The organism is Cyclobacterium sp. 1_MG-2023 (assembly GCF_030546805.1).
Classification (GTDB): Bacteria; Bacteroidota; Bacteroidia; order Cytophagales; family Cyclobacteriaceae; genus Cyclobacterium.
Genome location: NZ_JAUOPC010000017.1, coordinates 1 through 57,671, shown reverse-complemented (window position 1 = coordinate 57,671; position 57,671 = coordinate 1). Strand labels below are relative to the sequence as shown.

The window sequence follows — 57,671 nt, the reverse complement described above, 5'->3', positions numbered from 1 at the left end:
GCTTTCACCAAGGGGATCAGCAATACATTGCAAATTACGATACCTATGCCGGTGAGCGCTGTGCCTACAAATAAGGCATAAGGGCCTGCTGAGACCCTGATAATTGAACCTATTCCAAGCACAACGAGTCCAAGAAAAATGGCTTTGGCTTTGCCAAAATAGTCTCCTATTGCAGCAGAGAAAAGGGAAAAAATAGCAAAACTAAGTAAAGGTAAAGTAGTAAGAAAACCTGCCAAACCATTAGAAATTGACATTTCTTCTCTGATATAGGGGATTAATGGACCTACAGCCGTAATGGAGGGCCGTAGATTGAAAGAAACCAATAGAATCCCTAATACCAACCATTGGTTGCTAGTTTTGTTCTTTAAACGGCTTAAGGTATGGCTAAAAGTCATGCAAGGTCAACCGAAGTTAGGTCGCATAAGGTTCCGTGAAACGGGAAATATGCACTTGTTTTTGTTTAAATTGGCTTACTAGTCGGGAAACGATATCTTATAGCCGGTTCTTGAGCGAAGCCAAAGGAGTTGGAATTCTGTGCTCTATACCCTATGGCTTCGACTCCGCTCAGCCGCCGGGAGAGAATGGCCGGTTCCTGAGTGGAAGGAGTAGGTATAAAATATAGAATCTTTGTCTGTTCATTAGTTAAGTTAACTTTTAAAAAATGAAAGGGTACATGTATATTCTGGAATGTTCTGATGGTAGCTATTATACTGGCAGTACAATAGATTTGGAATTGCGGCTAAAGCAACATCAAGGTGGAGAAGGAGCGAAATATACCAAAAAAAAATTACCGGTAAAGTTGGTTTATTATGAAGAATTTCAAAGAATAGATGAAGCTTTTTATAGAGAAAAACAAGTGCAAGGCTGGAGTAGAAAAAAGGAAGAAGCATTGATAAAAAGTTTGACTGATAACCTTCATGAACTAGCAAGGTGTTTGAACGAAACAAGTCATGAAGGTTTTCGTACCTCTGGCTTCGACTCCGCTCAGCCGCCGAGAACATGAATTGTCTATTTTACCTAGGATTTCCTAAGAGGTGGGGCTACTGATTGAAATTTTTAATACCTAAAACCTATGTCATAGCCGGAATAAGCTAGCCGGTTCCTGAGCGGAGCTGATGGACTAAGCATTACGTGCTCTTTACCCTCTGGTTTCGACTCCGCTCAGCCGCCGGGAACATGAATTGTCTATTTTACCTAGGATTCCCTAAGAGGAGGGGCTACTGATTGAAATTATTAATACCTAAAACCTATGTCATAGCCGGAATAAGCTAGCCGGTTCCTGAGCGGAGCCGAAGGAGTAGGCATAATGACTCGTCTTTGCTCCCCACAAATACATATGTCTGATTTATTTACTTCTGCAAACCCTACATACAACAATTATTCATTCTCCAGCAAGGTCTCTATATAATTGACCATATCCCTTAATTCAGAACGGTACGTCTTATGGATAAAATTGTCATTTTCTTTTTTGTATTTCTCAAACATACCGGACCCCTGTTTTTTTGAGTATATAATATTGGCAATCCGGTCGCAATATTTTATAAAAACAGCATTGGGCGTTTCTTGCATTTCCTGGTAATATTTATCATTGGCCCTTTCAGTTCTGCTTTTACCTTTTTCATTGGTTAAAGCAAAAGCCAATTCCGCCACTGTTTCATTGGTGTTTTTCTTGACGTCATTATAGGTTTCTCTTGCATCCTCTATGATATCGTGTACCCAGCAAGCGCATAAAACATTTTCACGCTCTTCCTCTGCTACCAAGTAAATGAATTTTTCAGCCACTTCATGCACCATTTGAAGGTGATATTCATATCCTTGGTCTCCATATTTATGGTTGACTGCTTGGTGGGTTTTAATGGCGTAGGTAGTCGTTTTTTCTAACATATTCTTAAAACAGTTGTATGGGTTTTTCTTTAGAATTTGATATAGCTATGCCTTGAATTTCCTTCGCCTTTGACAGGAAATCTGCTTGCTTAATGAATAAGTTTTATATAGGGGAGATTAATTACTCAATATTGAATTTGACTTTAATTTATCCATAGAAACCTAATTTTTCATTAGGTTTTATACGGCTGTTAAGTCAAAAGTAAAAGTGAAAAATATCTAGAAAAAAACCAAACTAAATATTGATAAGACCTTTAATTTTCAGCCTTTTCCATGAGGGGATAAATCTTCCCGTTTTATGCAGACCAGCCTTTGAATGGTTGCGCGGAGTTCAGCAGGTAGAAATTGATTTTCTTTTGTAACTTGGGATTGTATTCGAACTCAATTGCTACGGTTTATCCCCCTGTTATCTTTATTCCTTCAATTATGAAACAAATGATATTACTGATTTTTGGTGTGATGGTATCCATTACGCAGGTATTCGGTCAGTTTAAGTCCAATTATCCCGATATCCCGAGGATTGATGTGCATACCCATGTTGCCGGAGACATTTCTGGTATTTCAAATTACCTTAGCCTAGGAGAACTCTTGCGGGAGGAGAAAAACATAGACATGGCTTTATGGATTAACTTGGGAGATCGAAATACTCCCTTATTAAATATAGTAGAAGTAGAGCAAGCCGGGAAGGGAAGGATGCTCTGTGGGATTGCGGATTTTAAGGCGCATGATGGATTAAGTTATGCTCCTGAATCCTTGAAAAAATTCAAGGAACAAGGATTTGTTGGTTATAAGATTTGGTCCGGACCTTGGTATAGGACACTGAAGAAAAAGGAAGACGGCTATCCTTATATTGATGATCCTGCTCATGAAGCCACCTTTGCTGAAATGGAGCGGATAGGCTTTATGGGTGCCTCTATCCATGTTGCTGACCCCAACGGGCCTTTTGGTAATAGGACAGCATGGTTGGCAGACCCCATAGAATATTGGACACAAATAAATGCCTGGCGGAATGTGCTGGAGAAACATCCGGACCTGCGTGTGGTCATGGCTCATGCCAACTGGCTGATTTGCCAGGATGCTCAAATAGACTATTTGCGCAATATGCTGGCCACTTTTCCCAACCTAAACATCGATTTGGCCGCAACCTTTCAATATTATCATCTGGTGGATAGGGAAAACCTCCGGTCTTTTATGATTGAATGGGCGGATAGAATTGTCTTTGGAACAGATATAGGCAATGTTAAAAACGAAGAAATAAGCCAAAGGGCCGAGCAGTACTCAAGGGCTTTTCAGATTCTAGAAACCGGAGATATGGTAAATGGTGGTTTTTTTGGTGGTCCGGAAACCCTGGGATTGGAATTGCCTAGAGAAGTTTTGGAAAAGATCTACTATAAAAATGCCATGCGGCTATATCCTCGGGTAAAGGATGGGCTGGCTAAGCTCGGATATGGACTGGGTGATTCTAAGTAGTCATCCCAAAGATAAGATTGGGAAAAGATTTAAATTTTTGTTTTAATAATCAAGTCATTGAAACACACAGACTTTTAAAGCTTGTTATTACTAAACTAATTTGTAGTGAGATAATAATGTCGATTGTAAAAACGATAGGCATAAAAAATCTTCTATATTTGTAGTTTTAATAATTAGGATAAATGAGATTTTTATTTGGCGTTATAATTTTTTTGCTTGCCCAAGTTCAAACATTGTTAAGCCAAGACTTTCAGTGGGCAGTGGGGTCAGGAAGTTGGACTAGCGATTATGCTATTGGCTTAACTAGTGATTTGAATGACAACGTTTATTTATGTGGAGGTCTTTCTAGTGGTACAACAATAGGAGAAACCACCTTTGAAAATCCAGGAGCATATTTAGTTAAATTTACGTCTGAAGGAGTGCCTGCTTGGGAGGTTAGTTTTGGAAACTACGAAACCTCAGGAGTAGATATTGCAGTAGATTCTGAAGGGAATGTTTACTTGGCAGGAATATATGCCAGGGGATTCACTTATGGCGGAATTACCTTAACAGGTGGATACCAGTCCAGAATATTTGTAATGAAGTTTACGCAAAATGGGGAATTGGTTTGGTCAAAGGATTTTGGAACCATCAATAAAGTAGGCAGATCATATGTAAATGCCATTGCTATTGATCCATCTAATAATGTATATTTCGGCGGTAATTTCGAAGACCCTATTCAACTAGGCGATTCAGTTTATAAGGTAAGAGGGAAAGAAGGGAGCAATTCAGATATGTTATTGGTTAAACTTTCTCCTGATGGGCAAGTACTATCTGTAAAAAATCCTGGGAGTACTTATGATGGATATATTTATGACATTGCAGTAAGTGATGAAGGGGTTTATGCTGTTGGTTATTCAGAAGGTAAGACGATTAATTTTGATAATATTACCTATGAAAGAACAAATAATAATCTTGGTTTCATATTCAAATACAACCATGAGGAAGAATTTGAATGGGCTAATTCTATTGAAGCCCCTTTGTCCTCATCTACTTATTCCATAACGGTAAATGACCAAGAAGAAGCAATTATTACTGGCACTTGGGCAGAAAATTACCAAGACATCGATCAAAAAATGTTTGTGTCCAAAGTAAGTCCAAAAGGTGAAATATTGTCTATTCAATTTATCGATCACTTTGAAAATTTAGGGCAATTCGTAACAGGTACTAGCGCCAAGAAAAAATGGGACTTAGCTACTAATGGGCAGGATGTGTTTTTATCTGCAGGTTTCTCAGGAGCCATGAATATTGGTCATTTGAATTTCACGTCTTCAGGGGATAAAGATGCAGTAATTGTGAAATTTAACGAAATAGGTTTTCCACAATGGGTTTCAGCAGCTGAAGGTAAGGGAGATGACCTGGGACTAAGGCTTTCACCTCATTCATCAGGTGTTTATATGGCTGGACACTACACAAGTGATTTATTGAATTTTGGTGACAATGTTTCGATAAAAAATAACAGTGGGAATAATGAAAGCGATTTCTTTTTATCCAAGGCAATTGATAACAGTTCAAACCTATGTCCTGATTCTAATAATTTTACACTTAATTATTCCACGAACTTCTGTCAAGGAGATTCATTACTCCTATCTATAGACGAAAACCCATATACAACTTATACAAAATGGACTCTTGACGGGATCGATTTGGACAAAGACAATCAAAAGGAAATATATATTACTAAAGAAGGGGTGTATGAAGTACAAATCAATGGTGATACTAGATGCCCTGTACCTCCTATAAGAATTAAGGTTGATCAAGAATTAGAAGCGGATGAAAATACCAATATAATTGTGTTGCCTAGTCCTGAAATTGAACTAGAAGGAAATAGAGAATTATGCCTAGGTGATACAATATATTTGTCAACTACATTTAATGAGGCTTATGAATATTCGTGGACAATACCTGAGATATTTACTTCAGCGGATTTAGCATCCAATGAATTGGAAGTAATGACTGATGATGCACTTGGAACGTTTATGTTTCATTTGGAGGTTAGGAATAAAAATACCGGATGTTTATCAAATGATACCTTAGTAATTAAAATTAATCCTAGGGTTTCACTGAAACTGGAATCAACTGGGAACAAATTATTTGTAGATAATGATAACTTTAATTCCTTAAATTGGTTTTTGGATGGGGCTGAGCAAGCAAGCTATAAAAATCAAGAATTTATATACGTTTATCAATCAGGGAATTATTATGTAGAAACGATAAATCAATATGGTTGTGTTAGTAGGTCCAACAATATATACCTAGACGGTGAAAATGCCCGCGTTCCAGTTAAAATTTATCCTAATCCAACAAGTGATAGAATCCGGGTTACATCCAATGTTCCTCCCAGTAAGCTTGAGGTTGTTGACCTTTCTGGTAAATCTTTAATTTCCACTGATGATACTACTGAAATAAGAGTTGGAGGTTTGGCTAATGGGACATATATTCTGAAAGTTTATTTTTCCAATAAAACTCAATCTTACAAAATTGTTAAGCATTGAAGCCATTAAAGCCTTGCGTATTTAATGTTTACTTGAAGTAAATTCGCCCATAAATTTCTATATAATCAGCTCAGCACTTCATTGATTACTTTTCCATGGACATCTGTCAGCCTGAAATCCCTTCCTTGAAATTCATAGGTAAGTTTTTCATGATCAAAACCCAATCTTTCCAAGATGGTAGCTTGTAAATCATGAACATGGGTACGACCTTCTATACCGTAGTAGCCTATTTCATCGGTAGCGCCATGGATGTGGCCTTTTTTAACACCTGCTCCTGCCATCCACATGGTGAATGCTTCCAAGTGATGGTCTCTGCCATCAAAACCTTCTCCTGTTCTGGATTCCATCATTGGGGTTCTGCCAAATTCACCACCCCATACCACAAGTGTGTCATCCAATAGCCCCCTTTGCTTGAGGTCTCTTAGCAAAGCCGCAATGGGCTGGTCTATGGTTTTACAAGACCTGCGCATTCCTTCACCTACACCATTGCCTGCTCCCACACCATGGGTGTCCCAGCGGTTGTCGAAAAGTTGTACGAAGCGCACGCCTTTCTCTACCAACCTTCTTGCCAGCAAACAATTGTTGGCAAAAGAGGCTTTTCCCGGGTTGGTGCCATACATTTGGTGGATGTATTCCGGCTCATCATTGATATTCATGGTTTCGGGTACAGAAGTCTGCATGCGAAAAGCCAGCTCGTATTGGGAAATTCGGGTTAGAATTTCAGGATCATTTGATTCCTTAAATTCCATTTCATTGATTTTGTTGATGGCATCAATGGATTTTTTTCTGAGGTGGCTGTCGATGGATTTTGGATTGGACAAAAACAGTACGGGATCTCCTTCCGAGCGACATTGTACCCCTTGGTAAATGGTGGGTAAAAAACCACTTCCCCAAGCACTTTTACCGGCACTTATAGCTCCTCCTCCTGATGTGAGTACAACATATCCCGGTAGGTCTTCATTCTCTGATCCAAGGCCGTATACAGACCAAGCACCTATACTCGGTTTGCCCAGTCGTGGACTACCGGTATGCATAAATAACTGTGCCGGAGCATGGTTAAATTCATTCGTATGCATGGCTTTTAGGAAGCTCACTTCATCCACCATTTTGGAGAATTCCGGCATATAATCTGATACATAAGCACCGGATTGGCCATATTGACCAAAATTTGCCTGTGGGCCAAGTAGTTTCGGTGTGCCTTTCAGGAAGGCAAACTCTTTACCCTCCATCAAGGACTGCGGGGTATCCTGGCCATTTAATTTCTGAAGCGTGGGTTTGAAATCAAAAAGCTCCAAGTGGGAAGGTCCTCCTGCCATATGAAGGAAAATGACACTCTTTGCCTTGGGAGCAAAATGAGAGGCTTTCTTGTCTAAAAAAGACCCTGCTACTTGCTTAGCTCCCGAATTATTTCCACAACCCATCAGCGAGCCCATAGCCAATGCGCCAAGACCTGAAGTACATTTTTTTAAGAAATGCCTCCTGCTATTGTATTGCGCTTTTCGGATAAATGCTTCTTCCCAAATATTCATTCTATCTTCTGGTTACAAATTCATCTAAGTTTAACATGGCATTACTAACCATTCGCATGGCTGCTAGTTCTGCATTTTTATCCAGTTCTTTGCCTTCTTCTTGATAGTAAGCAAGCGATTCCAAATAAAGTTGGTGGAGGACTTCTACTTTTTCCGGCTCAGGCACTTTGGCAGTAACCAGCCGTAGATTTTTTTCAATGCCATTTTTTATGTCGCCTCCGCTTTCTTTCAATATGCGTTTTGCCCAAGCATCTGCCGCTTCTATATAAACAGGATCATTTAATAAAACGAGAGATTGAAGTGGGGTGTTCGTTCTTATCCTTCTGGAAGTACATACTTCTCTGGAGGGACTATCAAAAGTGACAAAAGAAGGATAAGGGTGGGTTCTCTTCCAGTAAGTGTACACTGCTCTTCGGTATTTTTCCTCTCCCTCACTTGGGAACCAAAACTTTCCTCCAAAGCTGATGATGTTCTCAGGCTGGTAAGGCATTACACTTGGTCCCAATTGTTTTTCATTCAATAAACCGCTGATGGCCAAGGCTTGGTCTCTAATGGTTTCGGCAGGCAGTCTAGTTCTTGAGCCTCTGGATAAGAACTTGTTATACGGATCCTTTTTAATCTTTTCCTCGTTTGTTGCCGAGCTTTGTCTATAGCTTTGGGACATGACTATTTTTTTGATCAGTTTTTTCATGGACCAATTCATGTCTTCCTGAAAGTTTACCGCCAACCAATCCAATAGTTCGGGATGACTGGCAGGGATCCCCTGGCTTCCAAAGTCCTCCATGCTTTCGACGATTCCAAAACCAAATATTTGCTCCCAAATGCGATTGACAATAACGCGGGAGGTGAGGGAGTTCTCACCACTTACCAACCATTTGGCAAAATCCAACCTATCGGGTTTTTCCTTGTTGATTGTTCCCATTATTTCAGGGGTGTTGGCTGTTACTTCTTCTCCCTTTGAACGCCAGTCGCCCCGCTCAAATACAAAGGTGCTTCTTGAACGTGATTTTGGTAGATCTTTTAGAATAGGGGTTTCTATGGCTTTTGTATTGGATAGTTCCACCAACTTGGCCTGGAAACTCAGAGGATACTTGTCTTTTAAAGGAGCTTTTTCATGATAAAAGACCCAGTCTACACGGATGAGGTCTTGGGCAAAGGTTTTGTCTTTTTTAAAGTAATAAAAGAGATCTCGTTTTCCCGAAATCGGTTCAATCGCCACCTTTATTGTTTCCCAATCTTTGGGCCGATTGCCTGGAAAACTTGTGTCGGTTATTCCAAAGGTTCCCTCTCCTATTTTTCTGCCAAGGATTGAGTCCAATCTTATTTCCACCTTGGCTCCATACAGGGAGGCATAACCCATAGAGATGGCTTTAATATCTGTCAAGTCAACATTCTCGAACATGATCCATGAACTGTCCTGCACTTGCCAAATAGATTCCTGGTCATGCGCAACCAATTCGATAAACCGGCTTTTGTCTTGAAACTCCTCTGCTTCAACCTTTCTGTAGCCCAAAGTATACAGGAGGTCTTGCTTTTGCCTGTGCAGGTAGTTATCGCTGATTTCCGGAAGCTTTTCGGAGGGCTTTAGGTTTTCATTTACCCAAGATAGCAGGTCTTTGACCTTTTGCTCACTTTCTTTTTCATAGGTAAAAACTTTGGGTTGTTCGTTGTAAAGGTCTTTGTCTTGGGTATTGTTAAAAAAGGCCTGGCTTTTGTAAAACTCCTCGTGTCTGATAGGGTCATAGGGATGACTATGGCATTGCACACATGCCATGGTGGTGCCCTGCCAAACTTCATAGGTAGTACCTACCCTCTCCATTACTGCGGCTACCCTAAACTCCTCATCATTTGTTCCGCCTTCATCGTTTGCCATGGTGTTTCTGTGGAAAGCAGTGGCCAATAAGTCAGATTCAGTCGGATCAGGCAATAGGTCTCCGGCCAATTGCGCAATGGTAAATTGGTCGAAGGGCATGTCTTGATTAAAGGCTTCTATCAGCCAATCTCTGTACTTCCAGATTTCTCTATGCAAATCCTTTTCATAGCCTTTGGAATCAGAATAGCGTGCAAGGTCCATCCAAAAGGCGGCCCACTTCTCTCCAAAATGGGGCGAGGCCAGCAGTTGGTCAACCTTGTTTTCGTAAGCATTTGGAGAAGTGTCAGCCATAAAATCATCATAAGCTTGCAGTTCCGGTGGCAAGCCGGTAAGATCCAAAGTTAACCTTCGGAGCAGCAATTCTTTGGGAGCCTCTTCGTTTGGATTTAGCTCCATCTCAGCCAATTTCCTGAAAATAAAATGGTCAATTTCGTTTTGTGCGGGTATTTCACTATCCACAGAAGGCACTTCTAGGTCTTTTTTTGGAGGGATATATGCCCAGTGCTTTTCCCAGTTTGCTCCCTGATTGATCCATTCTTTGATCAGTTCAATTTCTTCTTGGGTCAAAGGGTCTTTGCCCAATGGCATTCTTAGCTCGGGATCGTGGTGTGTAAGGCGTGTGACCATTTCTGAAGCCTCAGCATCTCCGGGAATTATAGCAGGCTTTCCGGATTCAGTATTCATTTTGGCCTCTTCTTCAAAGAGCAAGGAAAAACCCCCAGATTGTTTGACACCTCCGTGGCAAGAAATGCATTTGTTATTGATAATGGGCCGGATTTGGCGATTATAGCTTATCTTTTCTTGGCCCGGCCATAACCAAAAAGTTAGGATCAGAAGTACAGGCAATAAGAAGATGAAGATTCGGCTTTTCATTTTGGGTAGTTATGCTAATAGTAGCATTAAATGTAAGTAATAAATACTTTACTTTCAAAGTCCAATCCTGTACAATACCCATCCCTTGGTATAATAAATCTTGCAAATTTGTAAATCAAGAAGTAACTTTTATAAACCAAACAGGATAGTACAGGGTGGTTGTATCACAAAATTTTAATAGTATTGTGATAGACAGTAATAGTAATTAATTAAGGGTAAAAGCGGTTTTGCAGTGAGATTTGAAATGGATCCTAATGTTGCGTTGAGTATATGCTTTTTTGGTTGTGCTGTTGGATTTTGTCAATTTTAGAAGTTTCGCTCATAAAACTTTAGACCCTGAAAAATGAAATCGAATGAAAAGGATAAGTAAAGGTAACCTGTTAATCCCCCTGACTACGTTTTTTTTCGCGGTATTGGGTATTACCACAGAGGTGAGTGCATTTGAACCAGTGCTATTGTTTCAGGCAGCTGAGGCAGATACTGCCTTTTGGTTGTGGAAGTTTTTAGGCCGTTTGCACCCCCTTGCAGTTCACTTTCCCGTAAGCTTTCTTTTATTGGCTGCCCTGTTGGAGTTGTTTACATTTAGAGATTTTAATCATAAACTAAGACCGGGTATCTCGGCCTTGGTATGGACAGGGGCAATAGGTGCTGTAATAGCTGTGGTTTTAGGCTTGCTATTGGCTAATGTAGAAGAATATGGAGGGCGTTTGCTGGATATTCATCAGTGGACCGGGATTGCAACGGCCATTCTGGGTCTTTTACTGCTTTTTTTAATGGGGAAAATAAAAAATGGGTATCCTAAGGCAGTCATAAAAAGTTTTAGAATTGCGCTATTTATCACAGCCTTTGGTGTTTCAATTGCCGGACATTTCGGTGCCTCATTGACCCATGGGGAAGAATATTTGACAGAGACTTTGCCTTGGAATGAATCAACCTATTCCGCTGAGGACCTAAACATAGATTTGGTGGCCTTTGAAGAAGAAGGTACCTTAAGTGAACAAAAGCAAATTGAATTGGTAGGCAAGGTAAGGGCTGTATTTGCCCACAATTGCTATAAGTGTCACAGTGATGCCAAGATTAAAGGAGAGCTAAGGCTTGATTCTAAGGAGTTTACTTTTGCCGGTGGAGAGTCAGGTCCGGTAATTATTCCGGGAAATGCTGACAAAAGCGAACTGGTGCGAAGGATAAAGCTTCCCAAAGATCACAAAGAGGCCATGCCTTCCAAAGGCAAGGTGCTTTCCGATGATGAGATAGCCTTGATTTCTTTTTGGGTGAACAAAGGAGCTCCTTGGCCGGATGCTGCAGAGGAAGTAAGTGTTTTTAGGGTAGCAGAACTTGCCCCAAGGCGACCCAACTTGCCGGCTCAAAGAAAAGGATTGACGCAAGCCATCGATATTTGGGTGGATGAGTATTTTGAAGAGCAAGAGATAGCTTGGAAAGAACCTGTGGATGATAAGGTTTATCTGAGAAGGATATACTTGGATATAGTAGGTTTACAGCCTTCCCCGGAAGAATATTCGGCCTTTATGAATGACAACAGGCCTGATAAAAGGGCGATTTGGGTAAGTGAATTGCTGGATAGGAATGACGATTATGCAACCCACTGGCTGACTTTCTGGAATGATGCCCTGAGAAATGACTATACCGGTACAGGCTATATTACCAAAGGGCGGTATGCCATTACCGATTGGTTGTACAACTCATTACGTGACAATAAACCTTATGACCAATTTGTCAAGGAATTATTGAATCCTGATGAAAAGTCCAAGGGGTTTATCGAAGGCATTCGCTGGAGAGGAGATGTCAATGCAAGTCAGGTCACTGAAATGCAAGCTGCACAAAATGTAGGGCAGGTAATATTAGGGCTTAATCTCAAGTGTGCTTCCTGCCATGACAGTTTTATTAGTGACTGGAAACTTAAAGAAGCCTATGCATTTGCCAATATTTTTGCAGATTCATCTTTGGTGGTTAGCCGTTGTGATATTCCTACAGGAGAGCAGGCCGGAACTAAAATTCTTTGGGAGGAATTGGGTGAAATTGACAGTACTGCCACAAGGTCTGAGAAGTTGGAACAGCTGGCCGAATACTTGGTGCAACCTGCCAATGGCCGACTTTACCGCACCATAGTCAATAGAATATGGAAACAAATGATGGGAAGAGGCTTGGTGGAGCCTGCAGACGAGATGGATAATATCCCATGGAGTCAGGATTTATTGGATTGGTTGGCCACAGACTTTGAAGAAGACGGCTACAACCTGAAGCAACTGATATATAAAATTGCCATATCCAAAGCTTATCAACAGCCGGCAGTAGGGGTAGAGAGCCCATTGTTTCTTGTGGAAGATGATTTTGTTTTCGAAGGGGCAGTTATCCGAAGAATGACAGCTGAGCAATTTACCGATGGAGTAAGTCAAAAAATTCATCCCCTATTTACGGAGGAGGAAATGAAGTATGATCCCAATCAGCTGGCAGTTTCCGAGCAATCTGACATTGGCTTTGTCCGCGCATCCTTGGTAGCAAATAATGGCTTGCTTAAAGCCCTTGGGCGTACCAACCGTGAAGTGGTAATGACGAGTAGAGACAGTCAGGCGAGTTTATTACAAGCATTGGAATTAACCAATGGCGAAAAGCTGAACAGTACCCTAAAAGAAGGGGCGGTCAGATGGAAAGAAAAATATGAGGCCGGAGAAATAATTGTACAGGAAGTCTACCAGCAACTATTGGGAAGAGCGCCTCAAGAAAAGGAATTCAAAATTGCCATGGCAGCTTTGGGAGAAGAACCGGAGCCTGAGGCCATACAAGATTTATTTTGGGCAGTTTTGTTACTTCCTGAATTTCAGTTAATTTACTAATCAAAAGCTTAAGCTATGAATTATAATTGGAGAAGAAGAGATTTCTTAAAAAAGACTAGCGCTGCTTCTATTGCAGCCATGGCTGCAGGAGCTCCAATTTCAGCCTTATTAAACGCATGCTCCCCCAAGGAAAAGATTGAAAGCACTGCGGATACCGTAATTTTGCTTTATATGGCAGGTGGAATGGCTCATACAGAGACTTTTGACCCAAAAAAATATACCCCCTATAGAAAGGGCATGGAGTCCAAAGAGGTGTTGAGTACCTTCAAAGCTGTTCCTACCGTTTTAGATGGGGTTAATTTTTCTGAGGGGCTTGAGAAAATTGGCGGTGTGATGGATAAAGGCAGTCTGATCCGTTCCTATGTTGCTGCAGACCTTGGGCATATTTTGCATACCAGACACCAATTTCATTGGCATACTTGCTATGAGCCACCACAGTCTGTAGCTGTACCCCATATGGGTTCTTGGATGGCCAAGGAATTGGGACCGGTCAATCCGGTTATACCCCCTTTTATCAATATAGGGCAGCGGTTTACCGTAGGAGAAGGGGAGGAATTGAAGGCCTTTCATAGTGCCGGTTTTCTTGGCAGTGAGTATGGGCCTTTTTTGATACCTGATCCGAGTTCCGGTTTAGACAGTGTTCGCCCTCCCGTAGGTATGTCCAACAAGCGATTTGAAGCAAGGAATCAGCTTTATGAGAATTTGATAAAAGAAAGTGCCATGGGGGAATTTGGAAGTGATTACCAAAAAGAGTCACTGAAGCGATCCATGGAGCAGGCCTATATGCTATTGAATAGTCCGGAAGCGAAGGCTTTTGATTTAAGCCAGGAGCCCAAAGAGAAATATGACATTTACAACACGGGTAAATTTGGTTTGGGTTGTTTGATGGCCAAGCGGCTGGTAGATCAGGGGGCAAGATTTATAAGTGTAACTTCAGAATATGAACCTTTTGTAGGCTGGGATACCCATGAAAACGGACATACCAGGCTGAAGGGAATGAAAAAATTAATTGATGCACCTATTGCTCAGTTGATTAAAGATTTGGATGAAAGTGGAAAGCTGGACCGGACTTTGGTGGTATTGGCCAGCGAATTTAGCAGGGATATGCTGACGGAAGGAAGACCGGGAGCAAAAGTAAAAGACCAAGTGGAGGTTCCTGACATTATTGAAGACATGAAAAATTATGGAATGCACAGGCATTTCACAGATGGCTGTTCGGTTTTGATGTTTGGAGGAGGAATCAAAAAAGGCTATGTTTATGGTAAAACTGCTGATGAGAGGCCATGTAAAAGTATAGAAAAGCCAATCAAAATTGCGGCTTTGCACCAGACCATTTACCATGCCCTGGGTATGGATCCGGAAACGAATTATGAAATTGAAAAACGTCCATTTTATACCACTCCAGATGGACATGGAGAAGCAGAAATGGATTTATTCGCTTAAATTACACCCATGAAAGAAAACCCAAATCCAAGAAGAGAATTTTTAAAGAAATCAGGACTCACGATGCTTGCAGGAGCAGTGGTTCCCAATATAATTGTAAATAAAAGCTACGGCATGAAAAAAGAAACCATACTAGGGCATGGCACGCACCGATATAAGGTCATAGAAGGATGGGGCAATTTGGACCCGGCCAAAAACCCTGTCAATGACTGCCATGAAATGGTGGAGGATGCAAAAGGAAGATTGATTCTTTTGACCAATGAGACCAAAAATAACGTCATTATTTATGATAAATCAGGCAAGTTGCTGGAAACTTGGGGGGACACTTATCCCGGTGCGCATGGACTTACCATCAGTGATGAGGGTGGCGAAGAGTTTTTGTACATTGCAGACAATACCAGAAGTCAAGTGATAAAAACAAACTTAAAAGGTAGAGAGATAATGGTGATGGATTATCCCAGAGAAACGGGTAATTATGCCTATCCCAAACAATTTGTACCTACAGAAACAGCCATCAATCCTGCCAATGGAGACATTTACATCGTAGATGGTTATGGATTGAACTATGTGACCCAATACAATTCAAAAGGGGAACTGATTCGTCAGTTTGGAGGAAAAGGTGAGACCAATGAAACCTTCAACTGTTGTCATGGTATTTTGGTAGATACCAGAGATAAAAACAACCCTACCTTGCTTATTACTGACAGGGGGAATATGCAGTACAAGCGTTTTACTTTGGATGGGAAGTACATCAAGACCATCCCTACTCCAGGCTCATTTGTATGTAGGCCTGTTTTACGTGGAGACAATGTGTATGCTGCGGTGTATAGAAGTACCACACAGGCTTATCCCAATTCAGGATATATCACCGTCCTGGACAAGAATGACCGGGTAGTTTCCACTCCGGGAGGCACTGCTCCGGAATATGTCAATGGAAACCTTCAGGAACAGCGAAAAGACATGAGCTTTCAGGGATTTATGCATCCCCATGATGTCTGTGTAGACCGGGATGAAAACATCTATGTACCTCAATGGGCCTCACAAAAAACCTACCCGGTAAAGCTGGAAAGGATTTAGAAAGAAATTTTGTCCAAGTAAAAAAGCCATCTTTGAAAAAAGATGGCTTTTTTACTTTAAATGTATGTCCAGCCCTTTTAGCATCACGTTGATGAAAGCTTTCTTATCCTTACTCCTTCACCCTTAACCTTTTATTATAAACTACCTTGTCATTAACAAAAACACGGAAAAAATACCTGCTTTTTGGATACCTGCTTAGATCAAAGGTGAGCCTGCCTTCTTTGAAATCTCTGTAAAGATGCTCTTCCACCACCTCCCCTCCGGGATCTCTTATCAGCTTGATAAGGACCTCTTCAGGATTGTTTGATAAAAAATCGAAGTAAGTAAAATCTTTTGTTCGGGTAGGGAATACACCTAGGGAAATTTCATTTTCCATAATAGAGTCAGGTGTATCCCCCACTGTAAAGTTATAAGTGATGCTGCTTCCGAAATCTGAATTAAAGCTTTTGACAATTTTTCCTTGTGAATTGAGTAAGATGGCCTTTCCTCTTCCGGCCTTTGTTTTATACCAAAATTCTAAGCCGTCTCCACCTTCATCTTTGAGCACCAATTGATAAGCACCTTTGCTTAATTGGAGGCTGTCTTTATATAAGGTGTCAGCAACCAATGTACCCACCTCTCTTTGGTACAAGACATTTCCTTTGGCATCCATGACTTGATAGGCATTGTCTTCAGGTTTCTTATTCGTTTCTAAATGAAAAATCAAGGTAGGTTCATGGACAGGGGTTGGGGTATAGTTGGTAGACATAAGATTGTCCTGTTTTGAAGCATCTTTTCTCCCATTAGGTTTTCTCAGTTCAAATTGATAAGTGAGTGCACCTTTTTGAGGGATTAGTCCGGGCATTGTAACTGTGTCCATTTCGCCGGGCTGGAGTAAGCCTTCCCAGTTAAAGATATTGGATTCTCCTCCTTTTGACCCGTGATTGATGCTTAGCTTGGTTAATGGTTCGGCTCCGTTATTTTTAATCACGATTGAGGGGCCAAAAGCAGCAGGGTTTAATCTGTTATGGATGGCCTTGTTTGAGGGAATAATAATATCTTCAATGGCTACATCATTTTTTTTCCTATAAGCCTTGTATTGGATCAGGTAGGCAGCAATTAGTTCATTGGCACTGGGTTTGGGAGAGTTGTAGTTCTCCATTTTCAGCTGAACCGTGTGCGCTGACTTGGAAAGTTCAAAATCGTACAAGTCCGGCTGGATCAGGTCTCCCGGGCACCAGTTGGCACGGTCAAAAATCCATGTTCCTGCTTGTGGATACAGGGGATTGTCCCCACACTGTTTCCAAATTTGGCGACTGGCAACCAATTTTTCGTCCAAAAGAAAGTCCCGGTATTTATTGCAAAATTCTCCGCATCCATCAGGTCGATCCATGCCATGTCCGGTTTGGAGGATGCGTAACCTTCCCATAGCGGCACCTTTATCTGAGGAGAACTGTACCGGTTTCAAAGCTTTTTCAATGGGCTTTTCCTTGTCTCCGTAAGCAAAGGAGCCATCGTATATTTTGGTAATGGAAATAGGCTCCATGGCTGGTTGACCTTTGATAAGGTCAAAGGCTACTGTGACTTTCCAACCACGGTCATTATTGGGCTCATAGCCGGTATGCTTGTACTCCAACTCTACGCTGTCTCTTAACAATAGGGAAAAGTCTGTAACATCCACCTGCCAGTCAAATTCCCATTTTTCCCCAAATGCACCTCCATAAGGAGTAAGCATTCTTCCAATTTCAAAATCCTGTAATTCACCCTCCTTGCCCCCGGTTCTCTTAATTGTTATATGATCCAGATAATCCCAGTCTGCACAGCGCATATTATCGGGGCAGGCAAACTTGATTTTCATAACGATCTTTCGAATGGGAACCTCTATGTCGGGGAATACGGCCCACTCTGAATAAGTGTTGGCTCCTTTGGAGGGGTTGGTTACAACAGTAATGGCATCATGGCTAATGATTTGTAGGGTATCTCCTTGTTCTGCCCAAACATTTACAATTAATAGTAGGGGTAATAATGCAGTTAGTACAATCTGTTTCATGTAAAGAAATAGGATATTATTATATTTTATAAGGGCTTTAAGTAAGGTTAAAGTTACCATCAAAATTACATTACTTAAATATTATTGATAAGTTTTTCCGGATGGGATGATGAGGTGATCGGGTGATGTAGTGATCGTGTGATCGAGGGATGAGCACCTTTCCTATGTCGTGTAGATTTTTTCTCATACTACCACAGCTAGCATTATACTACTCAATAACCGTAATTATGCCTTTTACTGTATGTGCTTCTTTCTCTTTTTTAGTTACATATTGGATCGTTACGGAATAGCCTCCTCCCGGAACCTTTTGGTTGTTATAATAGCCATCCCATAAACAAGTTGAAGCTTGATTTCCTTGAGGTTTTTTGTCGGTACAATAATAGATCAATGCTCCCCAGCGGTTGTGTATGAAAACCTCAATTTCGGAGATAAGGTTATTCGCAAAAACAGTAAAAGGCTTCTCAGGGTCACCGGGAAGCATAGCATTGGGAAAATGAACTTTGGCTTCACATACTTCCTCTACTTCAAAATCTACCGAAAAGGAACAACCTTGTTCATCAATGGCCAAAAGGTTATAAAACCCGGCAATATTTGGAGAAAACACATCTCCTGTGCCAACAAATTTTCCGTTTAAGTACCATTGACTGGCTGAAAATCCTTGGCCGATATCGATTAATACCTCTCTATTGTTTTCCGGGCAAATTGAATACAGATTCTCCAACTGGGGCATCTCCGAAAATGACTTGTTGACTTCCATTTGTCCACGGCCTACCATGCAACCTTCTTTATTGGTTAAGGTAACGGTGTATAGGCCCGCTTCCTGAATGGTCAGGGTTGTGTTGTTGTCATATGTTTGCAAGTGAATTGACTCCTCCGAAAGGAGCCTGTACCATTTTACTTCCAGCCCGGTTATGTCCTTTCGCAAAATAAGGGTTGTGAAAACATCTTCCTTACAAAAAGGTGCCAGTTCCATTTCCACATCCAAAGGCATGGTGATATTGGCATCAAAACGCTTCACTATAGGGCAAAGTTGACCACTAGGATCAGTACCTGTAATTTCGTAAGTACCTGATGCGTAAAGGGGAAAGCCTCCCTGATTGTTTTGGTTAACAGGTTTACCATCTGGATCTTCTAGAAAGTAATCTAGTTGGAATGCGCTTTCAGGAATTAGTTCGTATGGGAAACAGGCATTGATTTCTGCCGGTACATTGAAGGCTACAAAGGCTTTTTTTTCTACTGTAAAACTTCCTTTTACCTCTAGTAAATTTTCGTTAACATCCCATATTTTGACAGAATACTGCCCATGTGGAACTGCCACCTTTATGTGAATTAGGTTTTGAAAATTACCTGTATACTCCTGATTATTTTCTTTCTTTACCAATAAATAGCGGCCTGTTTGGGGGATATATCCCGGGAACCGTATATGAAGGGTGCCCATTGCCTCATCAGGAGGTGGGCAAGGTTCTGGTGTAGTGGTGATTTCATTGAAAAGAAAGCCGTCCGCATAAATCAAGGCTTCTATTTTTTCAATTTCAGTATCATGCACAAACCCTCCAATTATTGGATTGGCCGTAACGCTGGAGATACTGTTAATATATCCTCTATCAATATCCTGCTGTGTGGTAACGTAACTTACGGTAAAAGTTTGGCTTTCCATAATGTCGAGGTAGGGAATGGTCCAAACCTCGTTGGTAAGGTCATCATGAACTTTTACATCTACCAGAGGTACTTTACGTGGGTTGCTGACTACCAAAGAAATAGTAATGGTGTCGTTTACTTGACTGTAATGCTCCTTGTCAACAGATTTATCTAGGTTTATGTCTGGTTGGTAGCTGCAATCTTCCACTGTGATACTTACCGGCACGCGTGGGCTATCACATACCCCCTCCTTTGAATGACTTACCCAAACAGTGTAAACTCCTATCTTATCAGGATCAATAACAGGAACTTCAGTTAATGGATCACTTGAGGGATCATTGTCAGGATAATAGTGGAGCTCATGTTCATTAATATTAAATATCTCAAATGTATTGGTAGTTGAAAATTGGCAAATTGTCTGGTTCCGAACGCCTGGAGGACTTGCTTTTTTTACTACATTTATGGTTAAGAGGCTGCGTATTCCGGTGCAGTTTTTTGAAGGGCCTTCGGCAACCCAAATTTGCTCTGAACCAACATGAGCGGTATTGACCTGATAGGAAGGAATGGCTTCTCCACCTTCTTCTTCCATAAAATAATAAATAGAATAACCCTCTTGACTGGGAGAGACAAATGAATTTAAATCTATCGGAGCATCACCTTGGCAGAAATCAGGAAGTTCAATTGGACCTAAACTTGGAAAATCAACTTGAGAATTACAATGTGTTGCAGCAAATTCCGCTTTGCCTGTTATTGGGATTTCCAAAGGCCCATAAATGGCTTCTCCTGAGCAATTGTCCTTCATAAATCCTTGAATAAAAGGTAAATTGGAAAAATTGTGATTGGAGATCGCTCCCATGCCCGACATGCTCCCATCTATGGAGATTTTAATTTCACAATTGTTATTGGCCCAAAAAAAACAATCTTCTGAAAGTTTTAAGGTGTATTCCAGCGTTGCAATTGTTTCACTTGGGTTTTCTAGCAATGGAAGCTCATCGATTTCCCAAATGATGGCTCCTGCTAATCCCATTTCTGGGTCAAAGGTGACGGTGCCAACATCTTGAGGTACCTGACCAGCATTTACGAAGGTGGCAGTGGGAGGCAATGGGATGATAACCTTATTGTCAAGCGAATTTTCTGTGCCATAGTTATTGATATTCAAGGTATAGGTTATCTCTTGACCAGGTTCTATCGTAGGTTCTTCCTCAGGAGGATTCCCGTCGATGGATTTTATGTGATTGTATGCTTGAATTTCCGGTACGTAAGAGGGTACTGAAAAAGCAAAAGCATAAATGGCATATACATCCTGATTGGTGCCATAGCGAAAGCGAAAGGAATTCTGTTTATTGGTAATAATGGAATTGTTGGGATTGGGAACCTCCCATTGAAGTATATCGGCACCGGTATTGTGCTCCAAATTTGGGTTTCTAGGACTCTCTACTAAATTGCCCTCTTGGTCTGGAACCGGGCTGTAAATGGAGGAATTGAAGAAATTTGAACTGACAGATTTGGGGTGGTACAATGGAGCCCATTTGTTTTCCTGATTTCTAATCTGTAGAAAATCTCCTTTAATTGATTTGTCACCCTCTGCAGCCATTATGCCTAATTTTAACCGAACCGGCCCTTGGTTAATGGTTTCAAAGCCTGTAATTTCAACTTCTCCGATATGTTCTTCTCCATCCAAAGACTGGACAAAAGAATACCCGTCAAAAACACTGATGTCCCGCCAATCCATTTTTGAGTTTTGGTAGATTACCACCATTCCCCAGTTGCCGGTATAGCCTGTTTGGTTCCCCACCCCTTCCACCAATGCCAAATCAGCCAAGGTATAGTTCCCCGCGCCATGCTTTTTAACAAGTTCAGTTACATCAGCATAGCCAACATAGATGTCTTCCAATTCATTATGTGGATAGAGGATGCTGTTTCCCTGAGCGGTTATTTCAGTGTACTCGCTCGCACCCGGCCCTTTGAATTTTACTTTACGTTTGTCAAAATTTACTGTATGGGGATAAATAGGATAATAACTTCCAAAAGATTTTAAGCCAACATTAAAATCTTTTGGACCAATGTCATCCATGTCTGAAGTCATTGAGCGATGTAAAGTATGGATAGAGAAAGTTACCCCATTCTCTTCAAATTCAATGGGGTCAAAGGTAGCTTTAGATAAGCCGGCTGAGTCAGTTGTGGATATATTTTCCACTTCATTCCATTCTTCATTGCCAAAACGATAAAGTATTTTGCCTAAAGAATCATTGAGGTAGGCAAAGGTAAGCGGTTGAGATTCCGGGGAGCCAAAGTAATAGTAAGGAAATAGCATTCCTTTTTCATCAAAGTCCATGTAATAAGACATGGTATAGGAGCTGTGTTCAATGGTTTCCTCCGGTAAAATAAGTTGCTCCTGATCCACTTCAGTAAGTTCAGTTGAGGTAATATTTTCTGTAAGGTCGAAGCTAAGTCCTTGCCCGATGTTGGATTTTCCGGCCCAGTAAAGGCCGGCATATACAATTTCAGTACAATTGGGATCGGCCCCATTTTCACCGGAGAACAACAGGGTTGCTTCTGAAGAATTAAAGGTGTGAGGATCTCCATCAATGTCCACAAATCTCATGTCATTCAGAGAGTTTTCCGAAGAAGTGGAGTAGTTAGCCATTGTGATATTGGTGTTTCCTATCAAGGTAAAATCACCTCTGATGTGGAAAATATTGTCGTCGGGGGCGGAGTTGCCTACTCTATGTTTAAAGGGGATTCTGTTGTCGTTTTGTGCATTTCCTAAAAAGGGGGCTGCCAGCCAAAAAAACAAGCCCATCAAAATAAAGGAGATGAATTTCCCAGTAAAAATTTGATTGAAAGCGTTCATTCAATTAAATCAGCTAAAAAATTAAAAATGATTCAAAAATTTAAGAAAAATAAAAGCTTTAAGCTTTGAAACAATGCACGAAATATAATTAAAAAATTATTACATGAACCTAATTTTAGCAACTTTTTCCATTTTTAGTGCTGGTCTTCAGCTGAAATAGGAAAAAGATTGTAGGACTTGATTCAGTCGAATCATTGAAGTGAAACAATTCCGTGTTGAATTGTTCATCAAATAAAATATTTATCATTTTCTTTACATAATAATCTTGTAATTCGCATAAATTATAATCTTTTAAAATGAATAAAAAGCAAATTGCATTAGTGATGGGTGGCTATACAGGGGAGTCTGTGGTGTCAGAAAAAAGTGCTGCTGTTGTTGCTCAACACCTTGATAAGGATCGTTTTGAGGTGCATAAAATCCATATTTATCCCAATAATTGGTACTTGGAGGAAGAGGATGGTACAAAATTACCCTTAGACTTGAATGGATTCTTTGTCGTAAAGAACGGAAAAAAACTCACTTTTGACGGAGTGTTTAATATAATTCATGGTTCTCCGGGAGAGGATGGTAAATTGGTAGGGTATTTTGATATGCTCGGCATACCTTATACAACTTGTGATGCATTGACATCTTCCATTACCATGAACAAGGCCTATACAAAAAAGATTGTTTCTGAAATTCCTGATTTACATGTGGCAAAGTCGGTTCAGTTATTTGCCAATAAACCCGGGCTAGCCAACGAACTGCTTGAAGAGTTAAGGTTGCCCATATTTGTTAAACCAAACAATGGAGGCAGTAGTATCGGTATGAGCAAAGTGAAAAGTGCTGAGGAATTATCTCATGCCTTGGACTTGGCTTTTAAAGAAGATACGCAGGTGATGGTAGAGGAATTTGTAAGTGGCAGAGAGTTTTCTATTGGAATATATAAAACCAATGGCAAGATCATGGTTCTTCCTTCCACTGAAATTATTAGTTCAAAAGAATTTTTTGACTTTGAAGCCAAGTACCAGCCTGGAGTTTCAGAAGAAATTACCCCGGGCAGAATGGATGAGAGAGATGCAGTTCAGGTGAAGAAAATAGCAGAAAAGGTTTACCAAACATTGAATTGTAAAGGTGCAGTGAGAATGGATTATTTCTTGGAGACCAAGACGGATAAATTCTATTTTATTGAAATTAATACGGTGCCTGGACAAACCGAAACAAGTCTGATTTCCCAGCAGGTGAAAGCAGTAGGGATGAGCCTTAAAACGTTCTATACGGAGTTGATAGAAGAAATGTGGCGTTAATATAAACCGAAGGATAGTGAAAAATGAAGTCAGGATTAACAAGTACTTAAGTGAAATTGGTTATTGCTCTAGAAGAGAAGCGGATCGGATGATTGCTGCAGATAGGGTGACTATCAATGGTAAAGTGCCTGAAATGGGCACCAAAATCAGTCCGGGTGATGAGGTGCATGTGGATGGCGAGCTGGTAAATGTTCCCAAGGAGCAGCCGGTTTATATTGCTTTCAACAAACCGGTGGGGATTGTTTGTACGACTGACACCAGCCAAAAAGACAATATTGTGGATTATATTAATCATCCACAAAGGATTTTTCATATTGGACGACTAGATAAGCCTAGCGAAGGGCTTATTTTATTGACCAGTGATGGAGATATTGTCAATAAAATACTTAGGGCAGGAAATTCCCACGAAAAAGAATATATCGTCAAGGTAAATAAGTCTATAGAAGGAGGTTTTATAGAGAAAATGAGTAATGGGGTACCCATTTTAGGGGTTGTAACCCAAGAATGCCAAGTACGGCAAATGAAGAAGGATACGTTTAGGATTATCCTTACTCAGGGCTTAAACCGACAAATCCGGCGAATGTGTGATTATTTAGGATATAAAGTTGTAGCGCTGAAGCGGGTTCGAATCATGAATATTAAGCTAGACTTGCCAAGAGGAAAATGGCGAGATTTAACCCCTAATGAACTCGAGGAATTAAAATATTTGGTTAAAGATTCTTCAAAAACCCATCTAGGGGATTAGGTGCTAAAAAATGCATAAGTACAATATATTGGGTTGTATTTAAACCATATTTACTGAAATCTACATTAAATATTGATTTTGTGGTTTAAATTTTACCCATAATTACGTATTTGGTAGCTTTTATTGCCATTTTCCTAAAATTTAGCGACTAAATCTGAGTTGTTTTAATTATAATTCATATAAATCATTATTAAATTAAATATAATGTAATAATTAACCATTTTTATTAATGAAATTTTAATTTTGCAATCTTATTGTTACCTTTGAGATATCAAACAAAGACAAAACGTCTTTGGGTAATAGGCAGAAGGTTTATTGCTGATGTATACTGTAGGATGATGAAACTGGTAGACATGCCCTCTTGTTTTGGGGGTGGGGATCACAGGATAAAGAAAATATAGAGCTCGTATTTTTCCTAACTGCTTCATGGGGGTTCGACTCCTTCTCCTACAGCAGGTTATTTTGGGTTTATTGTTAATTGACTAAAGCTATGAGATTTTATTTCATAGCTTTTTTTGTTTGCAGATTCACTAGGTGATTTTGTCAGTATTGTTGCAGAAAAAAGCAACAATACCGCCAAAATCAAGGTATGCTTTTTAATAATATCCCGAGGGCTGACACCCTCGGCTATAATATTTTCACCTTTTAGGGTTTGAGGTTTTGCGTGAATTATATGAACTGAGTTCGCCTAAAAAATTTTTGAAAAAATCGTCCTTCCAAGAATTAACATTTAAAAACGCAGCAACCAAGTTGACGGCATTCAATTAAAAAGAGCATTTTTACTTTTTTGCTATAGGTCAAAAAAGTAAACAACCTGTCCTGATTCGGAGCTAGTCAGGCCTGTCCTGAAGCGGAGCAACTAAGTGGCCTGTCTTGATGCGTAGCAAGTCAGGAGAAAACCCCACCGGTGAGTATCTTTTCGGCTAAAATTTAAGGCCTCCCGCACACAGGCAAACTCCTCGTTTTTGGTGTTAATATTGGCGTTGCTTTTTAAATGTTAACTAAACCAAAAACTTCGTCAATCAGTGCCTGTGCCCTTGCCATTCCCGCTTAAATTTCTTAATGCCGAAAATCTACAAGGCGGAAATTAATTTATCATTTGATTAATGATGGGCGATTTTTAACGTACACGTCAATCTGAGGGCAGGGGGCGGGTCAAAACTACGAGGCGGGGTTGGGCCTTGCGGGTGGAAGTTTAGTTTTGGCTAGATTTTTCTTTGGTTCGTTTCTTTTCATCAATCCCTGTCCTGATGCGTAGCAAGTCAGGGGAAAAGAAATGAACGGAAAACCTCTGCTTTCAGGGATAAAATCACTTTATAAAGCCAAACTCACCAGGCAGCGTTGAACCAGTGACAGTTCTATTAATTCTTGTGCTTTACAATTAGTAAAGATTTGAAATTTCCAAGTAATTATTGTTAAATTACAAACCAGTATTTACTACACCAAGACATTCACTAAAACAACTGTCACTTTTTTGCTGCAGTGCATGCCCCAAGCAGTGAAACGAATCTAAAGGAAGCGGAGCAACTCAGTGGCCTGCCCTGAAGTGAAGCGACTCCCTGATGCGCAGTAATTCAGGAGAAAAGAAATGAACGCTTTACTTTCCGTTAAATATATAATTTTTACAAGCAGTTCAATGTAATAAAGCGTTTCTGTTTCTAATATACCAAGTAATTGATTATGATCATTTTTACTTTTTTGCTACAGGTCAAAAAAGTAAGCAACCTGTCCTGAAGCGGAGCTAGTCAGGCCTGTCCTGAAGCGGAGCAACTCAGTGGCCTGTCCTGATGCGTAGCAAGTCAGGAGAAAACCCCACCGCTGAGTATCTTTTCGGCTAAAATTTAAGGCCTCCCGCACACAGGCAAACTCCTCGTTTTTGGTGTTAATATTGGCGTTGCTTTTTAAATGTTAACTAAACCAAAAACTTCGTCAAACAGTGCCTGTGCCCTTGCTTTCTCATCTTAAATTTCTTAACGCCGAAAATCTACAAGGCAGAAATTAATATATCCGTCATTCCGAGACTTTGCAGAGGCTCGGGTGGAGAAAGTCGAAGGAATCTCCAACGTGATGAGATTGCCACACCCTTTTCCGCCTCAAAAACCTGCAAAAGAGTTCGAAGTGATGTTGTAGTCTTTTGTAAAGACAATTTTAATTACCCTGGGGTTATTAGGGTTTGTTTTCGATAAGATTTTGTCAGCATTGTTGCAAAAAAAAAGCAACAATGCCGCCAAAATCAAGGTGTGCTTTTTCATTATTTTCCGAGGGCTGACACCCTCGGCTATTATATTGTCACCCCTTTAGGGCTCGGGGTTTCGGCAGGGAGAATAATCGTTTTTATCGATTTTGTTTTCGTTATGATTTTGTCAGTATTGATGCAGAAAAAAGCAACAATACCGCCAAAATCAAGACGTACATATAACTAATTTCCCGAGGGTTGATGCCCTCGGCTATTATATTGTCACCCTTTCAGGGTTTGGGATTTATTTGTGAATAATATTTTGGTTTTTGAAGTTGTTACAAAAAGGGTAACAGTACCGCCGAGATCAAGATGTGCATATATCTGATTTCCGAGGGTTGGCACCCTCGGCTACAAAAATGGTACTCCTACGGAGTTTGGGAGGCGTTGAAGTCGGTGTTTCTATATTGGTTTTTGATATTTTAATTAAAAAATGTTTCTGGAATCAACGCTTTTATTCCGATAAGGATTTGCTAGTTATTGTAAGGATGCCTGCTTTCTTTTTAGTCCTTTACCAATATTTTAATCCAAGGGTTTGTAGAGCTGGTTAAAATATGGTGTGCTTAATTGATGGCCTTAAAAATTTAAAATAATGTAAATAAATATAATTTATGTTGCCATAATTTTAATTTATTGATCTTTTTATTACCTTTGACATATCAAACAAAGACAAATGGTCTTTGGGTAGTGAAAGAAACTTCATTACTGATATATACTGTAGGATGATGAAACTGGCAGACATGCCCTCCTGTCTCGGGGGTGGAGGTCACAGGATAAAGAAGATATCGAGCTCATATTTTTCCTAACTGCTCCGTGGAGGTTCGACTCCTTCTCCTACAGCAGGTTATTTTGGGTTTATTGTTAATTGACTAAAGCTATGAGATTTTATTTCATAGCTTTTTTTTGTTTGGTGTAGGATCAAAAAAAAGGTAACGCCAAATAGTTGGCGTTACCTTGAAGATGTGTTTTAGCTTAGGTTTTAATTTTTTACCTGCTAATATTTGCTTATTGAAGTACTAGTTCTCCATGAATGATTTTTTCCATGACCATCGGGTCGTTCAGTTCTTGGATGCTAGTGATGATATGGTCTGGTCGATAGGCATAGGATTCAAGGTCTTCAAGGCTAGTGGATCCGGTTAAGGTGAGCACTGTCTTAAATCCCATTTGTACCCCTCCCAGTATATCTGTTTCCATGGTGTCCCCAACCATTATGGTGTTGGCTGAGCGCGTGCCTAACTCTGCCTTGGCGATTCTCATCATTACCGGGCTGGGTTTTCCTGCGCTAAATGCTTTTTTGCCTGTGGCCATTTCTATCATGGATACAAATGCACCGCATCCTGAGCGTATTGAGTTGTTGGAGCTTGGGCAGTAGGCATCTAGGTTGGTGGCGATAAGTTTTGCGCCATTCATTACCATGTTTATGGCTTTGTCTACTGATTCAAGCATGATCGTCCTGCCTTCGCCGATGACTACATAGTCTGGTGCATCGTCTACAATGGAGTATCCGTTGCTGTGCAAGGCGGTAAGCAAGCCTCCTTCTCCAATTACATAGGCTGTGCCGTTGGGTTTTTGTGAGGCCAGGTATCTTGCAGTGGCTATTGCGCAGGTGAAGATGTGTTTTTCTTGTACATTGATTCCCATTCTGCTTAATTTGGCCACTACATCTCTACAGTTTCTTTGGCTGTTGTTGGTAAGGAATCTAAAAGGGAAATCCTCCTCAAGTAGTTTGTGGATAAAATCCTTTGCGCCGGGTATTAGCTCTCCTCCTCGGTAGATGACACCGTCCATGTCGATTAAAAATCCTGTCTCTCTCATTTTAGTAGTTGTTGTGGTTTAATTCTAATATGTTATCAATAACAAAGGTTTAATAAAAATATTAAATATTCAAATTTGTATGGTTAAAAATAGTAAAATGATAAAAAATATTTAAATTAATTGCTGATATATGAAAGTTAAAATTGATGAAATTGAGAGGTTTTGGTGCTTGTTGTGGTAAGGAGAATTAAGGTTGTTTTGCGATTTTTCAATAGGAGTCTCTCTCAATGCATGTGAATTGCTTAAAGTATAATTATAACGCCTATTAAATATAAATAATGTAAATAAATATAATTAATATTGCCGTAATATTAATTTAATAATCTTTTTATTACCTTTGACATATCAAACAAAGACAAAAGGTCTTTGAGTAGTGAAGGGAAGCTTTATTACTGATATATACTGTAGGATGATGAAACTGGCAGACATGCCCTCCTGTCTCGGGGGTGGAGATCACAGGATAAAGAAGATATCGAGCTCGTATTTTTCCTAACTGCTCCGTGGAGGTTCGACTCCTTCTCCTACAGCAGGTTATTTTGGGTTTATTGTTAATTGACTAAAGCTATGAGATTTTATTTCATAGCTTTTTTTGTTTGTGGGTCTTCTAGGTGATTTTGTCAGCATTGTTGCAGAAAAAAGCAACAATACCGCCAAAATCAAGATGTACATATACCTATTTTCCGAGGGCTGACACCCTCGGCTATTGTATTGTCGTCCCTCTGGGGTTTGGCAAACGATGCTCAACCTGCAACTATTTCCACAGGCGGTTCTGGGGAGTATAAAGACCAAAATTACCTTCGATTAATAGATGATTTAATTGGTGATCATTCCAAAGGCTGGGTAATGAACAGGTATCAAAAAGGGAGGGTGAGCAATGTTTCAGTAGTTTCCAGAGATGAAAGTGGCAGGCCTGCAAAGATCAAAACCAACTATATTTTTGCCGGTTTTTCAGGTAAAAGTAATGGGGTTATTACCCTTCCCTTTACCAATGGTTTACCGGAATGCATGTTTTTCTTCGACTTTCCCAATACTTGTAGAACCCCTAACAGAAGAATAGTGGCTGCTTATGACAACTATGCTTATGATCAATAAAGGACTTTTCTAAAATGTTAATCACCGGAGTTTTTGAGGCAGCATGGTCTTAAAAATTGATTACTTTTTTTTAGGTGTAAGTCGGGTTCCGCATCGCCTGCAAAAGATAGCATCTAAACTATGATTGTTTAGGTGACAGGCATCGCAGGACTTTAAATCCGGGAAGTTTTTTATCTCATCAGCATTTCTAGCGGAAACCAATTCAGAAGTAACAATGCCCGTGGGGACAGCAATGATGGCATAGCCAATTAACATGATCAATGAAGCCATAAATTGACCGAAATCTGTGGCCGGAGCAATGTCTCCATATCCAACTGTTGTTAAAGTGACGATTGCCCAATACATGGATCTGGGGATGGAGGTGAAGCCACTTTCAGGACCTTCAATAATGTACATAACAGAACCCATCACCAAGACGATAGTCAGGACCGAGCCCACGAAAATCTGAATTTTGGCCTTGCTGTGTTTTAAGGCATCGGTTAACCTTGAAGCTTCTCTGATGTATTCAGGAAGTTTGAGGATTCTCAATATTCTTAAAAACCTGAGGGCCCTAATTACGGTGAGGTACTGGGTTTGAAATAAAAATAAACTTAGATAGGTGGGCAAAATGGCCAGTAAATCTACTATACCGTAAAAACTAAATACATAGCCTGATTTATTATTGCTTAACCAGATCCGCAATAAATATTCGATGGAAAAAATCAGTGTAAAGAACCATTCCAACCAATACAGGAGAGAACCAAAGTTATCATGAATTTGCTGAACGGAATCTAAAATTACAATTACCACACTTAGTAGAATCATAACCAATAAAACCAGATCAAATGCTTTGGAGGCACGGTCATCCGATTCGTATACAATATGTGCCAGTCGTTGTTTTGAGGGTAAGGAAATCATATCTGGTAAACTTGTTCCCGGTCCAAGGACCAATACGAAAATGGGTTGTTTTAATCACAACCCGAAATAGGCAAAAATAAGCTCATGCATTTCGTCGAGTTTAAGTGCCTAATTTACAAATAACCTAATTAAGTAAACAAGATAAAAATTTTCCTATCCCGGATTCGGTAAAAGTGATTCAAAGATATGGCTTCTAAGGCTTCGAGAGGGATTTGTAAAATAAACAGATGAAGAAATTTGCTGAGACATTGGTTTGATATCTAAAGATCGCAGATGCCGATACCTTAGCCCGGAAACAAAAATTTAATTTGAAAACCTGATTAAAATCATGTATTGGCCAAAACAGGTAAATTTTTGATCTATAAAGCTTTTTTAAAAATAAGAATGGTTATTTTTGGTAAAGAAATTTTTACTAAACAGATAGCAGTATGGACCTAAAATTATTTAAACAGCTTAGAGAAAATTATGAGAAGTTTATTGCGGGGGCAGAAAAAGCAATAAATGGGGACAATGCGAAAGACCAAACCAGGTCTATCTTTTTTGACCGTAAAACTCTTGAAGAGTTATTGGCCAAAACAGATAAAAAGGAGGGTGGTATAAAAATCTACCTAGGAATGTATGACAAAGAAACGGTAAAAGTGAGGGGGGAAAAGGAAAATAGCGATGATTATATCGGTAAATTGACCCTTATTTTGGAAGCGTCTAATGATAACTCCAGTACCACAGATGAATCTTGGATCATGAATGGGGGTAAAATATGTCCTCCAAACTGTAATTAATACAACACTTTAAAAACAATGATTGCTTAGCCATGACCTTTTATGCTTACCTTTCTTGTATAATCGTTGGCCTTTTGCTGTCATTGTTTTTTTTCTTTTTCAAGAGGAAATATCAATTGCATGAAAAGTCCCATGATTTCATCTTTTTTCTCATCTCTTATGTGTTGAGTTTTGAGCTCTACGCATTTTTTTTGGTGGAACATGGAGAGAAAAATGTTTTGGTTTACAATATTTTCTTTGTTTTTGGTGAGACCATATTGATCTTAATTTACTTGGGAACCCTAATAGAAGCCAAAAGGATTAAAAGGAATGTCATTTATTTTGTTGCTTTCTTTGTGGCTTGGGCCATAATAAATACCCTTTTTATTCAGCCTCCGACTCAAATGTTTCAACAGTACACCCATTTGCTAGGGAGTTTGGGCGTGGTCCTTTTTAGTTGTTATTTGATGTATTCATTATTTATGGCAGATAAGGCGGGAAATGCTTCTTTGCTAAGTGTGCCTCATTTTTGGAACATTGCCGCCATCTTATTTTTCTACTCCGGAAGTTTTATATACTTTGGATCCTTGAATGTAACTTGGGGGTTGGATCAATATTACCTAACAATATTGGCATCTGTAAACCGGTTTTTTGCAGCGACATTATATCTTATTTTTGGGTTTTCTTATTATTCACCCTTGATTTTTTCTACGAAAAGTGATTGAAGACAATTCTCAACAAACCTTTTTCGCTATACTCACAGGAGTGATTCTTATGGTAATTATGGCGGCATTTATCATTGCCATTGTTATCGTTCATCGCCAAAGACAAATCAAAAACCGACATAAAATACAGATTATAAAGGCTGATTTTAAAAACACCATTTTGAATGCAGAAAAAGAAATCAGAGAAAATACCTTGCATTATGTCAGTCAGGAGCTGCACGACAATATTGGACAGCTCTTATCCTTGACTAAAATAGTATTGAATAATCCTGACCCGGCATCGGTATTTGAAGGGAAAAAACTTATCAATAAGATCATTAAGGAAGTTCGGAGTTTGTCCCGTTCCATTAATAAAGATTACATCAACGATGTGAAATTTGAAGAATTTCTGGAAGAAGAATTATGTAAGATTCAAAAAACAGGTTTTTGTGAGGTTCTCTTTGAAAAGGAAGGAGCGCCAATTAATTTTATTGAAGGAGATAAAAAACTCGTGCTAATAAGATTGGTACAGGAGTGTTTAAACAATGCGATCAAGCATGCCTCCCCAACATTGATTGCTATTAAAATTAAAAATCCGGGAGAAAAAATGATATTGTCCGTGGAAGATGACGGTGAAGGGTTTGATATGGAACGTGTTTCTCAAGGTCTAGGACTTAGGAATATACATTCCAGAGTACAGGCTATTAATGGTAAAGTGCAGATAGATTCAGAAATAGGGAAAGGTACCCGAATAGAGATAGAATTGGAAAATGATAAATAATACCAGAATTTTATTAGCAGATGATCATAAGTTATTTGCTGCAGGGATAGAAAGATTGCTTTCAAATGAACCGGATTTTATCGTGGAGAAGGTGGTTCACAATGGCAAAGAGGCGATTGCTGCCATTAAAGAAAAAAAGGTAGATCTGATCATTACGGACATGAACATGCCCGGGTTGAATGGGTTGGATATTCTTCAATACATAAAAAAGAAAAGATGGAAAGTGAAAACCATTGTACTTTCAATGTATGATGATGAAGAAATTTTTAAAAAATGCATCAAGCAAGGTGTAAACGCTTATGTTTTAAAAAATGCCGACCCTGAAGAGCTGGTTTATACCATTAGAGAAGTGATGGAAGATAGGTATTTGGCCAATTTTGAACATGTTTTGAATCAGGCCGAGGAAGGGGATGAGTTTGAGCAATATGACCATTTTAAAGCTACCTTTAAACTCTCTAAAAGGGAGTTAGAAATTTTAAAGTGGATAGTTAAAGGGAAGACCAATAAAGAGATTGCTGAGGAATTGTACTTAAGTATTCATACAGTGGAAACTCACCGTAAGCATTTGCATCAGAAATTAAATGTTTCTTCAGTTACTGAGCTTGTAAAGAAAGCATTGGATATGGGCTTATGATCAAAGCTTTGGTAAGCAGTATAAGTAAGGGATGTACGAAAACATCCCTTTTTTTATGATTTGAATTTAGCAATGGGAGTGATTCCTCCTTTGGTTTTTTGGTTGATGTCTACCAGTATTTCAGCGTCCAAGGGAACGAAAACGTCCACTCTGGAGCCAAACTTAATAAAGCCAAACTCAGCCCCTTGGGTCACGGGGTCGCCTTCTTTCACATACCATTTAATTCGTCTTGCCATTGCCCCTGCGATCTGGCGCATCATCAATTGAACCCCACTTGGGTGTTCAATTACCAAAGAAGTACGTTCATTTTCCAAACTGGATTTTGGGTGCCAGGCTACTAAATATTTTCCCGGATGGTATTTGAAGTATTTTAAAATGCCACTAACCGGAGACCTGTTGACATGTACATTTATTGGGGACATAAAAATGGAGATCTGAATTCTTTCCTCTTTGAGATACTCCTCTTCCACGGTATTTTCAATGACCACCACCTTGCCATCTGCAGGAGCATAAACCAACTCATGATCATTTGGGACAGGAATGGCCGGGTTTCTGAAAAACTGCAATACGATCAAGTAGAGTACAATGCTTCCTATTAGAATCAGGTTAATAACCAATTTTTCTACAGGTGCTAAATAATTGATGGCAAAGTTAATCACAGCCAAAACAACTAACATCCAAAATAATAATGATCTACCTTCTTTATGAATGGTCATAATGATTTAGCATTTAATTTTTTACAATTCTAGCTTTCTAAAAAGTTGCCAAGAATAATTGTGCCTCAGCTAATTTTTGAGATTACAATATTAGGACTTTTTAGAGCAAATATTAAAATATTTTTAAAAAGGCTACAATAAAAGGGGTGGAAAGCAATAGTCCGTCAAAGCGATCCATAAAGCCTCCATGACCCGGTAAGCCTCTTCCGGAGTCTTTAATTGCAATGCTCCTCTTGAAAAGCGACTCAATCAGATCTCCATAAGTACCGGCGATAATAATGATGGTCATGATACAGAACCATTGCCACTCTGGTAAAACCGTGAAGTTTTTTGATATAAAATACGTGACGATAATGGCAGCAAAAGCTCCGCCAAGACTTCCTTCCCACGATTTTTTTGGAGACACACGTTCAAATAACTTTGTTTTACCAAATTTGGTTCCGGCAAAATAAGCTCCGGAATCACTTGCCCATAGCATTAATAACGAGCCTATTATGATTTCAAAATGGAATGTATTGTCCACAGAAAATGCAGCAACCGTAAGTAATGAGAAAGGAAGAGCCACATAAATTATTCCTAATATGGTATAGGCAATGCCTGTAAATGGCTTTTTATCTGTTTTTTTATAGAGTTTGATAAAAAATATCATGGACACTAAAGGGAAAACCAGAAAGTAATAGGCCATTGGAATTATTTCCATTTCCTCCAAGAAGGTAAATGTGAATACCAAAAGTCCAATAAATGTGCCAAAGCTTTTTAGCGGTAACATACCATCTAGTCCACAGAGCTTATAAAACTCCATTTGGGTAAATGCTAAGATGATAGCAAAAACTAAAAAGTAAGACCACTCACTAAATACAGTACTGCTAATGATAATAATTGTTCCCAAAATGGCTGTGATTACCCTTTGGCCCAGATTACTGTAATTACTTATACTAAAACGAGATTTCATTTTCAACAATTTTTAATGCCCTTTGGGCTTCTTCCACCAGCACCATCACTTCAATGTTACCGTGGATTTTATAAACCGGGTCTTTCTTATTAACTATGACCGCAGTGATACCATTTTCTTCTAGCACTCCTTTTACTATTTCCGCCCTTATTGGGGTACTCGACTCGAAAATCCTCTGCCATTTACTCATAAATCTGTTTTTTATTTGATTGAATAAACCAATTCCAACACAAGAGAAAGACTACAATGCCTACTATTACATACTCCCAATACAACTGATTCGAATCCTCTATATCAAACTCCATTAGTCCGAGTTTGTTGAAGTAAACCATAGTAACGGTTAAAGTGTTGTTGAGGATATGTGCAATGATGGGATACAATAAAGAGCCCGAATACAAATACAAATACCCAAACAAGGCCCCTAACATTAACCTGGGTAGAAAACCATAAAATTGAAAATGTATGGCTGAGAAAATAAATGCTGTGATCCAAACTCCCCAATGTGCGTTTCCGGTGTATTGATGCATTTTAGGTTGTACAATTCCCCGGAATAAATACTCTTCACCAATACCTGCCAGCACCCCGATGACCAATACGCCTAATAAGAATTCACCGAGACTTTCGAAGTCAGTAAGGTATTTTGTCAACTCCATCAATTGGTCCTCTTTGGTTCTGAATGAGGCTTCAAGTCCACTTAAGGCTTCCGGGAATTCAACATTCATATTGAGGTAAACCAATAGCGAATTGAAGAGAATAAAACCTATAAGCATAGGAATCACAATCCACAACTGTTCCATTTTTTCCGGTTTCAATTGTTTATCAAAGCGCAGGGTTTTTTTGTCTACAAAGCGGATAAATATCCAGCCTCCAACAAAAAATCCTAGCCCCCCTCCTAAGCCTTGAATAAAAAGAAAAGCCATTCTGGCATTTGGATGATCTAGAGAGGCACCGAGCAAATAAGGCACTTGCTCAAAGGAAATTCCAAATAGAAAAGGTAACAAGCCCAAAGCTGCCGTTTGTAAGATAGCAAGAGCTCCAAATACGATTAGCACCAAAACAGTAAACGAGAGCAACCATGGTTGGCTGTTAGAATGTCCTGGTTGATTTTCATATATTTCCATATTAGGAGTAAATTTACAGTAATTAGTGTGCACCACAAGATACTTTTGTTTTTTGGAAATAAATTAATTTGGATAAAATGAAAGACAATCGTGGCAATGTTATTGATATTCAACTTAAAACACTCATTTTTGCAAAAAATTTCAGCGTGTGATTAAAATAGGAGATTTAAATTTAGGGGAGTTTCCATTGCTATTGGCTCCTATGGAGGATGTTAGTGATCCGCCATTTAGAGCAGTATGCAAAACGAATGGTGCAGATTTAATGTACACAGAGTTCATTAGCTCTGAAGGCTTGATCCGTGATGCTGCCAAATCTGTTCAAAAATTAGATGTATACGATTATGAACGGCCTATTGGCATTCAAATATTTGGGAATGAAATCTCCTCTATGCGGGAGGCAGCGGCCATAGCAGAGGAAGCCGGTCCGGATATATTGGACATCAATTATGGTTGCCCGGTTAATAAAGTGGCTTGCAAAGGTGCCGGTGCCGGCATTTTATTGGATATAGACAAAATGGTGGCCATGACTGCAGAAATAGTCAAAGCAGTAAAAATTCCCGTAACCGTCAAGACTAGATTGGGCTGGGATGAGAACACCATTAAGATCAATGAAGTAACTGAAAGGTTGCAGGATGTAGGCATTCAGGCCATCAGTATTCATGCCCGCACCAGAAAACAAATGTATAAAGGTGAGGCGGATTGGTCTTACTTGGCCGATATTATGAAAAACAGCAGAATTAAAATCCCTGTTTTTGGTAATGGAGACATAGACAGTCCGGAGAAAGCCAAAGCCTACAAAGAAAAGTATGGTGTAGACGGTTTGATGATCGGTCGAGCGGCCATAGGTTACCCTTGGATTTTTAATGAAATCAAGCACTATCTACAAACAGGAAATCTTTTGGCTGTGCCTGATATGGAAGAAAGGGTGAAAGTTGCTAAAAAGCACCTGGACTTTTCTATAGAGTGGAAAGGCGAGAAACTAGGAGTGCTGGAAATGAGAAGGCATTATACCAACTATTTCAGAGGTATTCCGCATTTCAAACCTTACCGTACCTCTCTGGTGACTACTGATGAATATGCGAAAGTGAATGATATTTTAGAAGAAATATCCACTGTTTTCGCCGATGAGGTTTTTTAAAAAAAGCGGGGCTAAATGGCCGTGATTAGGGTTCAAAAATAGAATTAAGTGCCGGTAGCAAAAAAGATCCAAGACCAAAAAGTCAAGCACTGGGCCATGTTACTGTTGCTGGCCTTGATTTGGGGGAGTTCCTTTATCCTTATCAAAAAATCATTGGAGGTGTACTCTCCGGGGGAAGTAGGGGCCTTTAGAATTTTTTCGGCTGCCTTGGTTTTGTTGCCATTAGGTGTGTCCAAAGTAAAATTGCTTAACCAAAAGCAACTGGGTTATTTGCTATGCATCGGCTTCTTGGGGAGTTTTGTCCCAGCCTTTTTATTTGCCAAAGCACAAACCCAACTTTCAAGTTCTCTGGCAGGAGTAATCAATGCTCTTACTCCATTGATGGTTGGTGTAATTGGGGCATTATTATTCAAAACAAAAATCTCTAGGCAAAATGCCATAGGGTTGATAATTGCGCTTTTGGGCGTTTGTGTATTGGTTTTGGCAGGGAATTCAGGAAGTCCGGATATTTTCAGGGAATTTAATCTTTATGGTTTGTTGGTGGTATTGGCCGCTATATGTTATGGCTTCAATGTTAATATAATTAAGTATAAAATTAAGGAAATAAAACCAACCATAATTACCGCTATTTCCTTGATGATGGTATTGCCCATCTCAGCCATATATTTGTTTGGATTTACCCAGTTTTCTTTTAAACTGTTGCATGCTGAAGGTGCATGGCAGGCAGCCGGATATATCGCTTTTCTCGGTGCGTTTGGCACTGCTGCAGCCTTGGTCCTCTTTAATTCAATAGTAAAATTGGTCACACCTGTTTTTGCCAGTTCTGTAACTTATATTATTCCATTGGTGGCCATCTTTTGGGGAGTTTTGGATGGAGAAGCTTTGTTTCCCTTACATTATTTGGGCATATTTGCTGTAGTGGTGGGTGTGTGGATCGGAAATCGAAAGGCAAATGCCTAGCCTAACCAAAAGGAAAGTGTATATTTATTTATAAAGTAAAATTTCTTATTGTTTCCATAGTGAAATACCATGTTCGATAATTTCTTAAATATTGATATTGAGCCGGAATTAAGGAACCGGATTCTACAGACAATACTGATAGGGTTCGTAATGTGGCTGATCAATAAAATCTCCCTGAAATTGATTTACAGGGGAGATGCTTTGGAATTGAGGAGGCAATACCATTATCGAAAGTTTATAGAGTATACCTCTTTTATTATTGGTATACTGATTATAGGGAACCTTTGGATAGGCAATTTTCATTCTGTGACCACATTTTTGGGCTTGTTGTCTGCAGGTATTGCGATCGCCTTGAAAGATATCTTTGTCAACATTGCCGGATGGGCCTTTATTTACCTTCGCAAACCTTTTGATGTGGGAGATAGGATTCAGATTGGAGAGGTGCAAGGCGATGTGATTGACCTTAGGTTGTTCCAATTTTCTTTGCTGGAAATCGGCAATTGGGTGGATGCTGACCAAAGTACCGGCAGGGTCATTCATGTGCCCAATGGAAAAGTTTTTATGGATGCCCAAGCCAATTATTCCACCGGGTTTAATTATATCTGGAACGAACAGAATATCTACATCACCCTTAGGAGCGACTTCAAGAAAACCAAAGAAATACTTTTGGACATTCTTAATACTCATTTGCAAGAGGACTTAAAAAAGGCGGAAAAGGTTTTTCGAAAAGCCAAACAAGACCATTTGATTGTATACAAACAATTTACTCCGATGATTTTTACCAAAATCACTGAGCGTGGTGTGCAGCTTTCCATGAGATACCTTTGTGATCCAAAGAAGCGTAGAATGTTTGAACATGCCATTACAGAAAGTATACTAGAGCGTTTAGGGCCTGAGAACAATATTCGCTTGGCTTATCCTACATCTACAGTATTGCTTCACCAAGATAAGGTTCATCCCGAAACCAATCCCAACCGTTAAGCTTAGATCAAACGGCTTGCCTTTGAACTTTTTTCAGAAAAGGTTGTCTAAAATGGTTCTCAAATACCTATAGTGGTTTTAATTTTGGCATTTGAGCGATTAATATTTTAGCCAATTCGTAAGCAATTCCCCCAACCAAAAAAATAAAGGCTTCCTCATAAAAAGGGCCTTTAAAGTTAATGTAAAAAAATAATGCTAAAGCATGAGCCATCCAGAAACTTCGATTTCTTTCTGAAATCCTTTCCGTAATTGCAAGTAAAATGATTGCTCCAGTAGCATACAATAATGCCATTCCAAAAATTGAATACAACTCATTTCTAGAAAATTCTATTGAAATTAAAATTAGAAGATTGAGAATTGTAAGCAATTTCCACAAAGGCTTATCTACTTTACCTCCTAATATATTCCCTAAAATTAATATTGCTAAATGAATCCGGATATAAAGCGCATTAAAAACACCATAGGAAAGGCTTATTGTTAAAAAAACTATTGAGATGGAAAACAAGGCCCATAGTATTTTTTCTTTTTTATAGGGGTAATCATCCAAATAAAAATCAATTATAGCAATCAAAGAAAAGTGGACGATCTGCCATAAGATTATCATTAAAGGGATCATTTCACTGATCTCATTAAAATATAGAACAAGGACCAGTAAAGTTTGGAAGAAGAAATTAATCTTTCTTTTTGATAGATCTGAATTGAAAAAAAGTCTGTTCATCAATTAAATGTTGAAAATCCAGAAAAAACGGGAAAAATATTTCCTCAACTAAAAATTATTCACAAATTAATGAGTAGGCATAAAATCGAAAATTATTTAATTTAGAAGGAAAATATTAATGATTGAAGGCAAGCCAATAGAGGTTTTAAAGCAATTTATCTATTAAAAAAATGGGTTTTAGTTAGAAAAGAATTTTTTATGGAAACCTTGGAAGTCAATAAAGAAGGAGTACATTTTACATTATCGAGGCATTGGCTCGAAGATATAAGTGGCTATTAAGAAAGAAACTACTGAAAGGACAAAGCCAAACATAAAGAAATTGTAGGACTTCCTGAGCAACAGGTATTTTTTTGAAAGGACAATTCCTAAATGATAAATGTCAGTAATCATGCTGTCATACAGGTATTCTCCATCATTCATCAATGAATGCATGCCATCCTTGTATTCAGGTAATGACATTTCATGGAAATTCCCGAAGTAGAGCAGGTTGCCTTGTTTTTTGCTGATGTCGGACTTGGTTACTATCCCTTGAGTTACATTGGGACGGGTGGCCAAAATTGCAAATACCATCGCGATAAGGCAAGTTGTAATTAGCATTAAAATTGGAACCAAATAATAGGGGTACTCCTCAATAACCCGCAGGTAAACAGCTACAACGATAGATATAATAATAGAATTAACAGATATCATAATATTGGCTTTATTGTCTGCAAGGGCAGAAAGTGCCAAATGATTTTTTGAGGTTATCCGAAACATTGTTTCTACTCCTCGATCTGATTTCTTTTTGTTTTTATCTTTTTTTTTACCTTCTAGTTTGGCTTTTGATTGGGCTTCAGCTTCCTTGATCTTCAGTTCGATGGATTTTAAATTGGCTTCCTTGCCGGGTTGAAAATTGATCTTGGCGTATTCTGTATGGTAGTGATGAGCGAGCATGAAAATCTTGCTTTCTTTCAGCCAGTCAAGTAAAGAGGTTTTTCCAAACCCAAGGTTTGCTTTCTCTTTTTTTAAAAGGATGGTTTGATCAAAATAATGCTCTGAACTTAGGTGGTACAAATCGGCATCACAGATGATCTTTTCTAAGAGGTTTTTTGGAGATTGAGGCATTTTTGTTGCTAGAATTAAGGCTTTGATTCGGTCAATCCTCTCCTGTTCAAGCCCCAACTCAATCAGGTAATCTTGAGCCATTTCTGAACCCTTTAATTCATGCCCCTCTCCTTTGACTTCCCAATAACCGATGTCATGCATCCATCCTGCCACATATAAATCTTCTCTGTCTTCCTTACTTAAATTATAGTAGGCACCTATTTCGGCAACTTTCTCGACAATCTGCAATGAATGATCCATGTTGTGGTAACAAACCTCTGACTTTTGTCTGTTTTCAAACATTTTCCTGATCCAGGATTCGAATTTTTCTAGTTGCTTATCCAAGGTGATTTACTAATTTTGATAGTACTAACTTCAAGGTAATTAATTACAATTGAATAATGATACAATTTTCACAGATTTTAACCTTTATCATTCTGGCCAATTGGCAGTGTGCTTCCATTTCAGAGCGAGTAAAAGGTGATGCGTTTCCGTCAGCTTATGACTTAAACGATTTTACGGAAATTGTATTGCAGGACAGAATGGAAGAAGTATCGGGTTTAGAATGGGTAGGAGATAAGCTGCTGTTAGCCATTGAAGATGAATCCTCAATTATTTATAGCTTATCACCGGAAACAGGGGAGATAATAGACCGTCAAAAGTTTGCCAAAAATGCAGACATTGAAGACATCGCCTGGTCCAATGATAGGGCTTGGGTGTTGCAAAGCAATGGGACACTTTATGAGGTTACCTCTCCATTTACTGAAGAGGCAGAAAGTGAAAAATATACTTTCCCAATTAAAAAGAAGCGAGACTTTGAGGCCTTGGTTGTTTCTGAAGATGGAGCCTATGTTTATACCTTCTGTAAAACTTGTGAATGGGATAAAAAGACCAAAGAAGCTTCCATATATCGTTTTGACCTAGGTGCCAAAGCTTATGAGGAAGTAGCCCTTAAAACCTTAAAAGCCTCAGAAATTAGAACGATCTTAAAGTTTAAGGAGAAAACAAGTCTGAAAATGGAGCCTGCAGCCGTGGCCCTTCACCCGATCGAGAATAAATATTATATTTTGTCCTCCACCGGAAAGTGGCTTTTAATTACAGATACTGCATTCAATTCTAAGGAAATTTATGAGCTAAACGCCAAAATTTTTAAACAGCCGGAAGGCATTACATTTGACCCCAAGGGAAACATGTATGTCTCAAATGAAGCCAGGGGCGGAAAGCCTAATTTACTGATTTTTAAGTACAAGCCATAAACTTTTCCTCCTATGAATAAGCTTTTTCTTTTGTTGGTATTATTGTCTTTCTCTACCGCAGAGGCCCAGAAAGCCCCTTCAAAATTCAGGCTTTATTTGGTTGGAGATGCCGGAGAAGTTAAAAATGGAACAAATGCAGTAGTGGATGATATCCGCAATAAACTAAAAGCTCAGCCTGATATTCCTTCCCATATCGTTTATTTGGGGGATAATATTTACCCGCAAGGGATGCCTAAACTAGATGATGATGAAAGGGCAATGGCCGAATATGTGCTGAAAACCCAGTTAGACCTCTACCAATACTTGTCAGGTAAGATATGGATGATACCTGGAAATCATGACTGGAAAAAAGGCAAAGAAGATGGGTGGAACAGCATCCTTAGGGCTGAAAAATATGTAGCGGCAAATTATCCGGAAGATAAGGTAAGCTGGGTGCCAAATGGTGGATGTCCCGGACCTGATGTGGTGGAACTAGACAATGAAACCATACTGCTATTGTTGGATAGCCAATGGTGGCTTCATCTCAAGGATAAACCAGGAATTGAGTCCGATTGTGAGTACAAAACGGAAGATGAAATTTTAGAAGCCGTAGCTTATGTCCTTGAAGAAAATAGGGACAAGGTAGTATTGGTGGCCATGCACCATCCTTTTCGGTCTTACGGACCTCACAATGGTGCTTACAGTTGGAAGGATCACCTCTTTCCCCTTACTGCCCTTTCCCCCAACTTATACTTACCCTTACCTGTCATAGGCTCGATTTATCCCTTATACAGAACATGGTTTGGCAATATTCAGGATTTGGTTCATCCAAAATATGAGGCCATGGTTGATGCCTTGGAAGCAATCTTTGAAACCCACCCCAACTTGATACAAGTTGCCGGACATGAACATGGACTGGCCTATACCCAGGAAGATAACATAAGTTTTATAATCAGTGGTGCAGGTGCCAAGCATACCACTGTAAAAAAGCACCATGTTGCAGATTTTATCTACCCATCTCAGGGATATGCTGTGCTTGATTTTAATGCCAATCATGAGGTGAATTTGACCTTCTTTGACCCCACTAAAAAAGAAGCATTGTATAAAAAGCAGTTGGTAGCGCCATTTGCAAGTGGGGAGACTGCCTTGGAAGATTTTGAAAGGGAATTGCCAAAAGAGGTGACGAGACCTATTTCCACCCAATACATCCATGGGAAGGGGTACTATAAATTTCTTGGTAAAAACTACCGAAACACTTGGGCGATTCCTGCTACCTTCGAGACCATAGACCTGTCTACTGCCAAGGGTGGCTTAAGCATTGTCAAACAAGGTGGGGGCATGCAGACGCGCTCGCTTAGATTAGAGAGTGAAGATGAGAAAGAGTATGTGTTAAGGTCTGTAAATAAATATCCTGAAAATGCCCTTTCGCCGGCCATAAGAGAAACAATAGCCAAGCAGGTGGTGGAGGATCAAATATCTTCTTCTCATCCATATGCAGCCCTTGCTGTGGCAAGGCTTGCAGAAGAAGTAGGGGTAGTCCATACCAATCCTAAAATAGTACATCTACCCGATGATCCTATTTTGGGAATTTACCGAGAAAAATATGCAGATAAGCTTTACTTGTTTGAAGAAAGAGAAATAGCTTGGGAGGGTGTGGCAAAGGATTTTAAATTTTTTAGTACAGACAAGATGCTTGGTAAAATTCATGGCGACAATGACCATGAGGTGTTACAACACAAAGTACTCAAAGCCAGAATATTTGATTTATGGATAGGTGACTGGGACCGACATGATGACCAATGGAGGTGGATAGGTGAAAAAAAGGAAAAAGGCTGGAAGTTTAGCCCGATGCTTAGAGATAGGGATCAGGCTTTTTTTGTAAATGAAGGCCTAATACCTAAGATTGGCAGCAGGAAATGGCTGGTACCTAAGTTTCAAGGTTTTGATTATAAAGCCCCTCGTACCATTCCGGGTTTTATGTTTAATGGAAGGTACTTTGACCGAAGTTTTATGAATGAATTGGACAGGGAAGACTGGGAAGAGTCTTTGGACGATGTAATTGCTAAGATTTCCGTAGAAGGGGTAAAAGAAGCTTTTCGGGACTGGCCGGATTCGGTTGTGGCCGTTGATGGGGGAGAAATACAAGCTAAATTGTTGCAAAGGAAAACCTGGTTGAAGTCGGGAATGCTTGAATATTACCAATTTCTAGCCAAAGAGGTCGATGTGATTGGGACAGATAAAAATGAGTTATTTAAGGTGGACTACCTCCCTGATGGTCGTGTGGAAGTTTACCTTAGAAAAATTGATAAATCAGGAAACCTTGAACAGGAGCTTTACCGGCGGATTTTCCTACCGAAAGAAACCAATGAAATCCGTTTGTATGGGTTGGAAGGAGATGATATTTTTGAATTTAATGGCGAAGGTACCGGGAAAATAAAAGTCAGGGTGATTCCGGGTCATGGGGAAAAAGTGATTGCGGATAATGGAAGAACAAAAAGAAAGAACACCCTTATTTATCAAAGTCCCAATGAAAAGGTATCTGTCGCATTAGGGAATAGTGCTAGAGTCAAACGTGAACCTTCCGAAATAAATTACGATAGAAAGCATTTTAAATTTGACAAACTCATGCCTTTGGCGTCGGTGGCATACAATAGGGATGATGGGATCTATATTGGTGCAGGGCTATTGTGGGAAAAACAGGGGTTCAAAAAGGAACCTTTTGCCATCCGTCAATCTGTGATGAGTAAATTTGCATTCAAAACCAATGCCTTTAATGTGGAGTACAAAGGTCATGCTGTGGATGTGCTGAGTGACCTAGATTTGGTATGGAGTGCCGATATTCGTGCCCCGCAGTATTCTTTTAATTATTTTGGAATGGGGAATGAATCCTTCTACAATAGGGAGTCTTTTGAAATTGCTTATTACAGGGCTAGGTTTAATTGGTATGAGCTTAAAACTGGCTTGCAAACCAAGCTTGGAGAAAGTGGTAATTTAACCCTTGGTCCCCAATTTCAGTCATTTAAGTTAGACCGAAATGAAAATACCAATAAATTTATTACCTCACCTGAAAGTGGTTTGGATCAAGCAGATCTTGATAAGGCCCGGTATTATAGCGGGCTTTTTGCCAAAGTGTTTTTTGATACAAGAGATCATGAGAAAATGCCTTCAAGAGGGGTGTTTTTTGAAGCACAAAGCCAAAAAATGTGGGGTTTAAATGACTATTCAGGGAGTTTTACAAAAATAAATGCTGAATTGGCCATGTATTGGTCGTTTCGTTATCCTTCCAGATTGGTTTGGGCAACCAAATTTGGTGCAGGGAGAAACTGGGGAAATTATGAGTTTTTTCAAGGTCAAACCCTAGGTGGCACAGTTAATTTAAGGGGCTTTAGGAGGTATAGGTTCAATGGATATGCAGTGGCTTATAACAATACAGAAGTGAGGGCTCGCTTGTTTAATCTAAAAACGTATGTTTTTCCTGCTACAGTAGGTGTCTTGGCCTTCCATGATATTGGTAGGGTTTGGGGCCGGCAAGAAACTTCCGGTAAGTGGCACAATGCAACCGGAGGAGGAATATGGATGGCTCCGCTGAATCAACTTGTGGCCACTTTTACTGTAGGTTTTACGGAGGAGGAAACCTTACCTTTCTTTTCTTTAGGCTATCAGTTTTAGGTTGTCTTTTGGCAATACCGACTTTTGCCATTACTCAGAGCGTTAAGCAGGAAGTGAATCAACTGTTTAATTGAGCTACACGATATAGCCTTACGTCTTTACCTTTTCCTTTCAAATGGATGGTTCCTACATCATCAATTTTATAAGCCGCTTTGTTTTTTATCAACTTAAAAAGTGGCTCTGAGATTAGCAGTTGGGCATTGAGTTCATTGCATTTTTCTTGAATTCTAGCGGCAGTATTCAAGGTGTCGCCATGATAGGTGATTTCCCGCTTGATGTCCCCAACCTCAGTGATGATCACAGGGCCAATATTAGCTCCTGCCTTAAAGTAAGGAGTAATGCCGTATTCTTTTTGGTAATAATCGGTCTTTTTTTTCAGCAGGTCAGTAAATGCAAAAAAGGCCTTTAGAAAATTATCATTATCGGTACCTTTTTTGGGGTTCCAGCTTACCACTACTTCATCTCCGACATACTGATAGATGTCTGCCCGGTATCGATCGACAATTGAGAAATCCTGGTAACAGTTTTGTAAAAAACGACTGTATTCCAGATGGCCGATTTTTTCAGCAAAAGAGGTAGAGCTTTTCAAATCAATGAACATAAAAATTCGCTCTTCTTCACGTGGCTTAATGAATTTACCACTGAGCATTTTCCATAAATTACCGGGTCCCAGTTTTCGGTCAATCTCTATGAATACCTTGGATATACTAACAGCCACAATGAGGTGAACAATTAAAAACATGTTTTCTGTTAGCTCGTTGGGACTTACCGGCCCATTGTAAATCCATGGCAAGGTATAATAATACACGAAGTCTAAAATGTGTACGATCAAAATAATCATGAGTGCCTGAGCAGGAATACCTATGCTTAGGGCAATTTTTGGCGAGGTATTTATCAATAATTTTTTAAGAATCAGCACATCAAACATGCTTGATAATAGTGCAAGACCAAAAGACCCTAAAAAGATCATCATAAAAGCAAACTTTAGAATGTCTGCTACACTAACCGTTGAATATGCCAATGGATCTAAACTGTATAGGGCAGAAAAAAAATACCTGCTATAACCTGACAATGACATAAATATCATGGCCAATAGAAAGTAGATTTTAAAATTCCGAAAGATTTCTCTATAAAGCATTTTGAGAATTGTATTTGTTAACTAATTCAAACATTCTTTCCTGGGATCCAATGGTTTCCTCTCCTGTTACAAACTGATTTTCATTTTTACATGCCACAAACCTGCCTTTTTTGTTGTCATGAAGTTGGGCATAGAGTTCTGCCAGCAAAAGTGATTGGGCATTATCCTGAAGGACAGGGAATGCTACTTCAATCCGTTTTGATAAATTTCTGGTCATCCAGTCCGCAGAGGCTAGATAAATCTTTGATTCACCGTCATTGTGGAAATGGTATATTCTAGTGTGTTCCAAAAAGCGATCAATAATACTGACCACTTTGATGTTTTTCCCTTGCAACTCGGTTTGTGGATGATAGCAACAAATGCCACGGACAATTAGGTCAATTTTAACCCCTTCATCAGCAGCCTTCCTAAGTTTATCGATCATAAGGGTGTCCTCTAAGCTGTTAAGCTTAATGGTCAATTTGCCCTTTCTGCCTTTTTTGACCAAGCTGATTTCATTGTCAATTAATTGCTCAATTGAACTTCTTAAATTAAAAGGAGCAACCAATAGGTTTTCAAATTGCGGTTGGTAGGAATTGTCCTTGAGAAAGGCGAAAACCTCGTTTAGGTCGTTGGTGTAATCGGTTTGTGTGGTGAGTAAGGCGTGATCTCCATATATTTCAGCCGTTTTTTCATTAAAATTACCCGTGCCCATGTAGGCATAAGTCTTGAGAACCTGGCCTTCTCGTCTCTTAATGGTGCAAATTTTGGCATGCACTTTAAAGTTATTGATGCCATATTTTACCGTAGCCCCTGCTTTGCTAAGCCGCTCTCCCCAGTAAATGTTTGACTCCTCATCAAACCGGGCCTGTGCTTCATCCAAGACAAATACCTTCTTGCCACTTTTGGCTGCCGCTTCAAGTGCCAGGCAAACCGCTGAGGTCTTTGCCACCCTGTATAGTGTGATGTTTATTTCCTCAACATCCTTATCTTCTGATGCGACGTTTAAAAAACGCGTTACGTAATCATAACTCTGATAGGGGAAACTCAAAAAAATAGCTTCCTTATTTATCTCCTCAAACCAATTGGAGGAATGATCTAATCTTGGACAAGGGACTTTTGGGATCTCCGGGTAAAACAAGTGCTTTTCTGATGCCGGAAACGCAAAGAAATCATAAAAATTATGGTAGCGACCTCCCGGGATTAGTCCAGACATGTCCACCTCTATTTTTTTTCTTAATGTATCGATGTACTTGAAAGGGATGCTTTCATCAAAAAGTAAACGGGAAGGCAGGCCGGTATCTCTGTTTACAATACTCTTTTCAATTTTTACTACTATGTCCTCCTCTTCTTCTTCATCCATATACAATTCTGCATCCCTTGAAATCTTCACCGCAAATATTTCGGGTTTTTCACCCAATAATTTTGAAGCATTGCTTCTGAAAATATCATCTAACTGTACGATGCGTTTTTCCTGACCTGAAGTAGAGATATCAATAAATCTTCCGAATTTTTTGTAGTCAAGTTCAATGAGGAACTGCCGATCTTTGGTGACTGCGTAAAGATAGACCGTTAGGTTTTTAAGTTGGATTTTAACTTCTTCTGTAATGTCCAAGTTGGTAAAGTTTCCTTCAATTTCACGGTCAAAGTAGGTGTTCATCTGCTTCTTGTCTTCCTCAGAAAAATGCTCCGTCAATAAATGAACGCCTTCTTTTGCTAAGCCTGGAAGAATTTCCGAATAGAAAACTTTACCCAAACGCTCTTGCTGAGCGCTTACAATTTGATTGATCTGCTGGAGGAGAAATGAAGGCCGGTAGCCATATTTGTTTTTTAGATCATCCTGGAATGACTGAGCGAAACGATGGCTCGCTACCCTTACCCTATAAAACTCTTCTAAGTTGGAGGAATAAATGGCCAAGAACTTCAAGCGCTCCATCAGGGGGCTGTCTTCATTTTCTGCTTCCTGAAGAATTCGTTCATTAAAAGACAACCAATTTAAATCCCGGTCTGTGTAGTTCATGGCTAATTCCAGTTTATTCAAATATAAGGTATTAGACAATACCAGTACTATTCTTTCCCAAATACATGGGTATTTGAAATCAACCTAAATCTGAAGATATGTTAATATAAATCAAGCGAAGAAATCGAAAAGCTATAAATTATTGCTGTACTGCCCAAACCGAGGTTTAGGCAGTACAGTATTTCCGGCTTATTCAAGTAAAGCATTAACCTTCTGTTGCTGAAGCTGCTTTTTTTCTTGAAATATCGGCTACAATGGCCTTGGCATGAGAGATGGTGTTTTCTATAAAAAACTCTCTGGTATTGAGTCCACCGCAAACTACCCCTGCAAGGTATAATCCCGGGACATTGGATTCCTGGCTAATGTCGTCAAAGCAAGGCTGCCTTTTTTCATCCAGACTCAATTGGACACCCAATTGGTCCAGCAATTCAAAATTGGGTTTGTAACCCGTCATGGCAAGGACAAAGTCATTTTCTATGGTTACCTCTCCCTCAGGGGTATTGATTACCACTTCTTTTTCCTTTATTTCCTTAATGCTGGAATTGTAATATCCTTTAATAGATCCTTCCTTGATTCTGTTTTCGATGTCAGGCAAGACCCAGTATTTCACGGTTTGATCGATCTCAGGTTTCATGACCACCATGGTTACTTCGGCTCCCTTTCTCCAAGTTTCCAGGGCTACATCCACAGCTGAATTACCTCCGCCTATTACGATGATCTTCTGTCCGATATAAGGCCAGGGTTCTTTGTAATAATGCGAAACTTTGGGCAAATCTTCCCCGGGAACATTCATGGTATTGGGCAGGTCATAAAAGCCGGTGGCCAATACAAGCTTTTCAGTAAGGTAATCCCCCTTGGAGGTGTGTACCAAAAATCCACCTTTTTGTTTTTCTAAGGTATTTACCTTTTCGTACAAGTTGATATTGAGTTGATAATGTTTGACGATCCTTCGGTAATACTCCAGTGCCTCCGGTCTCGTCGGCTTATTGGAAATCGACATAAAAGGGATGTCTGCCATTTCCAATTTCTCAGAAGTGGAGAAAAAAGTCATATTGACCGGATAGTTAAAAATCGAATTGGTCAGCACACCTTTCTCTATAATCAGATAGTCAAGGCCTTTCTTTTTTGCTTCTATACCACAGGCCAAACCTATAGGGCCGGCTCCTATTATCAATAATTCCAACTTTTTCATAAATTATTAAACACGATTGGTGGATTTGAGTTCCTTGAAACCCGGTTTATATAAGAAGGATGTACTAAATATACGCTGGAATCGGTTTTCATACTCCCGGCGGTTGAGCGAAGTCGAAACCATAGGGTTAAGGAGAGCGTAATGCCTACTCCTTCGGCTCCGCTCAGGAACCGGCTAAGTCTTTACCGAACCCAGCTCAGAATCGGTTACCACACACCCGGCGGTTGAGCGGAGTTGAAACCATAGGGTAACGAGTACGTTATGCCTAATCCTTCGGCTCCGCCCAGGAACCGGCAAGGTTGCTGCGTTTGGTTTCGATCAGGAACCGGCTAAGTCTTTACCGAACCCAGCTCAGAATCGGTTTCCACACACCCGGCGGTTGAGCGGAGTTGAAACCATAGGGTAACGAGTACGTTATGCCTAATCCTTCGGCTCCGCTCAGGAACCGGCAAGGTTGCTGCGTTTGGTTTCGATCAGGAACCGGCTAAGTCTTTACCGAATCCAGCTCAGAATCGGTTACCACCCACCCGGCGGTTGAGCGAAGTCGAAACCATAGGGTTAAGGAGAGCGTAATGCCTACTCCTTCGGCTCCGCTCAGGAACCGGCAAGGTTGCTGCATTTGGTTTCGCCCAGGAATCGGCTAGGTTGCTGCGTTTGGTTTCGCCCAGGAACCGGCAAGGTCTTTACCGAACCCAGCTCAGAATCGGTTTCAATATTCCCGGCGGTTGAGCGGAGTCGAAACCATAGGGTAACAGGTACGTAATGCCTACCCCTTCGGCTCCGCTCAGGAACCGGCAAGGTTGCTACGTTTGGTTTCGCCCAGGAACCGGCAAGGTCTTTACCGAACCCAGCTCAGAATCGGTTTCAATATTCCCGGCGGCTGAGCGGAGCCGAAGCCTTAGGGTTACGTGCGCGTAATACCTACCCCTTCCGGCTCCGCTCAGGAACCGGTGAAATTAAAAATAAATTAGCCTAATTGAAGACTAGGTCCAAGTTTTTAAGGAAATTTTATCTGGGGATGAAAAGGGGGAGGTTTTGACTTGTTTTTCCCTTGCAGTGGCTCGAAGTCCGATTTTGATTACTACGATCACCTTGTCCTGCTTGACAAGAAAAGGTTATGAATCCATGCTTTCCTATTCCCTCAAAACGCAACCCATAATCCGGTAAACTGGCGGTTCACCCTTTTATTTCATAATTTCTATATTCAATTATATAATGTTGAATTTGGAGGTAGTAGCACGTTGTTTTTTTGTCTCCATGAGACCAACTCATTTAGTAATGCATTTTTCACCTCAATTTCTGTTTCAGAGAGGTCTAGAGACTCTGTTGGGTCATCAAGAAGATTATATAATTCTAATTTACCATTTGCTAAAAACTGAATGAGTTTGTAGTTGCCCTTTCGAATAACTGAACAAGTTTCATGTTTATATTGGCTGGCTATATGCCAAAACAATGGACGTTCCAATAATTTTTTATCTGCACTACCATCAAATAAGCTAGTGAAGGAATTGCCATCCAATATACCTTTGTAATCAATCCCTGCCAGATCCATAAAAGTTGGGAAATAATCTGTAACCAAAATTGGAACCTTCGTACGGGCGGCTTTTATCTTTCCTGGCCAGTTTACAAAAGTTGGGACTTTAATACCACCTTCATAAATCATCCCTTTTGAACCTCGTAATTTATTATTGCTAGTATTGTTATGCCCATTATCTGATGTGAAAATGATAACTGTATTTTCTCGAAGTCCTTTTTCATCAAGATAATGTACGATACGTTCCACATTATCATCTAAGGATTCGATCATGGTTGCATATCTTGCTACATAATCCTTTTTCTCACCTTTTTCTAAACCTTGACCTGTTAAAGGATCACCTGGTTTGTTCATGTATTTTTTATAAAGCTTTTCATTACGGGAACGCAAAGGTCTATGTACAGTATAATAATGAAGGTTAATAAAAAATGGCTCCTCTTTGTGTTCTTCCATAAATGCGATGGCTTCATCTGTCAACCGATCTGTCAACCATTCATCTGTTGATTTTTGCTCTAAAAAAGGATTGCTGAAAGGGGCAAAATATCCACCTGTTTCACTTTGGTAGCCACCTATCTCTAAGGCTGGATCGCCACGATATGTTCCTCCTACATTTTTTAAATATCCACGTCCTTCAGGATAATACGGTTTAACAGCCTCGGATCGATGACTTTCTACCCAACTAAAATCGGAAGGACTGGGCTGGGTGAGCTTTTTCTTAATCGGCCAATCCATTGCCAACTCTTCCGTTGGGTACGGTCCTACCAAGTGCCATTTACCAATGTGAATCATTTTATAACCTAAGTCTGAAAGGGGTTCCGAATATCCTGTATGCTCCAGTCCAACTGTCCATCGAGAAAATATATTTTCCTGATCAGTTCCTTTCTCTAATACAGGTACAGTATATACACCTGTCCTGAAAGATTGCTTCCCTGTAAATAAGGCCGTACGAGAAGGCGAACAGGTTGGGTACATGTAAGAGTTATCCATTACAAGACCTTCGTTTGCCAGTTTATCAATAGCTGGTGTTTCATAAAAAGTAGAACCATTAAAGCCTACGTCTCCATAACCCAAATCATCTACCAATATAAATACAATATTAGGTTTTGTACCATTTACCTTTGGCTTACTATTTTTATTACAACCGTTTAAAATTAATACAAGTGGTAAAAATATCCAGAATTTCAATTTTGAACTATTTTCTTTCATTTTCAATAAGTTAATTTGGTTTTAGTACCTAAAAGATGCCTTAAGGACGAACCACTTTTTATTTTAAAAATCGGTGATTCATTCCGTTTAGTTCCTAAATTAATAATTTTCATTAAACTCTTTCGGTATTGTCGTTTATTGCAAAACCCGAGAAAGCATACGCTGGCATGTTTCGACCAAAGGAGGCCACCAGCCAACTGGTTCAATAAAATCAGGAAACAAAATAAAAAGTGCCGGTAAGCTTAATGGGGCGGGTAGGTGTAAATGGAAATAACAGCCTCAAATTCGCTTCAAAATCCTTTCCCTAATAAATATAATAGCTACTAAAAAAAAGGAACCCTAAGCCAAAAAACAACCTAAAAACAGCCTCTTTTTCATTCTCCCAACGCTAAAAAAACAAAAGGAGAAAGCCATTTTCCATAGTAACCCAAGTTCCCAACACCCTTCAATGTTTTATTGAAGTTTACCCTGTAGATGTTCCCTGAGCCTGTCGATAGGTTTCAGCCGATAGCATGCTTAGTTATTAGCTGCTGTGGTTTCGACCGAGTAAGTACGAAACAATGAGTTTTTTTGCGTACTGATGCTGTAACCAGTCCATTTGCGCTACGATTGCGCAAGAGTCAAATCCATTTATTCAAACAAACTAAAAGTCTATTTGTTTAACATTCTTTCTTGGTGTAGTTATGCCAAACCAAAGTAAAAACTCAAAATACCTAGCGTGTTGAAAATGCCATGTATCATAATCATAAACCACAAATCGTATTTTCGCAGGTAGAATATTATTGATAAAAGTGCTCCGATAATGACCACAACAAGTTGCCCCGTGATCCCTTGCTGCATGTGCATATATCCGAAAAAACCACAAATTATTAGAATATTAATAGCAAGACTGATTTTACTGTCTCCAAAGAATTTGACGAACTGTCGCATAAGATAACCTCGAAAAATGATTTCTTCCCCAAATCCCGCGGTAGCCCAAACTATCAATAACCATACGATGGTGGTCGCAAGGTTTCCTTCCAATTGACTCATGCTTGAATAGTCAATAGGAACTCCTGTTAACATCTCGATTCCGGGTACCACAACAAAGACATAAAAAATAAAGAGTCCCAGAGCAACTAAAGGAGCATGTACAAGGAGATTTTTTGCATTGAATTTTGCTCGTTTAAACCCAAGCGCTGAAAATGGTTTTCCCTTGAATTCTATATAATTAGCTATAATGATTATAATAGAGATAATTATATTTTCAAAAGGTGTTCTTGTGATTGGTCCAAAGTACATGAAACAAATAATAGCAAGGGTCACTAATGGAATTACTATTTGTCGTAAGGTCATTTTTTTCATCTTTTTTGATTTTAAATTCTAAGACGAAGTAATGAACTGGATTCCCAAAAAAACCTTTAAATATTAATGTTTTTACTGAATGGTAGGAAATTGATAACTGGATGGTCGATAGCTTTTAATTTATTGAAACCAATTCATAAATTCTTTTCGCTTATATCGACTGATGTTGATTTCGGAAATCGCATCATTTTCAAATGAAGTTTTTAAGGTAATCCGCAACTTGCCATTTTCAACCTTTTCAATTTGGTCTACCGCATCTTTATGAATAATAATTTTACGATTAACTCTAAAAAACAATTGGTCGTTTATTTTTTCTTCGAGTTCATTCAATGTAAAATCGGTGGTAATAGAGGTACCATTGTTTTGAACAGTATAGACAATTTTGTTTTCGCTATAGAAACACACAATATTTTCGTAAGTAAGCTTAGTTATTTTCCCACCGCTTTCAATAGTAATTTCATTATCTTTTATAGATAGCTTATATAAATTATAGATATCTAGGGAATATGCTAACCCTATGAGAATGATACTTAACAACAAGGTAATAAGCAGTCCAATTAATAAATAATAGAATTCAGCTTCTCCACTCGCAATTTTATTTAATACAATACCTAACGGGATATACATAATGGTAATATACCCAAGAGTAGAGACCATATACCTCGAGATAGAAGTGTTTTCTACTTTTTTAGAGAAATACTTTTTCTTGTAATGTTTAAAATTAAGCTCTGCTATGATTCCTATAAGAATACACAAAGCAATAGTGGATAGAAAACCTTCTACAGGGAATCTATACGATTTACCATCCGGGAAACTCTCCGGATTGGATAAATGATTTACGACTAAAGAGAAAATTATAAGGATAATTAATTTCTGAAACCAACTCCATAGAGAACTATGGTTAAATTTAAGCGATACTGTTTTTAATGCATTTTTGGTTGGTTGTGAAGTACTCATTAATTAGAAGTTCTTTTTTAGTCAAATTATTGTAAGATGGTGTGTTTTTACCATTGCAGCTAACGGTCTTGTATAAGAATAGTAACGGATTAAAAAACATAAATCTTTCAACTTATCACTTGACGTTGTTCAAAGATACTCACTTTTATTTTAGCACTAAAACCGCTATTATTTTTATACACGAGTACCCACTTTTTTATTTTTTTTCTAAGAACTTTTTAGTAGATATAGTGACCCAATTATAATAATGTCTTGTAGGAAGTGAATAAGCCAAGCCCAAAATATACCGTTGGTTTCATGAATAGACTTACTTAAAACATAACCTAATAACCCTGCTAATATTACCCCAATAATTCCACTAGGCATTCCTTGGAAATGTGCAACTCCGAAGATCACCGCAGAAATGAGAAATATATTATTTGGAGAAAGTAGGTTTGTTAATGGAGCATTAATTCCAACCCTGAAAATCATTTCTTCTGCAAATGAATTGGTTAATGAGAATAATACAATCCAAAGAAAACCGGTTTTTAACAAACTGTAATCAATCGTTTGTCCTTTAAGTTGGAAATACATAAATATGCCTGTTGCTAAACTTATAAAGATGGATAATGAAACACCTGTTTTGAGCCAACTATCTCCTTTTTTAATTCCAAAAATTTTTAGTTCTTCGCCTACTGCTGATAAATTGCCAATTGATAGTATGGATTTTAAACTTTCTGGATTAAGAATGTATGAACTAATCATTGATATAATGGCAATACCCAACAATAATAATTGGTAGCTTATTTGAAAATTGATATAATTATTTTTACCTACCTCAATACCAATTCTGTTAGTTTGTCCTGGTAGTAATAAAATGCCAATCGTAAATGCTAGGACTAAAAGGACAGGTATTGATATTTTTATATTTTGCATGATTATTCAATTTGATTAATAATGCAAAGGTCAAACTATAGTATCTGAAAAAACTTGATATATGGTAAGAAAACTACAGGGTGATTTTTTTTCTAATTCGACTAAAACTTTCGGGTGTAATCCCTAAGTATGATGCTATGTGTTTTTGAGGTGTTCGTTGAACAATTTCGGGTTGTCGTTCTAAAAGTTTCAAATATCTTTCTTCAGCAGTAAGCATCAATAAGTCTATTTGTTGTGTTTGTTTGTGGATAAAAAGCGATTCGGACGCTATTCTACCAATATTTATACCTATTGTAGAACTATTATATAATTCTTTTAAGTCAGAAAATGAGATAGAAAGTATTTCGGTTGGTTCAATTGCTTGAGTAAATAACGCAGTTGGTTGTTGAGTTAAAAATGACATATAATCTCCAAAAAATTCATTTTCATAGCACAAGTCAAGACAAATGGTAGAATTTTCTTTCCATAAAAAAATGCCTGCTGAGCCTTTCGTAATTATGCTCAGGTTATTTTCTATTTTGTTGACTTCTTTTATGATTTCATTTTTCTTGTACGAATTTCGTTTTAAAAAAGTAGCAAATGATTCCCATATTTCTAGCGGTGCTTCAAAATAGGGGTCAAATATTTTCTTTATTAAGAATCCGGTTTCGTTCATTTCTTGAATTGTGGGTAACATTATGGCAGATTGGCGTCGGGCCTTTTGCGTGTCCTTCATTCGGGCCTGACTCCAATCGGGATTCAGCTAGGAGCCGGCGGGCTTTCGGAGACGTTCTCCTCCAACCTACTCCTAACTTCTTAAAGGTACTGATTTTCATATTTAATCGAAATCGCCCGCTGTATCCAAGGTGATGTGTGTGCCCAGCAGGGGCATCTGGTATCGAAGATACCAAATTATTCCAGAGGGTGAAAACCTGTGCCGAAGCATGTCGGTAGCCTGTGCCGTATTTTTTCGGTATCCCTCATGTGAGGGAGTTCCCGGGAACCTTATCAGATTAGGGGTAGACCAAGACCATGCCTATGCATGGAAGGACTGAGCGTAAAGAAATGACCTCTTTAGGTTATTTTAGTGAAGGGCCAGATGGCGGGAGGGTAGAAAAGGAGGATGGGCAGTAGCTCAGAGTCCGATTTTGATTACCACTATTACTCTGTCACGCCTAAGAAGAAAGGGATACGAATCTATGCTTTCCTATTACCTCAAATCACAACCTACAATCCAGTGATCTGGGGCTGAGCGTAAAAAATGATCTCTTTGGATCATTTTAGTGAAGCGCCGGAATGCAGGGCAGGTACGAGACCCGTACAACCTGCCTTTTTTTCACAGGGGTCGACCGGGATGGTGTGAGAAACTTAACCTGAGTTATTTGGCACAAGTTGGGCTACTCGATTGTGGCTAGTTTTTTATTTTTTCCATGTCAAAATAGCATTCTCTTACAGTGTTTAAATCTGTCAATCCTTTGTCACAAGGGTTTTGTTCCTTTTTCCTTTGTTCAATTCCCCAATCAAAGTTTCTTTTAATTTCCGATAAAGTTGTTGCAGGACTTTGAGAACCAATTCCAACTTTCGATTTATTGACTGTAATTGTTTCCAATACTTCAAAGTCAATTAGTGCTTCTCTTTGAATATATGTCAAGTCAAGCAGGTCAAGACATTTCGTGTTAATCATTCCGCTTGGAATTTGTCTTCCAAAAAGTCGATTTTGGTAAATGAAGCTAATTCCAATCCATTGTCCGCCTGAGTATTCCACTCCATAGTATACCACTATTCCAGAGCAAAGTATACCAGTGATTCCAGGGGAAAGTATACCAGTAA

The 57,671-nt window shown here is 39.3% G+C and carries 41 protein-coding genes (1 of these 41 running past the window's edge); 18 read left to right on the top strand and 23 right to left on the bottom strand.

Features of this window, described 5'->3' with window-relative positions:
• Window positions 1–395, bottom strand: the beginning of a protein-coding gene (locus Q4534_RS21520) for an MFS transporter (protein WP_303615219.1). Its footprint begins 796 nt before the window's first position; the window shows 395 of its 1,191 coding nt (coding positions 1–395); it begins with the start codon at window positions 393–395; its stop codon lies beyond the left edge, outside the window.
• Window positions 396–661: 266 nt separating this feature from the next.
• Here Q4534_RS21520 and Q4534_RS21515 point away from each other — a divergent pair, with 266 nt between their 5' ends.
• Window positions 662–1,003 (top strand): GIY-YIG nuclease family protein, encoded by a 342-nt coding sequence (locus Q4534_RS21515; protein ID WP_303615218.1) that lies wholly within the window; start codon window positions 662–664, stop codon window positions 1,001–1,003.
• A gap of 374 nt (window positions 1,004–1,377) precedes the next feature.
• Here Q4534_RS21515 and Q4534_RS21510 read toward each other — a convergent pair whose 3' ends face one another.
• Window positions 1,378–1,884: an HD domain-containing protein gene (locus Q4534_RS21510; protein WP_303615217.1), complete on the bottom strand. Its 507-nt coding sequence runs from the start codon at window positions 1,882–1,884 to the stop codon at window positions 1,378–1,380.
• Between the two features lie 426 nt (window positions 1,885–2,310).
• Between Q4534_RS21510 and Q4534_RS21505 the strand changes: the two genes are divergently transcribed.
• Window positions 2,311–3,354, top strand: coding sequence for an amidohydrolase family protein (locus Q4534_RS21505; RefSeq protein ID WP_303615216.1), 1,044 nt, complete (start codon window positions 2,311–2,313; stop codon window positions 3,352–3,354).
• Between the two features lie 182 nt (window positions 3,355–3,536).
• Window positions 3,537–5,888, top strand: coding sequence for a T9SS type A sorting domain-containing protein (locus tag Q4534_RS21500; RefSeq protein WP_303615215.1), 2,352 nt, complete (start codon window positions 3,537–3,539; stop codon window positions 5,886–5,888).
• A 65-nt stretch (window positions 5,889–5,953) separates the two neighbouring features.
• Here the strand turns inward: Q4534_RS21500 and Q4534_RS21495 are convergent, their stop codons facing one another.
• Together Q4534_RS21495 and Q4534_RS21490 are read right to left on the bottom strand one after the other, a co-directional pair.
• Entirely contained in the window at window positions 5,954–7,417 is a 1,464-nt protein-coding gene (locus Q4534_RS21495; protein ID WP_303615214.1) for a DUF1501 domain-containing protein, read from the bottom strand.
• Between the two features lies 1 nt (window position 7,418).
• On the bottom strand, window positions 7,419–10,163 hold the full coding sequence (locus tag Q4534_RS21490; protein ID WP_303615213.1) for a DUF1553 domain-containing protein: 2,745 nt from the start codon (window positions 10,161–10,163) through the stop codon (window positions 7,419–7,421).
• 353 nt (window positions 10,164–10,516) lie between these two features.
• Here Q4534_RS21490 and Q4534_RS21485 point away from each other — a divergent pair, with 353 nt between their 5' ends.
• From Q4534_RS21485 to Q4534_RS21475, 3 genes are read left to right on the top strand one after another with little or no spacing between them, the layout of a single operon-like run.
• Window positions 10,517–13,015 carry a PSD1 and planctomycete cytochrome C domain-containing protein gene (locus Q4534_RS21485; protein WP_303615212.1) on the top strand — a complete coding sequence of 833 codons (2,499 nt, stop codon included), beginning with the start codon at window positions 10,517–10,519 and terminating at the stop codon, window positions 13,013–13,015.
• Window positions 13,016–13,030: 15 nt separating this feature from the next.
• Entirely contained in the window at window positions 13,031–14,458 is a 1,428-nt protein-coding gene (locus tag Q4534_RS21480) for a DUF1501 domain-containing protein (RefSeq protein ID WP_303615211.1), read from the top strand.
• A 9-nt stretch (window positions 14,459–14,467) separates the two neighbouring features.
• Window positions 14,468–15,535 carry a 6-bladed beta-propeller gene (locus tag Q4534_RS21475; protein ID WP_303615210.1) on the top strand — a complete coding sequence of 356 codons (1,068 nt, stop codon included), beginning with the start codon at window positions 14,468–14,470 and terminating at the stop codon, window positions 15,533–15,535.
• Window positions 15,536–15,644: 109 nt separating this feature from the next.
• On the opposite strand, the gene Q4534_RS21470 is transcribed toward Q4534_RS21475, so the two are convergent.
• Window positions 15,645–17,564, bottom strand: coding sequence for a peptide-N-glycosidase F-related protein (locus Q4534_RS21470; protein WP_303615209.1), 1,920 nt, complete (start codon window positions 17,562–17,564; stop codon window positions 15,645–15,647).
• A gap of 208 nt (window positions 17,565–17,772) precedes the next feature.
• Window positions 17,773–22,056, bottom strand: coding sequence for a gliding motility-associated C-terminal domain-containing protein (locus Q4534_RS21465; RefSeq protein ID WP_303615208.1), 4,284 nt, complete (start codon window positions 22,054–22,056; stop codon window positions 17,773–17,775).
• 296 nt (window positions 22,057–22,352) lie between these two features.
• On the opposite strand from Q4534_RS21465, the gene Q4534_RS21460 reads away from it, so the two are divergent.
• On the top strand, window positions 22,353–23,342 hold the full coding sequence (locus tag Q4534_RS21460; protein ID WP_303615207.1) for a D-alanine--D-alanine ligase: 990 nt from the start codon (window positions 22,353–22,355) through the stop codon (window positions 23,340–23,342).
• A gap of 16 nt (window positions 23,343–23,358) precedes the next feature.
• On the top strand, window positions 23,359–24,087 hold the full coding sequence (rluF, locus tag Q4534_RS21455; protein WP_303615206.1) for a 23S rRNA pseudouridine(2604) synthase RluF: 729 nt from the start codon (window positions 23,359–23,361) through the stop codon (window positions 24,085–24,087).
• Window positions 24,088–27,328: 3,241 nt separating this feature from the next.
• On the opposite strand, the gene Q4534_RS21450 is transcribed toward rluF, so the two are convergent.
• Window positions 27,329–28,138: an HAD-IIA family hydrolase gene (locus Q4534_RS21450; protein WP_303615205.1), complete on the bottom strand. Its 810-nt coding sequence runs from the start codon at window positions 28,136–28,138 to the stop codon at window positions 27,329–27,331.
• Window positions 28,139–28,864: 726 nt separating this feature from the next.
• Between Q4534_RS21450 and Q4534_RS21445 the strand changes: the two genes are divergently transcribed.
• Window positions 28,865–29,230, top strand: a complete 366-nt coding sequence (locus Q4534_RS21445; protein WP_303615204.1) for a hypothetical protein — start codon at window positions 28,865–28,867, stop codon at window positions 29,228–29,230.
• Window positions 29,231–29,290: 60 nt separating this feature from the next.
• Here the strand turns inward: Q4534_RS21445 and Q4534_RS21440 are convergent, their stop codons facing one another.
• On the bottom strand, window positions 29,291–30,127 hold the full coding sequence (locus tag Q4534_RS21440; RefSeq protein ID WP_303615203.1) for an ion transporter: 837 nt from the start codon (window positions 30,125–30,127) through the stop codon (window positions 29,291–29,293).
• A gap of 428 nt (window positions 30,128–30,555) precedes the next feature.
• Here Q4534_RS21440 and Q4534_RS21435 point away from each other — a divergent pair, with 428 nt between their 5' ends.
• Genes Q4534_RS21435 through Q4534_RS21420 form a run of 4 tightly spaced genes read left to right on the top strand, consistent with a single transcriptional unit; the run spans window position 30,556 to window position 33,004 of the window.
• Window positions 30,556–30,906, top strand: a complete 351-nt coding sequence (locus Q4534_RS21435; protein ID WP_303615202.1) for a hypothetical protein — start codon at window positions 30,556–30,558, stop codon at window positions 30,904–30,906.
• Window positions 30,907–30,938: 32 nt separating this feature from the next.
• Window positions 30,939–31,610 carry a hypothetical protein gene (locus Q4534_RS21430; RefSeq protein ID WP_303615201.1) on the top strand — a complete coding sequence of 224 codons (672 nt, stop codon included), beginning with the start codon at window positions 30,939–30,941 and terminating at the stop codon, window positions 31,608–31,610.
• The gene (locus Q4534_RS21425; protein WP_303615200.1) at window positions 31,603–32,370 is read left to right on the top strand and encodes a sensor histidine kinase; all 768 of its coding nucleotides are present in this window, start codon (window positions 31,603–31,605) and stop codon (window positions 32,368–32,370) included. Before Q4534_RS21430 ends, Q4534_RS21425 begins: the two co-directional genes overlap by 8 nt.
• Window positions 32,360–33,004: a response regulator transcription factor gene (locus tag Q4534_RS21420; protein ID WP_303615199.1), complete on the top strand. Its 645-nt coding sequence runs from the start codon at window positions 32,360–32,362 to the stop codon at window positions 33,002–33,004. Before Q4534_RS21425 ends, Q4534_RS21420 begins: the two co-directional genes overlap by 11 nt.
• A 53-nt stretch (window positions 33,005–33,057) precedes the next feature.
• Here the strand turns inward: Q4534_RS21420 and Q4534_RS21415 are convergent, their stop codons facing one another.
• From Q4534_RS21415 to Q4534_RS21400, 4 genes are all read right to left on the bottom strand, one after another.
• Window positions 33,058–33,720: a phosphatidylserine decarboxylase family protein gene (locus Q4534_RS21415; protein WP_014019491.1), complete on the bottom strand. Its 663-nt coding sequence runs from the start codon at window positions 33,718–33,720 to the stop codon at window positions 33,058–33,060.
• Window positions 33,721–33,832: 112 nt separating this feature from the next.
• Complete coding sequence (locus Q4534_RS21410) at window positions 33,833–34,672, bottom strand: phosphatidate cytidylyltransferase (protein WP_014019490.1); 840 nt, start codon at window positions 34,670–34,672, stop codon at window positions 33,833–33,835.
• Window positions 34,656–34,862: a DUF2007 domain-containing protein gene (locus tag Q4534_RS21405; RefSeq protein ID WP_014019489.1), complete on the bottom strand. Its 207-nt coding sequence runs from the start codon at window positions 34,860–34,862 to the stop codon at window positions 34,656–34,658. The genes Q4534_RS21410 and Q4534_RS21405 overlap by 17 nt, the downstream gene beginning before the upstream one ends.
• Entirely contained in the window at window positions 34,855–35,793 is a 939-nt protein-coding gene (locus Q4534_RS21400; protein WP_303615198.1) for a CPBP family intramembrane glutamic endopeptidase, read from the bottom strand. The genes Q4534_RS21405 and Q4534_RS21400 overlap by 8 nt, the downstream gene beginning before the upstream one ends.
• A 148-nt stretch (window positions 35,794–35,941) precedes the next feature.
• Between Q4534_RS21400 and dusB the strand changes: the two genes are divergently transcribed.
• From dusB to Q4534_RS21385, 3 genes are all read left to right on the top strand, one after another.
• Window positions 35,942–36,931 (top strand): tRNA dihydrouridine synthase DusB, encoded by a 990-nt coding sequence (gene dusB, locus Q4534_RS21395; RefSeq protein ID WP_303615197.1) that lies wholly within the window; start codon window positions 35,942–35,944, stop codon window positions 36,929–36,931.
• 48 nt (window positions 36,932–36,979) lie between these two features.
• The gene (locus Q4534_RS21390; protein ID WP_407933575.1) at window positions 36,980–37,891 is read left to right on the top strand and encodes a DMT family transporter; all 912 of its coding nucleotides are present in this window, start codon (window positions 36,980–36,982) and stop codon (window positions 37,889–37,891) included.
• A gap of 69 nt (window positions 37,892–37,960) precedes the next feature.
• Window positions 37,961–38,872, top strand: coding sequence for a mechanosensitive ion channel family protein (locus tag Q4534_RS21385; protein WP_303615196.1), 912 nt, complete (start codon window positions 37,961–37,963; stop codon window positions 38,870–38,872).
• Between the two features lie 67 nt (window positions 38,873–38,939).
• On the opposite strand, the gene Q4534_RS21380 is transcribed toward Q4534_RS21385, so the two are convergent.
• The gene (locus Q4534_RS21380) at window positions 38,940–39,590 is read right to left on the bottom strand and encodes a hypothetical protein (RefSeq protein WP_303615195.1); all 651 of its coding nucleotides are present in this window, start codon (window positions 39,588–39,590) and stop codon (window positions 38,940–38,942) included.
• A gap of 240 nt (window positions 39,591–39,830) precedes the next feature.
• The gene (locus Q4534_RS21375) at window positions 39,831–41,018 is read right to left on the bottom strand and encodes a Pycsar system effector family protein (protein ID WP_303615194.1); all 1,188 of its coding nucleotides are present in this window, start codon (window positions 41,016–41,018) and stop codon (window positions 39,831–39,833) included.
• A 56-nt stretch (window positions 41,019–41,074) separates the two neighbouring features.
• On the opposite strand from Q4534_RS21375, the gene Q4534_RS21370 reads away from it, so the two are divergent.
• Together Q4534_RS21370 and Q4534_RS21365 are read left to right on the top strand one after the other, a co-directional pair.
• Complete coding sequence (locus tag Q4534_RS21370) at window positions 41,075–41,929, top strand: SdiA-regulated domain-containing protein (RefSeq protein ID WP_303615193.1); 855 nt, start codon at window positions 41,075–41,077, stop codon at window positions 41,927–41,929.
• A 12-nt stretch (window positions 41,930–41,941) separates the two neighbouring features.
• Window positions 41,942–45,577: a BamA/TamA family outer membrane protein gene (locus Q4534_RS21365; protein ID WP_303615192.1), complete on the top strand. Its 3,636-nt coding sequence runs from the start codon at window positions 41,942–41,944 to the stop codon at window positions 45,575–45,577.
• A gap of 58 nt (window positions 45,578–45,635) precedes the next feature.
• Here Q4534_RS21365 and Q4534_RS21360 read toward each other — a convergent pair whose 3' ends face one another.
• The 9 genes from Q4534_RS21360 to Q4534_RS21320 form a co-directional block, all read right to left on the bottom strand.
• Window positions 45,636–46,715: an adenylate/guanylate cyclase domain-containing protein gene (locus tag Q4534_RS21360; RefSeq protein ID WP_303615191.1), complete on the bottom strand. Its 1,080-nt coding sequence runs from the start codon at window positions 46,713–46,715 to the stop codon at window positions 45,636–45,638.
• A complete protein-coding gene (gene ppk1 / locus Q4534_RS21355; RefSeq protein WP_303615190.1) occupies window positions 46,705–48,714 on the bottom strand; it encodes a polyphosphate kinase 1 in 2,010 nt (669 codons plus the stop codon). Before ppk1 ends, Q4534_RS21360 begins: the two co-directional genes overlap by 11 nt.
• 205 nt (window positions 48,715–48,919) lie before the next feature.
• A complete protein-coding gene (locus Q4534_RS21350) occupies window positions 48,920–49,906 on the bottom strand; it encodes a YpdA family putative bacillithiol disulfide reductase (RefSeq protein WP_303615189.1) in 987 nt (328 codons plus the stop codon).
• Window positions 49,907–51,110: 1,204 nt separating this feature from the next.
• Window positions 51,111–52,646, bottom strand: coding sequence for a sulfatase (locus Q4534_RS21345; RefSeq protein WP_303615188.1), 1,536 nt, complete (start codon window positions 52,644–52,646; stop codon window positions 51,111–51,113).
• A gap of 681 nt (window positions 52,647–53,327) precedes the next feature.
• A complete protein-coding gene (locus Q4534_RS21340) occupies window positions 53,328–53,990 on the bottom strand; it encodes a CPBP family intramembrane glutamic endopeptidase (RefSeq protein WP_303615187.1) in 663 nt (220 codons plus the stop codon).
• Between the two features lie 120 nt (window positions 53,991–54,110).
• On the bottom strand, window positions 54,111–54,947 hold the full coding sequence (locus tag Q4534_RS21335; protein ID WP_303615186.1) for a LytTR family DNA-binding domain-containing protein: 837 nt from the start codon (window positions 54,945–54,947) through the stop codon (window positions 54,111–54,113).
• Between the two features lie 207 nt (window positions 54,948–55,154).
• The gene (locus Q4534_RS21330; protein WP_303615185.1) at window positions 55,155–55,862 is read right to left on the bottom strand and encodes a CPBP family intramembrane glutamic endopeptidase; all 708 of its coding nucleotides are present in this window, start codon (window positions 55,860–55,862) and stop codon (window positions 55,155–55,157) included.
• Between the two features lie 73 nt (window positions 55,863–55,935).
• On the bottom strand, window positions 55,936–56,517 hold the full coding sequence (locus Q4534_RS21325) for a Crp/Fnr family transcriptional regulator (protein ID WP_303615184.1): 582 nt from the start codon (window positions 56,515–56,517) through the stop codon (window positions 55,936–55,938).
• Between the two features lie 735 nt (window positions 56,518–57,252).
• Window positions 57,253–57,671, bottom strand: a 419-nt coding sequence (locus tag Q4534_RS21320) for a hypothetical protein (protein ID WP_303615183.1), incomplete at its 5' end; no start/stop codon positions are given.

Coding starts and splice junctions, on each gene's coding strand:
- Q4534_RS21515 (WP_303615218.1), top strand. CDS start 662: ATGAAAGGGTACATGTATATTCTGGAATGTTCTGATGGTAGCTATTAT.
- Q4534_RS21510 (WP_303615217.1), bottom strand. CDS start 1,884: ATGTTAGAAAAAACGACTACCTACGCCATTAAAACCCACCAAGCAGTC.
- Q4534_RS21505 (WP_303615216.1), top strand. CDS start 2,311: ATGAAACAAATGATATTACTGATTTTTGGTGTGATGGTATCCATTACG.
- Q4534_RS21500 (WP_303615215.1), top strand. CDS start 3,537: ATGAGATTTTTATTTGGCGTTATAATTTTTTTGCTTGCCCAAGTTCAA.
- Q4534_RS21495 (WP_303615214.1), bottom strand. CDS start 7,417: ATGAATATTTGGGAAGAAGCATTTATCCGAAAAGCGCAATACAATAGC.
- Q4534_RS21490 (WP_303615213.1), bottom strand. CDS start 10,163: ATGAAAAGCCGAATCTTCATCTTCTTATTGCCTGTACTTCTGATCCTA.
- Q4534_RS21485 (WP_303615212.1), top strand. CDS start 10,517: ATGAAAAGGATAAGTAAAGGTAACCTGTTAATCCCCCTGACTACGTTT.
- Q4534_RS21480 (WP_303615211.1), top strand. CDS start 13,031: ATGAATTATAATTGGAGAAGAAGAGATTTCTTAAAAAAGACTAGCGCT.
- Q4534_RS21475 (WP_303615210.1), top strand. CDS start 14,468: ATGAAAGAAAACCCAAATCCAAGAAGAGAATTTTTAAAGAAATCAGGA.
- Q4534_RS21470 (WP_303615209.1), bottom strand. CDS start 17,564: ATGAAACAGATTGTACTAACTGCATTATTACCCCTACTATTAATTGTA.
- Q4534_RS21465 (WP_303615208.1), bottom strand. CDS start 22,056: ATGAACGCTTTCAATCAAATTTTTACTGGGAAATTCATCTCCTTTATT.
- Q4534_RS21460 (WP_303615207.1), top strand. CDS start 22,353: ATGAATAAAAAGCAAATTGCATTAGTGATGGGTGGCTATACAGGGGAG.
- Q4534_RS21450 (WP_303615205.1), bottom strand. CDS start 28,138: ATGAGAGAGACAGGATTTTTAATCGACATGGACGGTGTCATCTACCGA.
- Q4534_RS21440 (WP_303615203.1), bottom strand. CDS start 30,127: ATGATTTCCTTACCCTCAAAACAACGACTGGCACATATTGTATACGAA.
- Q4534_RS21435 (WP_303615202.1), top strand. CDS start 30,556: ATGGACCTAAAATTATTTAAACAGCTTAGAGAAAATTATGAGAAGTTT.
- Q4534_RS21430 (WP_303615201.1), top strand. CDS start 30,939: ATGACCTTTTATGCTTACCTTTCTTGTATAATCGTTGGCCTTTTGCTG.
- Q4534_RS21420 (WP_303615199.1), top strand. CDS start 32,360: ATGATAAATAATACCAGAATTTTATTAGCAGATGATCATAAGTTATTT.
- Q4534_RS21415 (WP_014019491.1), bottom strand. CDS start 33,720: ATGACCATTCATAAAGAAGGTAGATCATTATTATTTTGGATGTTAGTT.
- Q4534_RS21410 (WP_014019490.1), bottom strand. CDS start 34,672: ATGAAATCTCGTTTTAGTATAAGTAATTACAGTAATCTGGGCCAAAGG.
- Q4534_RS21405 (WP_014019489.1), bottom strand. CDS start 34,862: ATGAGTAAATGGCAGAGGATTTTCGAGTCGAGTACCCCAATAAGGGCG.
- Q4534_RS21400 (WP_303615198.1), bottom strand. CDS start 35,793: ATGGAAATATATGAAAATCAACCAGGACATTCTAACAGCCAACCATGG.
- Q4534_RS21385 (WP_303615196.1), top strand. CDS start 37,961: ATGTTCGATAATTTCTTAAATATTGATATTGAGCCGGAATTAAGGAAC.
- Q4534_RS21380 (WP_303615195.1), bottom strand. CDS start 39,590: ATGAACAGACTTTTTTTCAATTCAGATCTATCAAAAAGAAAGATTAAT.
- Q4534_RS21370 (WP_303615193.1), top strand. CDS start 41,075: ATGATACAATTTTCACAGATTTTAACCTTTATCATTCTGGCCAATTGG.
- Q4534_RS21365 (WP_303615192.1), top strand. CDS start 41,942: ATGAATAAGCTTTTTCTTTTGTTGGTATTATTGTCTTTCTCTACCGCA.
- Q4534_RS21360 (WP_303615191.1), bottom strand. CDS start 46,715: ATGCTTTATAGAGAAATCTTTCGGAATTTTAAAATCTACTTTCTATTG.
- ppk1 (WP_303615190.1), bottom strand. CDS start 48,714: ATGAACTACACAGACCGGGATTTAAATTGGTTGTCTTTTAATGAACGA.
- Q4534_RS21350 (WP_303615189.1), bottom strand. CDS start 49,906: ATGAAAAAGTTGGAATTATTGATAATAGGAGCCGGCCCTATAGGTTTG.
- Q4534_RS21345 (WP_303615188.1), bottom strand. CDS start 52,646: ATGAAAGAAAATAGTTCAAAATTGAAATTCTGGATATTTTTACCACTT.
- Q4534_RS21340 (WP_303615187.1), bottom strand. CDS start 53,990: ATGAAAAAAATGACCTTACGACAAATAGTAATTCCATTAGTGACCCTT.
- Q4534_RS21335 (WP_303615186.1), bottom strand. CDS start 54,947: ATGAGTACTTCACAACCAACCAAAAATGCATTAAAAACAGTATCGCTT.
- Q4534_RS21330 (WP_303615185.1), bottom strand. CDS start 55,862: ATGCAAAATATAAAAATATCAATACCTGTCCTTTTAGTCCTAGCATTT.
- Q4534_RS21325 (WP_303615184.1), bottom strand. CDS start 56,517: ATGAACGAAACCGGATTCTTAATAAAGAAAATATTTGACCCCTATTTT.